The sequence below is a fragment of the Halostagnicola sp. A-GB9-2 genome (assembly GCF_030068615.1).
GTDB lineage: Archaea > Halobacteriota > Halobacteria > Halobacteriales > Natrialbaceae > Halostagnicola.
Map to the genome: position 1 here is coordinate 1 of NZ_JASJOC010000008.1, position 57,671 is coordinate 57,671.

40 protein-coding genes and 6 pseudogenes (1 of these 46 running past the window's edge) are annotated in these 57,671 nt (G+C 57.0%); 25 read left to right on the top strand and 21 right to left on the bottom strand.

Features of this window, described 5'->3' with window-relative positions:
- Positions 1-997: 997 nt before the first annotated feature.
- The 5 genes and pseudogenes from QNM96_RS17030 to QNM96_RS17050 form a co-directional block, all read right to left on the bottom strand.
- Entirely contained in the window at positions 998-2,500 is a 1,503-nt protein-coding gene (locus tag QNM96_RS17030) for an aldehyde dehydrogenase family protein (protein WP_283837864.1), read from the bottom strand.
- Positions 2,497-2,862, bottom strand: coding sequence for a Rieske (2Fe-2S) protein (locus QNM96_RS17035; RefSeq protein WP_283837865.1), 366 nt, complete (start codon positions 2,860-2,862; stop codon positions 2,497-2,499). Before QNM96_RS17035 ends, QNM96_RS17030 begins: the two co-directional genes overlap by 4 nt.
- A gap of 2 nt (positions 2,863-2,864) precedes the next feature.
- Positions 2,865-3,938, bottom strand: coding sequence for an amidohydrolase family protein (locus QNM96_RS17040; RefSeq protein ID WP_283837866.1), 1,074 nt, complete (start codon positions 3,936-3,938; stop codon positions 2,865-2,867).
- Between the two features lie 320 nt (positions 3,939-4,258).
- A pseudogene (locus tag QNM96_RS17045) lies at positions 4,259-4,492 on the bottom strand (IS1595 family transposase); the annotation flags it as partial.
- A gap of 742 nt (positions 4,493-5,234) precedes the next feature.
- Positions 5,235-6,005 carry an IclR family transcriptional regulator gene (locus QNM96_RS17050; RefSeq protein WP_283837868.1) on the bottom strand — a complete coding sequence of 257 codons (771 nt, stop codon included), beginning with the start codon at positions 6,003-6,005 and terminating at the stop codon, positions 5,235-5,237.
- 138 nt (positions 6,006-6,143) lie between these two features.
- Between QNM96_RS17050 and QNM96_RS17055 the strand changes: the two genes are divergently transcribed.
- The 7 genes and pseudogenes from QNM96_RS17055 (at position 6,144) to QNM96_RS17085 (ending at position 12,828) form a co-directional block, all read left to right on the top strand.
- Positions 6,144-7,085, top strand: coding sequence for a glycine betaine ABC transporter substrate-binding protein (locus QNM96_RS17055; protein ID WP_283837869.1), 942 nt, complete (start codon positions 6,144-6,146; stop codon positions 7,083-7,085).
- A gap of 123 nt (positions 7,086-7,208) precedes the next feature.
- A complete protein-coding gene (locus QNM96_RS17060; RefSeq protein WP_283837870.1) occupies positions 7,209-7,775 on the top strand; it encodes an ABC transporter permease in 567 nt (188 codons plus the stop codon).
- Positions 7,772-8,758 (top strand): ABC transporter ATP-binding protein, encoded by a 987-nt coding sequence (locus QNM96_RS17065; protein ID WP_283837872.1) that lies wholly within the window; start codon positions 7,772-7,774, stop codon positions 8,756-8,758. The genes QNM96_RS17060 and QNM96_RS17065 overlap by 4 nt, the downstream gene beginning before the upstream one ends.
- 1 nt (position 8,759) lies before the next feature.
- Positions 8,760-9,434, top strand: a complete 675-nt coding sequence (locus QNM96_RS17070; RefSeq protein WP_283837873.1) for an ABC transporter permease — start codon at positions 8,760-8,762, stop codon at positions 9,432-9,434.
- Positions 9,435-9,615: 181 nt separating this feature from the next.
- A pseudogene (locus QNM96_RS17075) lies at positions 9,616-9,735 on the top strand (IS5/IS1182 family transposase); the annotation flags it as partial.
- Between the two features lie 119 nt (positions 9,736-9,854).
- A complete protein-coding gene (locus QNM96_RS17080; RefSeq protein ID WP_283837874.1) occupies positions 9,855-10,865 on the top strand; it encodes an SRPBCC family protein in 1,011 nt (336 codons plus the stop codon).
- Positions 10,866-11,670: 805 nt separating this feature from the next.
- On the top strand, positions 11,671-12,828 hold the full coding sequence (locus QNM96_RS17085) for a glutathione-independent formaldehyde dehydrogenase (RefSeq protein WP_283837875.1): 1,158 nt from the start codon (positions 11,671-11,673) through the stop codon (positions 12,826-12,828).
- Between the two features lie 227 nt (positions 12,829-13,055).
- Here the strand turns inward: QNM96_RS17085 and QNM96_RS17090 are convergent, their stop codons facing one another.
- The 3 genes from QNM96_RS17090 to QNM96_RS17100 form a co-directional block, all read right to left on the bottom strand.
- Complete coding sequence (locus tag QNM96_RS17090) at positions 13,056-14,174, bottom strand: GTP-binding protein (protein ID WP_283837876.1); 1,119 nt, start codon at positions 14,172-14,174, stop codon at positions 13,056-13,058.
- A 308-nt stretch (positions 14,175-14,482) separates the two neighbouring features.
- On the bottom strand, positions 14,483-15,460 hold the full coding sequence (locus QNM96_RS17095; protein ID WP_283837878.1) for a formyltetrahydrofolate deformylase: 978 nt from the start codon (positions 15,458-15,460) through the stop codon (positions 14,483-14,485).
- Positions 15,461-15,780: 320 nt separating this feature from the next.
- Positions 15,781-17,016: an alanine--tRNA ligase-related protein gene (locus tag QNM96_RS17100; RefSeq protein ID WP_283837965.1), complete on the bottom strand. Its 1,236-nt coding sequence runs from the start codon at positions 17,014-17,016 to the stop codon at positions 15,781-15,783.
- A gap of 295 nt (positions 17,017-17,311) precedes the next feature.
- Here QNM96_RS17100 and folP point away from each other — a divergent pair, with 295 nt between their 5' ends.
- Both folP and QNM96_RS17110 read left to right on the top strand, forming a co-directional pair.
- The gene (gene folP, locus QNM96_RS17105) at positions 17,312-19,726 is read left to right on the top strand and encodes a dihydropteroate synthase (protein ID WP_283837880.1); all 2,415 of its coding nucleotides are present in this window, start codon (positions 17,312-17,314) and stop codon (positions 19,724-19,726) included.
- Positions 19,727-21,468: 1,742 nt separating this feature from the next.
- Entirely contained in the window at positions 21,469-22,266 is a 798-nt protein-coding gene (locus tag QNM96_RS17110) for a hypothetical protein (protein WP_283837881.1), read from the top strand.
- Positions 22,267-22,359: 93 nt separating this feature from the next.
- Here the strand turns inward: QNM96_RS17110 and QNM96_RS17115 are convergent, their stop codons facing one another.
- The 5 genes from QNM96_RS17115 to QNM96_RS17135 form a co-directional block, all read right to left on the bottom strand.
- Positions 22,360-22,719 carry a hypothetical protein gene (locus QNM96_RS17115; protein WP_283837882.1) on the bottom strand — a complete coding sequence of 120 codons (360 nt, stop codon included), beginning with the start codon at positions 22,717-22,719 and terminating at the stop codon, positions 22,360-22,362.
- Positions 22,720-22,780: 61 nt separating this feature from the next.
- The gene (locus QNM96_RS17120) at positions 22,781-23,914 is read right to left on the bottom strand and encodes an aromatic ring-hydroxylating dioxygenase subunit alpha (protein WP_283837883.1); all 1,134 of its coding nucleotides are present in this window, start codon (positions 23,912-23,914) and stop codon (positions 22,781-22,783) included.
- A gap of 321 nt (positions 23,915-24,235) precedes the next feature.
- Positions 24,236-25,465, bottom strand: a complete 1,230-nt coding sequence (locus QNM96_RS17125) for a hypothetical protein (RefSeq protein WP_283837884.1) — start codon at positions 25,463-25,465, stop codon at positions 24,236-24,238.
- 346 nt (positions 25,466-25,811) lie between these two features.
- Positions 25,812-26,108 carry a succinylglutamate desuccinylase/aspartoacylase family protein gene (locus QNM96_RS17130; RefSeq protein WP_283837885.1) on the bottom strand — a complete coding sequence of 99 codons (297 nt, stop codon included), beginning with the start codon at positions 26,106-26,108 and terminating at the stop codon, positions 25,812-25,814.
- 15 nt (positions 26,109-26,123) lie between these two features.
- A complete protein-coding gene (locus tag QNM96_RS17135; RefSeq protein WP_283837886.1) occupies positions 26,124-26,297 on the bottom strand; it encodes a hypothetical protein in 174 nt (57 codons plus the stop codon).
- Between the two features lie 80 nt (positions 26,298-26,377).
- Between QNM96_RS17135 and QNM96_RS17140 the strand changes: the two genes are divergently transcribed.
- The gene (locus QNM96_RS17140; protein ID WP_283837887.1) at positions 26,378-27,115 is read left to right on the top strand and encodes a creatininase family protein; all 738 of its coding nucleotides are present in this window, start codon (positions 26,378-26,380) and stop codon (positions 27,113-27,115) included.
- A gap of 213 nt (positions 27,116-27,328) precedes the next feature.
- On the opposite strand, the gene QNM96_RS17145 is transcribed toward QNM96_RS17140, so the two are convergent.
- Positions 27,329-27,772 (bottom strand): heme-binding protein, encoded by a 444-nt coding sequence (locus QNM96_RS17145; protein ID WP_283837889.1) that lies wholly within the window; start codon positions 27,770-27,772, stop codon positions 27,329-27,331.
- Between the two features lie 440 nt (positions 27,773-28,212).
- On the opposite strand from QNM96_RS17145, the gene QNM96_RS17150 reads away from it, so the two are divergent.
- Positions 28,213-30,786: an FAD-dependent oxidoreductase gene (locus QNM96_RS17150; RefSeq protein ID WP_283837890.1), complete on the top strand. Its 2,574-nt coding sequence runs from the start codon at positions 28,213-28,215 to the stop codon at positions 30,784-30,786.
- A gap of 231 nt (positions 30,787-31,017) precedes the next feature.
- A pseudogene (locus QNM96_RS17155) lies at positions 31,018-31,318 on the top strand (aldehyde ferredoxin oxidoreductase C-terminal domain-containing protein); the annotation flags it as partial.
- A gap of 49 nt (positions 31,319-31,367) precedes the next feature.
- Here QNM96_RS17155 and QNM96_RS17160 read toward each other — a convergent pair.
- A complete protein-coding gene (locus QNM96_RS17160; protein WP_283837891.1) occupies positions 31,368-31,643 on the bottom strand; it encodes a hypothetical protein in 276 nt (91 codons plus the stop codon).
- Positions 31,644-31,832: 189 nt separating this feature from the next.
- On the opposite strand from QNM96_RS17160, the gene QNM96_RS17165 reads away from it, so the two are divergent.
- Positions 31,833-33,356 (top strand): NADH-ubiquinone oxidoreductase-F iron-sulfur binding region domain-containing protein, encoded by a 1,524-nt coding sequence (locus tag QNM96_RS17165; protein ID WP_283837892.1) that lies wholly within the window; start codon positions 31,833-31,835, stop codon positions 33,354-33,356.
- Positions 33,353-36,685 carry a formate dehydrogenase subunit alpha gene (gene fdhF / locus QNM96_RS17170; RefSeq protein ID WP_283837893.1) on the top strand — a complete coding sequence of 1,111 codons (3,333 nt, stop codon included), beginning with the start codon at positions 33,353-33,355 and terminating at the stop codon, positions 36,683-36,685. Before QNM96_RS17165 ends, fdhF begins: the two co-directional genes overlap by 4 nt.
- A gap of 425 nt (positions 36,686-37,110) precedes the next feature.
- Here fdhF and QNM96_RS17175 read toward each other — a convergent pair whose 3' ends face one another.
- Entirely contained in the window at positions 37,111-37,272 is a 162-nt protein-coding gene (locus tag QNM96_RS17175) for a hypothetical protein (RefSeq protein WP_283837894.1), read from the bottom strand.
- A 231-nt stretch (positions 37,273-37,503) separates the two neighbouring features.
- Positions 37,504-37,884, bottom strand: coding sequence for a Rid family detoxifying hydrolase (locus QNM96_RS17180; protein ID WP_283837895.1), 381 nt, complete (start codon positions 37,882-37,884; stop codon positions 37,504-37,506).
- A gap of 138 nt (positions 37,885-38,022) precedes the next feature.
- Here QNM96_RS17180 and glyA point away from each other — a divergent pair, with 138 nt between their 5' ends.
- Complete coding sequence (gene glyA, locus QNM96_RS17185; protein WP_283837896.1) at positions 38,023-39,273, top strand: serine hydroxymethyltransferase; 1,251 nt, start codon at positions 38,023-38,025, stop codon at positions 39,271-39,273.
- A 45-nt stretch (positions 39,274-39,318) separates the two neighbouring features.
- Here glyA and QNM96_RS17190 read toward each other — a convergent pair.
- Positions 39,319-39,690: pseudogene (locus QNM96_RS17190) on the bottom strand (Rid family detoxifying hydrolase); the annotation flags it as partial.
- A gap of 534 nt (positions 39,691-40,224) precedes the next feature.
- On the opposite strand from QNM96_RS17190, the gene QNM96_RS17195 reads away from it, so the two are divergent.
- The 3 genes and pseudogenes from QNM96_RS17195 (at position 40,225) to QNM96_RS17205 (ending at position 43,115) form a co-directional block, all read left to right on the top strand.
- Positions 40,225-41,841 (top strand): BCCT family transporter, encoded by a 1,617-nt coding sequence (locus QNM96_RS17195; protein ID WP_283837966.1) that lies wholly within the window; start codon positions 40,225-40,227, stop codon positions 41,839-41,841.
- A 334-nt stretch (positions 41,842-42,175) separates the two neighbouring features.
- Entirely contained in the window at positions 42,176-42,322 is a 147-nt protein-coding gene (locus QNM96_RS17200) for a hypothetical protein (RefSeq protein ID WP_283837897.1), read from the top strand.
- Positions 42,253-43,115: pseudogene (locus QNM96_RS17205) on the top strand (IS1595 family transposase). The gene QNM96_RS17200 and the pseudogene QNM96_RS17205 overlap by 70 nt, the downstream one beginning before the upstream one ends.
- An 80-nt stretch (positions 43,116-43,195) precedes the next feature.
- Here the strand turns inward: QNM96_RS17205 and ppc are convergent.
- The gene (ppc, locus tag QNM96_RS17210; RefSeq protein WP_283837898.1) at positions 43,196-45,886 is read right to left on the bottom strand and encodes a phosphoenolpyruvate carboxylase; all 2,691 of its coding nucleotides are present in this window, start codon (positions 45,884-45,886) and stop codon (positions 43,196-43,198) included.
- Between the two features lie 564 nt (positions 45,887-46,450).
- Here ppc and pabB point away from each other — a divergent pair.
- The 5 genes from pabB to ilvA all read left to right on the top strand — a co-directional run bounded on the left by pabB (position 46,451) and on the right by ilvA (position 53,983).
- The gene (gene pabB, locus QNM96_RS17215) at positions 46,451-47,959 is read left to right on the top strand and encodes an aminodeoxychorismate synthase, component I (RefSeq protein ID WP_283837899.1); all 1,509 of its coding nucleotides are present in this window, start codon (positions 46,451-46,453) and stop codon (positions 47,957-47,959) included.
- Entirely contained in the window at positions 47,959-48,528 is a 570-nt protein-coding gene (locus QNM96_RS17220; protein WP_283837900.1) for an aminodeoxychorismate/anthranilate synthase component II, read from the top strand. Before pabB ends, QNM96_RS17220 begins: the two co-directional genes overlap by 1 nt.
- A gap of 562 nt (positions 48,529-49,090) precedes the next feature.
- Positions 49,091-49,984, top strand: a complete 894-nt coding sequence (locus tag QNM96_RS17225) for a tetrahydrofolate dehydrogenase/cyclohydrolase catalytic domain-containing protein (protein WP_283837901.1) — start codon at positions 49,091-49,093, stop codon at positions 49,982-49,984.
- A gap of 180 nt (positions 49,985-50,164) precedes the next feature.
- Positions 50,165-52,717: an FAD-dependent oxidoreductase gene (locus QNM96_RS17230; protein ID WP_283837902.1), complete on the top strand. Its 2,553-nt coding sequence runs from the start codon at positions 50,165-50,167 to the stop codon at positions 52,715-52,717.
- A gap of 27 nt (positions 52,718-52,744) precedes the next feature.
- Positions 52,745-53,983, top strand: a complete 1,239-nt coding sequence (gene ilvA, locus QNM96_RS17235; protein WP_283837903.1) for a threonine ammonia-lyase — start codon at positions 52,745-52,747, stop codon at positions 53,981-53,983.
- Positions 53,984-54,320: 337 nt separating this feature from the next.
- Here ilvA and rdfA read toward each other — a convergent pair whose 3' ends face one another.
- Positions 54,321-54,665 (bottom strand): rod-determining factor RdfA, encoded by a 345-nt coding sequence (rdfA, locus tag QNM96_RS22945; protein ID WP_345782541.1) that lies wholly within the window; start codon positions 54,663-54,665, stop codon positions 54,321-54,323.
- 359 nt (positions 54,666-55,024) lie between these two features.
- On the opposite strand from rdfA, the gene QNM96_RS17240 reads away from it, so the two are divergent.
- Both QNM96_RS17240 and QNM96_RS17245 read left to right on the top strand, forming a co-directional pair.
- Complete coding sequence (locus tag QNM96_RS17240) at positions 55,025-55,684, top strand: helix-turn-helix domain-containing protein (RefSeq protein WP_283837904.1); 660 nt, start codon at positions 55,025-55,027, stop codon at positions 55,682-55,684.
- A 317-nt stretch (positions 55,685-56,001) separates the two neighbouring features.
- Positions 56,002-56,364, top strand: coding sequence for an IclR family transcriptional regulator C-terminal domain-containing protein (locus QNM96_RS17245; RefSeq protein ID WP_283837967.1), 363 nt, complete (start codon positions 56,002-56,004; stop codon positions 56,362-56,364).
- A gap of 638 nt (positions 56,365-57,002) precedes the next feature.
- Here QNM96_RS17245 and QNM96_RS17250 read toward each other — a convergent pair.
- Positions 57,003-57,671, bottom strand: a pseudogene (locus QNM96_RS17250) (ISH3 family transposase); it runs 440 nt beyond the window's last position.

Consider the following 57,671-nt stretch of genomic DNA (forward strand, 5'->3'; position numbering starts at 1 on the left):
ATGACGCCTCAAGCGACGTGATCTCCCACGGTGTAAGTCGCCGCCATATAGTGGTTCACTAGAGCCCCGTCAAGTTTAATCGGGAGATGGAAGTCAGATAGCCATAGCCATCAACGAGAAGCACGGCCTCAGAGAGGTTGTTTTCTCACATAATTGGTGGAGAAACTCGCGGCCGAATCGGTGCCACGACGACCGAAGACCTCGACATCGAGAACCAACGTCGATTTAACGTCGATCGCCGCATATAGCCACCGCCACTGCTCGTTGACGCGGATCGCCGTCTCATCGACGGCAACCTGCGACGGCTGCGCCATCGACGGGTCTGGCTGGCGATCGGGCAGCCGATGCGTCCACGCCCAGACGACTCTATGTGAGCGAGCTACCGCAAGACAGCGGTTGTTTCTCTCACCGACAACCCGAGGAGTGCACATGTACCCTGAACACCTGACGGTTGTCGTGGTTTGATCGTTCTCCCAACCTTCAAGAAAACCCAGTCCAAGGTGTCTCTGAACAGGGTTGCGAGTGTCATGGCCAGGTTTCGATTCTACCTGCTTGTCCTTCAATTCCTAATCTCAGCAGCACCGAAGCGACTGCAAAGATAGTTTACTGTATGCTTGACGTTGAAAACCTCGAATATCTATTGACAATCGGATCTCTGAGTAGCTTGGGGAATTTGTATAGCGGTATATGATACACGAACAGCTGCATTGGTGATAGAGCGGTATAGATCGGAAGCAACGGACGATAGAGACAAAACCACATTCACTTGGTTAGATCCGCATTTGACCAAGTGAATATATATGGGTCGACGCTGTACCCCAGAAGTGAATGTCTGGATCCACTGATTGATGGGCTGATCGCGGGAAAACCGCCGAGGAGACGGTTTCACGCTATATCTAACAAAGAACGTGTCAATCTATCAAAAACACCAGTAAAAGAGAGCTAAACTATACGTTTCGACTATCTGATTCCTCAATAATTCTCGTTATATACAACACTATATTGATGGATCTTCAAGGTTCACATAGACAGTTTTTGGTTGTCGGTAATGGTCGAGAGCTTCTACCCCAAGATCATTACCGATTCCGGAATTTTTGAAACCAGTATATGGACCTTCCGGGAGAATAGGGCCATACTCGTTAACATAGACGACGCCTGCTTCGAGATCAGCTGCAGCATTATGAACAAGATCGGTACGTTCGGTACCAATGCCAGCCGCTAAACCGTAGTCAGTGTCGTTAGCAAGAGCGATTCCTTCCTCGTAGGTTTCGAAGGTTTGAATCGTTTGGACAGGGCCAAATACTTCTTCTTGGGCAATGCGCATCTCATTATCAACGTCAGTAAAGACTGTTGGCTCGTAGTACCAACCACTCGCAAGTTCCGGATCATCAGGGGCTCTGCCGCCAGCAGCGAGTGTCGCCCCTTCAGTAGTCGCTATTTCAACATACTCTTTGACAGTTTCGTACTGCTCTTGAGAAGTCAGCGGTCCCATTGTGGTATCTGGGTCGAGCGGGTCACCAAGTCTATAAGACTCTGCCTTTGCGACAAAGCGGTCGGTGAACTCTTCAGCAATATCCTCATGGACGATTGCTCGAGAGAAAGCATCACAGATCTCGCCGGTGCTATAGTAGATTCCATCAGCGGCAGCGTCAACGACTTTCTCAAGATTAGCATCGGGAAAGACAATGAACGGTGACTTTCCGCCTAACTCAAGCGTAACCGGTGCAATGTGACTTGCGGCTGACTGCATTACTTTTTCACCGACCGCTGTGCTGCCCGTGAAAGACACTTTACGGACATCCTCGTGCTTAGTTAGCACGTTACCGGCTTCTGACCCGGTTCCAGGGACAACGTTGAGGACGCCATCAGGCAAGATCCCAGCAGAGAGCTCAGCAATTCGAAGCGTCGTCAGTGGTGCGTCTACGGAGGGTTTGAGTACGGTAGCGTTGCCTGCCGCGAGTGCAGGTCCAAGCTTCCAAGCAGCCGACCAAATTGGGAAGTTCCATGGAGTGATCTGGCCGACGACTCCGTAGGGCTCATACCGTGTATACATGTGCAGATCTGTCTGAGCTGGCACCTTCCGGCCGTCTTGAACTGGAGACCTACAGAGCGAAGCATAGTACTCTAAGGTGTCAATCGCGCCTTCAACCTCGCCACGGGCGTCTGACTTTGGTTTCCCTGTATCAATACACTCTAGTAGAGTTAATTCCTCAACGTGCTCGCTTAAGCTATCGATCCAATCGAACAGCATCCGGGAGCGTTCGGCTGGTTCCATCTCGCTCCATACGTCATCGTAACCCTTCCAGGCAGCTTCGACGGCATTGTTGATATCGTTTTCGCGACAGCGTGCCACTGTCGTAATCAGCTCATCGACGACTGGATCAACCGTTTCGAGGGAGTCCTCGGTTTGATAGGATTTTCCGCCGACCCAGGCATCAAACCGACTAACATCGGTTGCAGCGGCGTGTGCCTGAGAGTGCTGGTGCGTATTAGCTGTCATAGAGTTATTATTATTTCATCGCCTTCAACTTTAACTGAATGTGACGGGAGGCGGACCTTATCTTTTGAAAGACATGATCCATCTGTAACATCATACTCCCAACCGTGCCATGGACAATTCAACACCTCTCCTTCTTTACACCAATCAAGATCAACTGTCAGTGAGTCTCGATCGAACTCGGCGTTAGACGTGCCCGTGAGTTTTCCTTCACAAACTGGACCTGATTGGTGGGCACACCAGTTGGTGTACGCGCGATGCTCGCCGTTTACGTAGAATACGGCAATTTCACGGCCCTCAATTTCGACGAGTTTTCGTTCTCCTTGGGATAGTTCGTCAGTTGTGGCAACAACATGCTCTTCCATGGTTACAGTGAGAGGTTGAATGCCTCGGCAGGCGTTTCATAGAGAACCTTCTCTCGCTCTTCTTCTGTGAAGTAGTTGCGAAGGTACTTATCGAGTTCTTCAACATGGTCAAAGTCCCAGTGCGGATAATCAGTTGCGAACATAAGGTTGTCTGCACCAATCATTCCGATGATTTGCTTCATGTGGGCTGGGTCGTTCGGTTCTCCGAGTGGCTGCGAGCCGAAGTAAAATGAGTCCCGAAGGTACTCTTCAGGACTTTTCTCCAACAAGGGCACTTCGCTTCGGCGCATATGGTATATCTTGTTCATTCGATGCATCATATAAGGCACCCATCCGATTCCTGATTCAAGAAATACAAAGTCTAGCTCGGGGAATTTCTCGGGGACACCTTCCCCAATTAGACTAGACATTGTTGCCATCTGTTGCCAAGGGTGGCCCAATGTCTGGACTTCAAAGTAGTTATTAAATCCTCTATTGTGAATGGGAAAATCAAACATGAACTCGTCACCGTTTCCGTGGTACACTATTGGCAGACCGTTATCCTCAGCAGCCTGGAAGATAATGTCGTATTCTGGGTCGCCGAGTGGCGGATACTCCCCACTGGTTCCTACGTACACACCGACGATCTGATCTTCATCTCCAACTCGATCCAACTCTTCGGCTGCTTTGTCGGGCTTCTGTGTGGCAATTGAGGCGAGTCCAAGGAAGTCGTGGTCATCAAGGAACTGATCGAATAGAAGATTGTTGTATGCCTGCATCAGGTTAACCGCCAAGTCTGGCTGTGAGAACTTTCCTAACGGTTCAAACATATTGATAATGGGGTATTCGATATCAAACTCCTTCTGGAACGTTAGAAGATCACCTGCCGATGTGAAAGTAGAAAAGTGATCGTCTATTTTTCCTCCCATGCGCTGATCCCAGCTGCTCGAGGGAAAGATGGGGTGTGGGGACTCCGTTATACTGGATCGATAGGGCTCATCCATGTACTTTGCTACCGTTTCTTCTTCGACCGTAATGTGGACGTCTGCGTCGATTACAGTCGTTTCTGATGTCGCATGCTTGGCTGTCTCTGACATCACCTAGATATTCGAGGTGACTCTTCTTAAAGTTTTGGCTTCGGTGAAGCTACCTACAATTTATTCAACGCTCTTGTGAAGCACGTTATTGATTTGCAGAGTGCATCATCGAGAGCATGTTTGAGCGCTTCACTACCTGGTTTTCTACTTAGCTTCGCACGTTAGACGAATATGCCTTCGATCTGGTGCATTAGCTCGTCAGTACTACGGTTGGGGCTATTGAGTGCCCAAGATAAGAGGTTTTGAACGCTTTCGCGGAAGGATCGTTTGATCTCGTTGCGCAGCGTGGTTGTCGGTCGAGGATCGTTCCAAGGGCGCTATGTGAAGTACCACTCTTTGAGTGTGAGCTTCGAATGAGCGAAAATTGTGCCGGTCTTGTCGTTGAATGTGCGACCACGATTCTCACATAGATACCGGTGATATACCCGATAGCTGCCGTTTCTGACCGTCAGGTCAGAACGGTAGCGGGAGCATTCGACACCGTCACGCCAGCGGACCTGTTGGAGCAGGCCCGCGGCAGCCGATTCCGAAACGGATCGGTTCATAGGGTACATATCGGGCACCGCTGGCGCGGTGCCCTTGCTCTCTTCGACTTTGAGCCGCTGCTCTTGCCATCAATAATCTACTTCGTAAGAGCGTTATTCAATTTTTACTACTGTTTTGACACCGGATGATCTCTTAAGGCTAAAATTCCATATTATAGAAAAGGTCTATCAAACCGGATCGCCAAATCTAATAAATTACAATGGTATGTGTGTAATAGACTTCCCAAGAGTAGAGGCGTTCATAGTTGATAAGCAGGCACAGGATGTACAATCTCATAGTTGGCGACAATATATAGAAACACATGGAAGGAGTGCTTGAATCCTGTTCTATAATGTGGAATAACAGGGATTATGGTAGCGTCACTCGATGGCGAAAACAGCACTGCTATGACTCTGACCGAAAAATCAATATCACTCGTTGCAGTGTCTAGTTACACATATGGAAGAACGGCCCGATTGGTGGAAGCGCAATGAGAAACTTCGAGAGGAAATGGGACTCCAATCATACGAACCACCACAGTTTGAAGACGGAGCCTATACTCATACTGTTATCACGGAATTGGAAGATGACCTGGGTTGCTCAATACGGCTCGTCGCGGAAGATCCAACGTTTCCAAGCGTTTGGGCGGTTGAGATCAATAGCAAACGGGTTCAGACCCTTCAACGGCGGAAGACAGGAGATGGAAATATAGTCTATTTATTGACTTCTGATGAATTCGTTGGAATAATCAAAGGCCATATCACCAAATAACTACTGAATGGTTGGCTCACTAAGGTTCAGTTCGATTACGTTGATTGATTGCATGAGCAGCGGTCGAAGGTCCTCTTTGAGACGGTCATCATTCATTCGGTGAGCAGGTCCAGCGATACTGAGCGATCCGACAACATTATTCTCAGCCGTTGTAATCGGTGCTCCAATACTTTTTAGTCCTGATCGGAACTCCTCTCGGTCGAACGCGACTGATTTTGACTGAACCTCCGATAGCTCTTCGAATAGTTTCTCACGGTTCGTAATTGTGTTCTCAGATTGAGCTGGAAGTCCATAATAGTCAATGATCTGTTCTACCTCTGATCTCGGCATATGAGCGAGGACAGCTTTTCCAACTGCAGAGCAGTGAAGAAGAGTCCTCTCTCCTGGTCTAGCTGGATAATCTATATCATCATTCCCCGAACTAATATCTAAATAAATCCCTTTTCCATGCTCTTCAACCAACAATGTAATTAATTCACCTGATTCGAATGCAAGGTTCGCTATTTCCCCTTTTGCAGCGTCATAAAGTGGAAACCGATACCGTGCTTTTTCGCCTCGTTGAAGAAATTTGAGACCCAGACGATACTCATCCCCACGGTTAACAACGTACTCTAGCTCACGAAGAGTATCCAAATGATTGTGTACAATACTCGGTGGCCGCTCAATGTGCTGAGCGACTTCCGAAACGTTAGCTCCTTCCAGCGTTGCAAGAGCTTCGATCACATCCTCCATCGTTTTGAGGGATTTGACTGGATTCGACGCCTCGTGCATATGCTTTCCTCTTGCTCAATCCCCATATCGTTTTCTATATTATGAAATAGAGTTTTTAGATAACTCCCTTCAGGATCCCCTATTTAGAGGGCCACATAAGTAACATATATATACTAGCAAGGAAACATTGTGAGTGGAATGGGACCACTTGACACGAAAGCAAGTCGTAGAACTATACTCAAAACATGTGGTGTCGGAGCAGCAGGCATAACCACGATGGCAGGTTGTCTCGGCGACGAGGACGAAATTGCTGTAGCTTCCATGCAATGGAGTGAGGCTCGGCTCATGGGGTACTTGGGGTACGAAATGCTCCAAGAACATACAGACTACAGCGTCGGAGATGAAACTAGTCTAGGAGGCTCGAGACAGTGCTTTGAGGCCGTGCAAAATGAAGAAGTCGACCTCTATCACATCTATACAGGTGGTGCGTGGTCGGAACTCCCACCGCAACGAGATGACCTAATTTCCGATCCAGACGAACTCTATGAACGGGCAAGGGACGACTTAGAAGAAGAACATGGACTGGCCTACCTCGAACCCGCTTCGTTCGATAACACGTATGCAATCGGAGCTAGTTCTGAGTGGGTCAATGAAACAGGAATCGAGACACTTAGTGAACTGGCCGACCACCTCGAAAACGGCAACATCGATATCACGATCGTCCTTGGTCCTGAGTTTCAGGAACGATCTGATGGCTGGCCGGGTTTGATTGAACACTATGATATTGAGGAACCAGCGGAGGATATCGATATCCAGAGTGTTGAAGCCGACCTCACGTATGAGATTCTTGGGGAAGACGAAGCAGACCTCGGAATGGTCTTCAGCACGAATCCGAATATTCAACAGTTCGATCTCACCGTCCTGGAAGACGACGAGGAATTTTTCTTGCCCTATAATCCTGCCCCGTTAGTACACGGAGAAACCATCGAAGAATACGATATTGAGGAACCTCTCAACGAAGTTTCACGGTCGTTGGCGTCCGAAGAGGAGGTTCAGGAATTGAACGCCCGGATCGATCTTGAGGGTGAGGACCCGCAGGACGTTGCCAGAGATCACCTCGAAGGAAACAGCCTCATTTGAGCTATGATAGGGTCATATATCGAGTTTACACTCGACAATTGGCAGGACCTTCTACAACTCCTTATCGAACACATTGAACTTGTCGTCCAAACACTGATAATTGCGCTCCCACTCGGGATCTCGTTGGGAATTTTCATCGCCTATTATCAGCCTGCATCGCTCAGTGTTCTATGGGGCGCCGGTGTCGCGATGACAATACCGAGTCTCGCTCTATTTGGGTTGCTTGTTCCATTTCTCGGAATTGGTAATCCACCCGTCATTGTTGCTTTAGTGTTGTACGCACAGTTGCCGATCATCAGAAATACGTATATTGGGCTAACTGGCGTTGAGAAAGACATGATTGAAGCCGGCGAAGGAGTTGGAATGACCCGCTGGCAACGACTTCGACAAATACAGATCCCAGTTGCGCTTCCAGTGATTACTGCAGGTGTACGGAACGCAACTGTGATTCTAATCGGCGTAGCAACGGTTGGAGCTTACGTCGGTGCTGGTGGTCTCGGTGACTATATTTTCACCGGGATCTATCAGGCGAACACCGAAATGATCGTTGTCGCAACAGTTGTTGTTTCGCTGTTAGCTCTGGTTTTCGACTACGGTCTTAAAATAATTGAACAATTCCTGCAGCTTCAAAACGGCGAAGACGTCGCTCTCACAAGAGGAACAAAAGCAATTACAAAGGTGATAACATGATCAAGTTCGATAACGTCACGAAAATCTACGCGGATTCAACAGTAGCGATTAGAGATATCAGCTTCGAAGTAGCTGAAGGGACGACAACTGTTCTTGTCGGACCGTCTGGTTGTGGTAAGACCACAACAATGAAACTAGTCAATCGTCTTGAAGACCCAACGGAAGGAGCCGTTTACTACGATGGGACTAACACCCAGGAGATCGGTGTTACCGAACTGCGGCGTGACATCGGATACGTCATTCAAGAGATTGGCCTGTTCAATCATATGACCGTTGGAGAAAATGTCGCTACAGTCCCGAAACTCAAGGGATGGGACGACGGGCAGATTGACGATCGGGTTGATAAACTACTTGAGTTGATGGCACTCTCACCAGAGGAATATCGGGATCAATATCCGCGCGAACTATCTGGTGGCCAGCGACAGCGTGTCGGCGTAGCACGAGCACTGGCTGCGGATCCGGATGTTCTGCTTATGGATGAACCGTTCGGTGCTTTAGACCCAATAACTCGTGCAGACTTGCAGGATGAGTTCCTTGAGATTCAAGCAGAGATCAACACGACGATCCTCTTTGTCACACATAGTATTGACGAGGCACTGAAGATGGGTGATAAAATTGTGATTTTTGATGTTGGTGAATTAGTCCAGTACGATACACCGCGAAATATTTTGGAGAATCCGAATAGCGAGTTCGTACGCGACTTTGTCGGCGAGGACATTACGCTCAAGAAATTGAGCCTAATAAACGTCGATGAGATCATGAGGCCAACCAATGTTATCGAGGATACGACTGACCAAGATAGCAAGACCGCAGTGACGAACGGAGGTGAGGTGATGCACCATCTCGCTCCAGGGGACTCACTAAAGTCAGCACTGTCCACATTTGTCGAGTCAGACATCCAATCGCTTCCAGTTGTCGAAGATGAAGAAACCATTGGGGTCATTGACCGAGACGAGATCTACGAGATATACAACGGTGGCTGAGATGTCTGAACTTTACACACTAGTGGAAGGCGGGCAGTATTTGATAGAGAACTTTGATGAGTTCCTTACGCTCCTTCGTGAGCACATCATATTGGTCTTAGTCTCTGAACTGGCAGCAATTACCGTTGCAGTGCCACTCGGAGTTATTGCTGTCCGATACAACCGATTGAAGAGCTCCATCCTCTCAGTAGGAAATGTTGCACAGACAATTCCGACATTAGCAGTTATCGCACTAGCTTTCCCGATTTTTGGATTGGGATTTAATTCTGCAGTTATTGCGCTGTTTGTGTATGCACTACTACCTATTCTAACTAACACGATAGCTGGCCTGGAGCAAGTTGATGAGAATACAATTGAGGCAGCAGAGGGAATGGGTATGACAAAATGGGAGGTATTACGAAAAATCCAGCTGCCAATGGCACTTCCAGTGATTTTCGCTGGCATTAGAACAAGTGTGGTTATCACCGTTGGGACCGCGTACTTGGCGTTTTTCATCGGTGGGGGCGGACTTGGTGTTTGGGTTATTAGCGGTATTAACCTATTCAATACTCCACAGATCCTTGCAGGAGCAATTCCAGGAGCACTTCTTGCGATTACACTTGATAGTGTGTTCGCTTTCATCGAACACCAAATTGGCGGAGAAGGACATCATGATCAATCGATAGCAACAGGATAACCGACATCCCAGCACACTCCCAAATTGAGGATATTCAGTACTTCACAAAGCCGGTTAGTTAGAACGTCTACTTGTTGTGGATATGCACTTGCCTTGTTTTGCCGCCGAGTGACGACAGTCTCAGGCGGTCTCATTGTAATATTTTGCCATATTAACCGGGAAATGGACGCCGTCTGACGATATCGCATCGCTCAGACGGCTAGCGTGGATGTATCGTAACCTTGCTAAACAGCACATTGACGATCCGGACGTACCCGCCGCGTCGGACGGCGCGGACGGGTACGCCGAGTGGGTACCGATCGTCTATAGGAAATTTCATTACGACATCGATATCGTTCACTGACGCCGCGACCGGCCATATAATGGGATTCTATATACCTGGTCAACTCTTTTTACTAATTCGCTCGATTGTGCTACTGTATGACGCAGTGGAATGACGCCAAGACGAAGCCAGTTAGTTCGGACATCACGGAGAAATCGAACGCGCTGCCGGCCCGATACTTCATCGACGACGATGTCTTCGAAATGGAGAAAGAGAAGGTGTTCGGCCAGTATTGGGTGTACGCCGGCCACGCCAACAGCATCAAGGAAGCAGGCCAGTACTTCACCCGGACCATCGGCGGCCGCGATCTGATCGTCGCTCGAGACGACAGCGGTGAGATCTGCGCCGTCGAGAACTTCTCGGCCCGCGATGGCGAGGAGCTCCTCGAAGACGCACCGATGACCGATCCCGAACACGTCGATCCGGACGCCCTCGTCGAACCGGAGTCGATTCATGTGGACAGTATCGGCCCGCTACTGTTCGTGAACCTGCGCAAGAATCCGATGCCACTGGCCGAGCAGGCCGGCGTAATGAAAGACCGCCTCGAGGCACTGCCCCTCGAGGAGTACGAACACGCGACTCGAATCGTTTCAGAAGTAGAGTGTAACTGGAAGGTGTTCTCGAGCAACTATTCGGAGTGCGACCACTGCCAGGCCAACCATCAGGATTGGATCAAGGGTATCTCGCTCAACGAGTCCGAACTCGAGGTAAATGATTACCACTGGGTGCTCCACTACACGCACGCCGAAGACGTCGACGACGAGATGCGGATCCACGACGAACACGAGGCGCAATTCCACTACTTCTGGCCGAACTTCACGGTCAACATGTACGGCACCGCCGACGGTTACGGCACCTACATCGTCGATCCGATCGACACCGACCGTTTCCAGCTCATCGCGGACTACTACTTCCGCGACAGTGAACTCTCCGAGGAGGAACGCGAGTTCGTTCGCACGAGCCGCCAACTGCAGGAAGAGGACTTCGAACTGGTCGAACGACAGTGGGAAGGGCTCAAAACCGGCGCGCTCGCACAGGCCCAACTCGGCCCCAACGAACACACCGTCCACAAGTTCCACCAACTCGCACAGGAGGCCTACAACAGCTAAGCTGAAGGACGCTGTTTTTTCGGATATCAAGGAGAGAACTAGAGCTAAACGTAAGTGAAGAACGCCGATCGGCGTTGTGGTGCAGTAGGTCGGACGAAAGTTGACTCTGCATGATTTCGCTTTCGCCACCGAGTCCGTCGCGAGAAGACGGAGAGATCAGTCCAAAGTAGGTACTGATTCGGCCGTCTTTTCGATGTTTGCCATGGAGTATCTTGCTCTCGCTGGAACTGAAGCCGACACGTGGCGATAGAGAGCGTTCAGATGGTCCGTTCCAGTCCATCGTTCCGACCGGACGTCTGGATAGGAAGAACATTTCGAGAGTAGTAGAGTCAGTTGGGGCTCGATGGCAAATATAATGATTATGCCGGACTAGGCAAAGCAACATCTTCTCACGCTACGACCTCCGCTTGTGTTTCTCGGTGTAAGTGCTGCCCACCGGTGACCAGAAAGTTCGACAGAGATCATGTGAGGCCACAGTAAATTTCCGCGGCTCAAACAGGACCTTCACTATTGTCTGGACTAATCTGTCCGCCGTCGTCGTCATGAAAGCGGTAGACAAAAACACGTCTATGCTGCTGTCGCTGACCCGCCTCCTGCCAATGCATCATATACGACTCGAATAGCTACGCTCTTCCCCCATCATATTAGTAAATCTAGGGGTCTGCGTGAAACTCACGGGAACTGTAAACCGTTCTCTACCACTATCAATTGGAAATTTTATATATTATGTTTTAACCAATTTCATAGACATTGAATATAAATACTGCCCACTCGAAGGTGATAGTGGAGATATCGATCAATGTCAATGAATGCTGTTGTTTACAAAGGCGAACGCGAGGTATCGGTCGAAGAAGTCGAGGAACCTCAAATCGAGCACCCGAACGATGTCGTGATCGACATCACGACGACGTGCATCTGCGGGTCCGACCTCCACATGTACGAGGGGCGGACGGCCGCGGAGCCAGGGATCGTGTTCGGGCACGAAAACATGGGGACCGTAACCGAGGTCGGCGATGCGGTGAGTTCCCTCGAGGTGGGTGACCGCGTCGTCGCGCCGTTCAACGTCGCCTGCGGATTCTGTGAGAACTGCGAGAACGGCTACACGGGCTTCTGTACGAACGTCAATCCCGGGTTCGCCGGCGGCGCGTACGGGTACGTCGCGATGGGACCGTACCAAGGCGGTCAGGCCGAGAAACTCCGAATTCCGTACGCGGACTTTAACGCACTCAAACTGCCCGACGGAGACGTACACGAAGACTCGCTTGCACTGCTCGCGGACATCTTCCCGACCGGCTGGCACGGTACGGAACTCGCCAACCTCCAGTCCGGTGACTCCGTCGCTATCTACGGTGCCGGTCCGGTGGGCCTGATGGCGGCCTACAGCGCGAAGCTGAAGGGTGCCGCGGAGATTTATGTTGTCGACCGCGTTCCCAGCCGCCTCGAACTGGCTGAGGAACACTGTGACGCGACGCCGATCAACTTCGAGGAGGGCGATCCGGTCGAACAGATCAAGGACATCCACGGCGGGGGCGTCGACAAGGGCGTTGACGCCGTCGGATACCAGGCTATCGACCCGGATAAGGAAGGCGACGATGCGTATGACCCCGCTCGTGAGAATCCTGCTGTCGTCATCAATAATCTCATCAAGACGGTCCGCCCGACCGGTGAGCTCGGGATTCCGGGATTGTATGTCCCCGATGACCCCGGCGCACCTGACGACATGGCCGCACAGGGGCGTCTCGGCATCGACTTTGGCCTCCTCTTCGAGAAGGGGCAGGCGCTCGGTACCGGCCAGTGCAACGTCAAGGAGTACAATCGCGAACTCCGCGACATGATCATTGAAGGGCGCGCCGATCCCAGCTGGGTCGTCTCACACCGCGTCGACCTGGAGGAAGCGCCGGAGATGTACGAGAAATTCGACAACCGCGAGGAAGGTGTCACGAAGGTCCTGCTGGAACCGTAACCCACGCACAATCAGACGCCTCCGTTTTTTAGCATTACTACGCCTCCCCGTGTCATAAAGTAACGAACTATTGCGTAGAGTTCTTCGTACCCTAGACGCCAGGGAACGAGTACGAGACATGGACAAAGACGATGGCAAACCTGACAGTCACCGCGGTGGTCAACGTCGACTGCGGGGACTTTATCGGCGTTGGATCGACCAGCAAAGGGATCGGGTCCGGGCGGAGATCAATCAGATCCGTGGGGGAAGGGATCAGTAGAGTACTCTCCGGTCTGTTCGTCAGATGTCGCCAGACAGTCGTCGAGTTCGTTGGTTACGGCCGCTTCGTCGAGGTCGCTACCGATGAACACTAACCGTGTCGCCGGGTCGTCGTCTCCCCATTCGCCGATCGGGCCAGCCTGGACGGACGGGCCGGCCTGACTCACCCCGAGAACCGTCCCCGGGCGACTCACTACCCACGCGAACCCTTTTGCGCGGATGATATCGCCGTCCCAGTCGTCGAGCCATGCGTCGAACCGCTCGGGGTGGAAGGGACGCTCTCGCCGATAGACGAACGACTCGACGCCGTGCGCCTCGGCCGCCGAAACGGCATCGTCACCATGGTCGTGACCCGGATCCTCGTTTGCTGCTTCTTCGGCCAAGGCTTGCTTCCAGCCTTGCTGCCGCCGTGTCGCTTCGAAGTCGAACAATTCGGTGTCGAGAACGGCACTCGGGTCGACATCGCTGTACGTCGTTCGATGAAGCGTCGCACGCGGCTGGAGTTCGCTGATAGCGTCCTCGATAGATTCCACCGCATCCTCAGGCACCATATCACACTTATTCAACAGCAACACGTCGCAGAACTCGATCTGGTCGACTAACACCTCGGTCAGCGGCCGCTCCGGGTCCGGGGCAGCATCCGGGAGGGATTCTTTCGAATCGAACGCTTTCCAGAAGCCGTAGGCGTCGACGACCGAAACTGTCGTATCGAGGCGGAACCGGTCCGGAAGGCTGTCCTCTTCTGTCCCCGTCGTGAGCGTACGGGCGATGGGAACCGGTTCACTGATTCCTGACGCCTCGACGACGAGATAGTCGACCGAGCGCTCCTCGGCTAATCGCGTCGCCTGAGCGACGAGGTCGTCCTGGAGTCGACAGCAGATACAGCCATTCGAGAGGTCGACGACGCCTTCCTCCGTCTCGTCGGCGATCAACTCCGCGTCGACGTTGATCTCGCCCATGTCGTTAACGATGACGGCAATTCGCCTCCCGTTGGGGTTGTGCAGCAGTCGATTGACCAGCGTCGTTTTGCCCGCACCCAGCGGCCCGCTGATAACGGTGATCGGAATCTCGGATGTAGACGTGACCATTCCATCTGTAATCTCGTGTCGACGTATAATGAATCTCCCGTCGACAGCGAGAGTAGTGGTTCGTCATCTCCTTCGATATCGGAGATACAGGGGCCGTTATCGTAGTTCTGTGTTCGTGGCCGGCATAGCGGTCCGAACGATGGCACGTCCCCACAGACTCGCTCGCACCATCCTCAACAGATGATATAACTGATGTGTTACGGAGAACGAGAAAAACGACCCAGTCCGTTTAGCGCAACAGGGGAACGCAATCCCATCTCGTCGCCTCTACGACGGATTTCGGTGTCGGAGTTGAAAGACATCGTGAGTCAGTCATCCGCCGTCGCCGTCTCATCCGGTTCGCTGGCAGCCACCACATCGAAGCCGTCAACCGGCTGATCGGGAATCAGTCGGTCGAGTTCCTCGGGAGCGCCGAGCTGCGCGTCAGTCTCGTCGGGATTTTCGAGTTCGGTGCGTCCGAACTGTACCGCGAGCTCGTCGTCGAGATGAAGCTTTATGGCTTCGAGGAGGGCCTCGGCTTCGAGCGGCTGGCCTCGATTCTTGAGGTCTGCCTCCGTGGCATCCGCAGGGATGTTGAACGCCCGCTGGGTGATGATCGGTCCCTGGTCAAGATCGGTCGTGACGTAGTGGGCGGTGACACCGGCGATACGGGCACCCTCTTCGAGAGCCTGTCTGTACGCGGCGGCACCGGGGAACGCCGGGAGTAGACTCGGATGGACGTTGATGATCCGACTCTCGTAGCGGAAGACGACTTCGGGCGAGAGGATACGGATGTAGCGAGCCAGCGCGATCAGGTCAATGTCGTAGTCGGAGAGCCGGTCGAGAAGTTCTTCTTCGTCTGGGGCTCCCTTCTCGTCTCCGATATCGTGGAAGGGAACGTCGTACTGCGCCGCGAGCGGCTGAAGATCGTCATGGTTCCCGATGACAACCTCGATGTCAGCGTCCAGTTCGTCTCTGTTCCAGGCCTCGAGCAACGCTTCGAGACAGTGGCTCTCCTTTGTGACGAGGACGGCAATGGATTGGTTCTCGCAGTCGGATGGGAACCGTACCTGAACGTCAACGCCGAACCCGTCGCAGAGGTCCTCAAGGTCCTCCTGAAACTTCAGTTGAGTAGTGACCATGTCCGACGTATCGACCTCCATAGTCATCCGGAACGTACCGTCCCGAACGGCCTGATCGAGGTCCACGATGTTGGCGTTGCGCTCGAAGAGGAAGGAGGTTACCTCGGCGATGAGGCCGGTATCGTCTTCGCCGACGACCGTTATCTCAGTCCACTCGCGAGTCATACCAGCTCCCTCCGGCTACTGCGGTCGGTCGTTCCACTCGTCTTCCATCGGTGCGATTCGAGAGGAGCTTTGCAGTTACGTAGCAGTGATCTGTAGTCCACCGAAACGGACGTCTCGCGGTTTTCGAGAGGCATTTCAGACATTACTTCCCGTCCTCCGGTAATTAACTTTGTTCCTCTTGAAAGGGCAGGGATACGATGTGTTTCGGGGTTGCAATATGTGGAATAATTCTGACACCACGAGAAGGAAGGCGTACGGTGTCCGGGACACCGAGCGACGGCGGAAACGCAGTCGCTCCAGACAGGGGTGCGCCGAAGCGACTACGGCTGCTCCCGAAGATATTCGACGACGGTCGCCGGTTCTTCGTCCAACCCACCGCCCTGCGCAAAGGTCGAACCGCCGCCGCCGCCACCGTCGAACTCCGCCGTGACATCGTCGACGACCTCGCTGGCGTCAGGTTCGCCGGTCGTTGCGACGACCAGGAACGAATCACCGTTGACGCCGGTAAGTGCGATCACGTCCCCCGCGTCTCCAGCGAGGTTTCTGACTCGCTCGGAAACGTCGTTCGGACCCATCCCCTCGACTTCGCCGACTATCCAATCGTCACCGTTCTTCGATACGGCTTCCTCCGCTAGGGTCTCTATGTGTTCTTCCAACAGACGCTCGTGTAACTGGTCGATCTCCTCCTTGAGGGAAGCCTTCTCCTGTACGAGACTGGTAGCGCATTCCGAAAGATCCTCGACGCTCGTATCCATCGCGTCCGCCGCACGCTTGGCGTTCTTTCTCTCATCAATCCGCGTCTGGATGGCTGTGGGGCCGACAGCGTATTCAACGCGGACGAGGTCAGAACCCGGATTCGAGACGTCCAACACCGCTATTGGCCCGGCCTCGTTGGTATTTTGTACGTGCGTACCGCCACAGGCTGCGATATCCCACTCATCGATCTCGACCACGCGAACTGTATCGGACTGTTCGCTGTTGTCGGTCAGATTGAAAATCACGTCGTCGCGCTGACGGGCGCGCTCACTGTCCATTTCATCCCACGTGATGTCCCGAGAGTCCCAGACTACTTCGTTTACCATTCGCTCGAACGTGATCGCGTTCACGTCGTCGGGATCGAGGTCAGTTTTGAAGTCCAGGCGAACTTTCTCCAATCCGATATCGAACCCGCCGTATCCGGGATCCACGAACAGTCTTCGTCCCGCACCGTACACCAAGTGACTCGCCGTGTGCGCTCGCATACAGTAGGTCCGGAACTCTTCGTCGATGCGACCCGTGACAGCCTCGTCTGCCTCGAAGCCAGGCTCGGTTTCGAGAGTATGGATGATTACACCGTCCCGTTTCTGCACGTCGATGACGTCGATACCGTCCAGAGTTCCGCTGTCTGCCGGTTGCCCGCCTCCCTCCGGGTAGAAATACGTCTGGTCCAAGCGGACCCCACGACCGTTTACGGAACGAACACTCGCCTCGAACTCCGTCACGTACGGCTCTTTGGCCGCTAGTTTGTTCGTCGAGTCGGTGGCCATAGTATGGTATCGCCATACTTTCTCATAAATAACACGGTGCTCGTAAAGCGTGAGATCCAGTTTGCCGACAGAGAGTTGCACTATTTCAGAAGATGTAGCCGGTGGACCAGTAGGGGCGGTGCGAAAAGCGACTTCGGATGGGTGGTGGGACAACGATGGCACTCCAAACCCAATATATGAGACAAATCATCTTTTGTGGATGCGTGAGCAGAGCCGACCGTGAATCGAGGGATATTTTCTCGGTAGAGACGCCTGATTATGGACGTTGCCGGCCGAAATAGCGGTATGGCAATACATTAATACCGATACCGTACCCGTATTTGACATGGAGTACCACGAGGCAGTCAACTATCTGGAAAGTCTGGACCGCTCCCGCCCAAAACTCGGGACGGAGACGACCGCTCGGATGCTATCCGCTCTCGGAAACCCATCCGAGAGAGTCGACTGCGTCCAGATAGCGGGATCAAACGGGAAAGGGAGCACGGCGGTGATGCTCGAACGGGTACTGCGGGAGGCCGACCTCGACGTTGGTCTGTACACTTCGCCGGACTTGAACGACTTCCGCGAGCGGATCCGGACCAACGGGCAGAAAGTCTCGAAGGACCGCGTCCAATCGTTCGCCGAGGAAATCAAACCGTGTGTCTCTCGACTGCGCGGCGAAGGTGACTGCCCTACATACTTCGAGGTGCTTACCGTACTCGCAATACAGCATTTTGCCAGCCAAGACGTCGACGTAGCGATCCTCGAAGTCGGTATCGGCGGTCGGCACGACGCGACGAGCGTCGTCGATCCGGTGGCCAGTGCCGTCACGAACGTGAGCCTAGAGCACACCGACGTCCTCGGCGAGACGGTCGAAGAGATTGCCCGAGACAAAGCCCAAGTCGCACCGGATGGGGAACGGCTCGTAACGAGTGCAGTTGGCGAAGCGCTTGAGGCGATCAGAGCCGAAACGGAGGTCGTCACTGTGGGCGAAGCAGAGACCGACATCATCGCCCGAGAGGGCAAAATGATCTCACAGGTCGAAACAACCGTATTGATACGTGGCCCGGAGTGGGATGTCTCGACGAATCTTCCGTTGCTCGGCCAGCATCAGGCGACGAATGCCGGAATTGCGGCGACTCTTGCCCGCCAAGTAGCGAACGTCGAGACCGCGGCGATCGAGCGGGGACTCCGCAGCGCCCACTGGCCTGGCCGGTTCGAAGTGATGTCGACCGACCCGCTGGTGATCCTGGACGGTGCTCATAACCCGGCCGCGTGCGAAACGCTCACCGATCTCGTCGACCGGTACGAGTTCGATGGATTTCACCTTGTCTTCGGCGCGATGAAAGAGAAGGACCACTCGAGAATGGCAGCAGAGCTCCCAGAATCGGACGTTCTTCGCCTTTGTCAGCCGGACGTGAGTCGGGCCGCGTCCTTCGACACGCTGACGGGCGCGTTCGAGACGTTTGCAACTCAGATTGAGCGGGACAAGACGGTACAGACGGCGGTCGAACGGGCGCTCAACTCGGCAGACGGCGACGACTGCGTGCTTGTCACCGGTTCGCTGTACGTCGTCGCTGAAGCCCGCGATCGGTGGACGCAGCTCCAGATCCCAAAACAAGCTGAGACACTCGACGCTGCGCGATCTATGCTCTCCGAAGTGTCCGTTCAGGACGGATTTACTAACCACGTCGCTAAAGACACCGTCACCTATACGTTCAAAACTCGGTTGCGCAAGCGGCAGGCAGAGTATCTACAGCAGACGATGCAATCCATCGGTGGGACGTGTGCCGTCTCGGAGATCGATTCTCCCGGTAGACATGTATCCGTCGTTCTATCTGGAACTGCCGCTCAGTACGAACGTCTAGCCGACGCGATCCAGAACAGTGATCTGGGACTTTCGTACGCTTCGGAACGGTTCAGAGAGGTCATCAGCGATGGCGAGGAGGTCGACCAGTATCCATGGGATGCTGACACGGCAGTCATGGGTATCTTGAACGTCACTCCGGACAGTTTCTATGACGGTGGCCGGTACGATCAGGTGGAGGACGCCGTACGACGAGTCTGTGAAATGATTTCCTCGGGCGCGGACATCGTTGACGTCGGCGGCGAGAGTACTCGACCAGGAGCCAATCCGGTCACGGTCGAGGAGGAGATCGAGCGCGTGGTCTCGGTTATCGAACGCATCTCCGGGATAGACGTGCCAATCTCTATCGATACGAGAAGGGCAGCTGTCGCAGACGCCGCCTTGGAGGCGGGTGCAGACATAATCAATGATGTCTCCGGACTGGCGGATCCGGACATGCGATTTGTCGCTGCCGACCACGACGCGCCGGTCGTCGTGGTGCACAGCGTAGATGCCCCAGTCGATCCGGACCGATCGACGGCGTACGATGATGTCGTCGAGGATGTCATCTGTGAACTCGGCCAACGAGTGTTGCTCGCCGAACGGGCAGGACTTGATCGCGATCAGATCATCGTCGATCCCGGACTCGGCTTCGGAAAGTCCGCCGCAGAGTGCTTCGAGTTAGTCGACAGGCTGGGAGAACTCCGTGCTCTCGGTTGCCCGATCATGGTCGGCCATTCCCACAAGTCCATGTTCAAGCGCATTGACTGCAGTATCAACGAGCGATTACTGCCGACGGTAGCAACGACGACCATGGCGGCCGAGCGAGGCGCGGATATCGTCCGCGTCCACGACGTCGCAGAGAACGCCATTGCGATCCGGACGGTTCGAGAAATGACCAATACAGACAGATAGGTGGACGATACGAGTGCCAAGGAAGGAGACCGATCGATACGACGCTCGTACTTAGGTCACCGTATCGAACGACGAGGTGGTAAGAATAAAAGGAAACGTGGCTCCGAGTTCGTCGGCTTCCTCGGGGAGAACCGCCGCGACGACTAGTCTGTATGCTGTTCAAAATACGTCAGGAGGCCGTAGATACGATCTGTTCGAGCATCTCTACGGCATCGATGACGATGATCGGAAGTTCCGAGCTAACGTCGTGTGCCATATACCCCGCGAGCGCGACGACGAGACCGACAACTTCGCGTTCGCTTTTATTCAGAGTGTCTATGCTTCTTCCGTCCCATTCCTGTAGAAAGCCGCTCAGAGGAGATAATACGCAGCTGACGCTTGCGAGCGCACTAGTACCGTTCCAAGCGTCGACTGCTGAGTGAAATCGGAGACACACCATCGATTTCACCCATCAGTTCAGGCTTGGACCGCCAATAGACACTGCTGTGGAACATAACATCTTTGAAATCGTACCTTTCGTTGATGGAGCGCAATATCTCCGGACTACGTCTTAGTAACGGGAACTCCGACTTCGATGCGAAAGAGGCGGAAATAGAACTATCGACAGGTACGCATGATTGAAGATGAGCGACGCAATATCGCATGTACTTTTCGAGTTATACGTGAAAGCCGACGGTGGAATCGTAGTTTCGTTGTCGCAGTCCGCTACGATCTATCAGACTACCACACCATCGATGGCACTCTTTCGGACGCTGCAGTTCGGTACGTGATGTGGGGAATCAGCGGCAGGTAGTAGCCTATCACGCCGACGAAGAGGAGCAGTTCCATGGCCGATGAGAACGGTCGAGTCGGTTGAATGCCGAACTCACGACTGGATTTCGGCTGGCCCATCTGTATTCGGTCTCGATATTGGGACAGCAGTCGCAAACGCACTGAATTACGAACATATGCCTGTAATATACTTATTGAGGCGAACCGGTACATCGTAGTTGGATGGGAGAGACAACCAAATAGAAGGCCGGTCAACGTATCTAAAAACGAAAGCCGGGAGAAGAGCGCAACGTCGCCCGCCGACTGTTCGGCCCGATCCTCGCCGCCTGATTCGGCGCGACGATTGAAAATCGGGGTCTCCGAGCCGCGAGTTCCCCATGCGTAGGAGTTATAGCGGTGCTTCACGGTCGATCATGGCGTTATGTTACCAGCCGCGACCGACGAATCGATTTCGTAATTTAAGATCACGGCGGCGTCGTCACGATCTCGGAATCGTATCATAAGTGGGTAAAATATCCCGGCGAAAGCGATTCGAATTGCTACCGTGCTCGAATGGGGACGTATTACCCCATGCACGCTGTCGCTTCCAAAATCAGTACGGTTTCGTCGAACTCGGATCGGCTGCCGCGCCCATGTTTTCGAGGGAAGCGAGGCGTTACCGAGACCGCTGACTGCTTCGTGGCGTTCGTAAACTTAAAAAATAATTTGTCTAACACGATGGGTTTTACGAGCGCACCCGATCCGCTTGACCCGTCCGCGAGCTCGGTCAGTTCACGACCAGCGCGATGGCGACCCTGGCCAGGAGGATTCCCGCGGTATCATGATTGGGATGACCGCCGCGACGACGAAATAGAGGGCGCTGATCGTCGTAACGATCCCGATCGTCGGGTACGGTCGGCCGGCGTGAGTTGTCCGCCCGGCCGTCTGTCGGAGCAGTCAGCTATTTCGGTTGACGGGCGAGAGAACCGAGTATGGACGACGGAAAACAGGCCACGTTCGGCACCGAAGGCGAACTCCGAACCGACGAGACGAACGCAACCGACGACGGCTCCGGCGCCGGGCCCGAGCACGACGACTTCGGCGACGAACTCGATGAGAACGAGACCAAATCCGGGGCGAACCGCTACGTCGTCTCGAGTCTCCTCCAGAAGGCGGTTCGGCGATCCGACGAGGAAGTCGCGGCGTGGGCCGCATGGGAACTGGTCCGTTCGGGATACGCCTGGAACTTCTGGGACCGAATCACCCTCTACGTCGTCGAGGACTTGCGCGCCGGACACCAGGTCGCTCTCACGGTGGCTCGGTACGAGGAACTGGCCCGCGAACGGTGGTCGGCGGACTCCTGGCGCGGACGGCTCTGTGCGGTCCACGCGGCATTGGCGGCCGCTCGAGCACCGTCGTCTCGGGAGGCCGCACACGCCGATGATTACTTCGGCGAACTCTCCGAAGAACGTGCGGTCGCACTCGAGGAGGGCCGCGAGCCCCGCTACGACTATCCCGTCGACAAACTCGAGCCCGGCGGAAAGTACGACGCTGTCTTCGACCAACACACCTACGAGGGGAAGCGGCTCGGCCGCGACGGAGCGTTCTTCAGGACTCACGGCGCGCGAGTCGGGCCCGAGGGCGAACCGGAACTGAGCCGCCAGTGGCGGATCCGGAGCATGCGACTCGAGGACCGTGACTACACCGAAGACGAACTCATTCGAGCGGTGGAACCGATCGATCCCGACGAGAAGTGGCTCAAGACGGACACGACCGATCGAGAGGAGTAACTGTCGCGACGAGCGGCGACGGAGAGCCGAGACATCTGGCGTTTCGAATCGAACGCAAGCTGGTGATTCCGGGAGACGAACGGAAACAGTCGATCAGAACGCACCGAGGTGATCGTCCTGGGGTTCGTACAGGCCGCCGGTCATCCGCACCTCGTGGATCTCGTCTAACGTTTCGCCGATCGATAGTCCGCGGTCGGACATCACCGCCGCGATGACGCCGACCGGGACGCCGTTCTCGTATCGGTCTTGCAGCTGCCAGACGACGTCCTTGATATCGCCGCTTGTGACGTCCTCGTCTAAACCCATCTGTGCGCGTTCGAACTCCACGTCGTGGCCCGTCACGCGATAGTGACGGCGGTAGAACTCGACGATCTCGTTCGGCGTCTCGGTTCGCAGATCGACGTCACACTCCGGACAGACCGCGACGTACGGCGCTTGGTCTTGCGTGCTCATAGGTGTCGAATTTCGGATTCCGTTTTGGGTACTTGTGAGCGCTGGTCGGTGGGCAGTGCGATCACGAGTCGTAGGCCTCCTGAGCGAGCTGGTGGAAGCGGTGGACGGTGTGTTCGTTGGGGCCGAGTTGGGCCTGTGCGAGCGCGCCGGTTTTGAGCCCTTCCCACTGTCGCTCGACCAGTTCGAAGTCCTCTTCCTGCAGTTGGCGGCTCGTGCGAACGAACTCGCGTTCCTCCTCGGAGAGTTCACTGTCGCGGAAGTAGTAGTCCGCGATGAGCTGGAATCGATCGGTGTCGATGGGGTCGATGATGTAGGTGCCGTAGCCGTCAGCAGTGCCGTACATGTTCACCGTAAAGTTCGGCCAGAAGTAGTGGAACTGCGCCTCGTGTTCGTCGTGGATCCGCATCTCGTCGTCGACGTCTTCGGCGTGCGTGTAGTGGAGTACCCAGTGGTAATCGTTTACCTCGAGTTCGGACTCGTTGAGCGAGATCCCCTTGATCCAGTCCTGATGGTTGGCCTGGCAGTGGTCGCACTCCGAATAGTTGCTCGCGAACACCTTCCAATTACACTCTACTTCCGAGACGATTCGAGTCGCGTGTTCGTACTCCTCGAGAGGCAATGCCTCGAGGCGGTCTTTCATTACGCCGGCCTGCTCGGCCAGTGGCATCGGATTCTCGCGCAGGTTCACGAACAACAGTGGGCCAATGGTGTCGACGTGAACGTCGTTCAGGGAGTTCTCTTCGGCGTCGTACTCTTGTACTTCCTCGTCCTCAAGATCGGGGTTCAGACTGGCTTCATCGAAGCTCTTGGGTGTGCTTTTGAGCTCCCCCTCGAGGTCGTACGTCCAGAGATGGTATGGACATTTGATTCGCTTTGCATCACCGGGGTCGGTCATCGGCGTATCCTCGACCATCTTCGAGCCGCGGTGGGCGCAGACGTTGTCGAATGCCTTGATATCACCGTCGTGACCGCGGACGATGATCAGTTGCCGGCCGCCAATCGTCCGGGTGAAGTACTGGCCTGCTTCCTTGATGCAGTTGGCGTGGCCGGCGTACACCCAGTACTGGCCGAACACCTTCTCTTTCTCTATCTCGAGGACCTCCGGGTCAGTAAAGTACTTCGCCGGTAACGCGTTCGACTTCTCCGTGATATCTGAACTCACTGCTTGCGTTTGTGATTCGTCCCACTGTGTCATACAAGACAGCAAATGACATACCTATAAAAAACAGTTCACCTGTGATATTGAACCTCACTATAAACTAGTGAAAACTTAGGGTGGGGACGAATGGACGGGACATGATCCACAGAGGTGGGCGGAAGCGGATTTTCGATCTCGGTTCGTGATCAGTCGACGTGGTCCGAATGTAGTTACAATTTCTATGACGGAGTTGCAGCGACAGTCATCCAGGGAGGGATCTCAGAACAGATCTGTCTCGTCGAGCGTGGTCCTCCTCAGCGAAAACCCCGTCGCTGATGGACACACTGCGGCGGTGGACGAGCACGGAGAATCGCGATATCAGCCGCTGATAGCACTGCTGTGAATCCGGTTGGCGATCTCTTCACGAGTGACTTCCTGACCAGGGTCGTGCGAGATTCTATGCATGGCGAGATCTATCAGATCCAGTTGTTTTAGCAACTCCTTCGTACGTTCCCGGTCAAGGTCCAGTTGTCGCTGTATGTCGTACAGCGTCATCGACGACTCTATGGCACTTACCACCTTTTCGATCGTGAGGCCGTCCGGGAGACCGAGCCCGTCGGCGGCGAGCTGTGTGTTGGAGACGCTTTCGATCGGGTCATCTTCTTTCGCTGCTAGATCCTGTTCTGATGTCGATCCGGATGACGATTGTGCGTCCCCGGAACACTCTTTAGCGGCTGTCTGCTCGTCTGGCTTGTCGACTGTGTTATCAGCGTCTGTCGCCGCTATACTGCTGTTTGCCGTGGAGTCGTTCGTTTCGTCCTCGTCAGCCGTCTCGTACGACACCGGTTGGTGGATGCCGGCCTCGGTCATGTATCGACGAACGGTCTCTGAGGTAACATCCATCTCGATGTGTTCAGCCATCTCTGCGAATGTGTCGCAGGAATCGTACAAACACTGTAGATATTCGTCGTCTTCATACGGTGGGAGGTTCGCTGACCGTGCGGCGTCGAGTTTCTCCTCTACCTTGCTCTGATCGCTCGCCGACTCATCAGTTGTTGCTTGGGTGTCCTCATGTTCACCGATACCGTCTGAGTCGTCAACTGCTTCTCCGCGGGTGACCGTCGCAGTACTCGCGTCGGCCGGTTCTGGATCGTCGCCGATCGCTTCGTCGCTCTCGGTAGTGACTGCCGCTGGATGGGATCGAGAGTTGAAGTCATGGGGGGATGATGATTCGGAACGCCGGTGCCCCTCCTCTGCCTCGAAAGTGAGTGTGAGCGTCGCCACCACGGTGCCGTCGTCGGTGACGCGGGCGTCTTTCCTGATAGTCGATGCATTTTCGGGAACGTATTCGTCTAACTCCGGTAGCATCGACGGGGAGAACTCTATTTGTACCCCACCGTCGTCTGTGATCGCTGCTGCCTGCGGTGATGGTTCAGTTCCTGATTTCTCTCCCGAACACAGGGAGAGGGGAACGTCGAGTGTGACCGTTAGCCCGGCTTCGGATTCCCGGTCGGACGTCTCCGCTTTGATACGTTGGATTCTCCCGCCATCCGATTCGTATCGCCCAATCACTTGGGAGAGTTCTTTGAATGAGGTACTTAATCCCATGGTATTGTCAACCACTCTCTTCTTTGGGTATATAAGCATAAATGCGGAATAAAGAATCTCTTTATATAGGGGGAGAAACTCAAGTAAAGATGATTCCCCTACTCCGTTTCGGGTGCGTGCTTCCCGGGCTGGACGAATACGGTGGCGGTCGCTGCAGGTCTTGCAGGAGGCTCCTATGAGCTAATCTTCTCTACTCCAGAATTGGCGAAGAACTCGAAAAGGCAGTCCTGACACAGTTCTAATTCTTCCGTGATTTCCTGTGTCTCCTCGCTGGTAAATCGAAGGGAGTGGCTCTCAGTGGTGTCTCGTCTACAGTGGACGCATCTCATGTGAGAATTAGTACATGTTATGCACAAATCATGTATGGTTGATGATTCGAGTCGTCGTCTTGGAAGCGAACGTGCTCAAGCATGTCTACGGCCCTGGTGTGGAGATCGATTACGGCGTCGGAACCTTCGAACAGACACGACAGTCGTCTGGCTGACCGTTCCTGTAGCGTTCCCTCGTTGTCGCCAGGCCAGATGAGATTCATATTCGAGTTGACCGCGTCGAGAGCATGCGGGGTGACGTACGACTGATGGTCGAACGCACGCGGATTCGCAATGGGCACTACGAGAACTGCCCCTGCGATATCGGTAGACATCAGGTGATCGTGGAGTCATTGTAGCGCGGCAGTTCCGTTACGTCCGATTCCGTGCTGTGCGGCCTGAACGTACACCGTCGGACCGGGGCCGCCCTCGTCTCGGTGGACGGTAACAGAGACATCGAATCCGGATGGCAATTGAGCGAGACAGCGCTCGGTAGCCGTGTGCGTAACGCGTTTGCGGTTCATACTGTATCTCCCGGGTGTCACGGCTTGTAAGTGTCGGGAAGGACGGGTTTTTATGCGCTTCCACGAACAGCAGCCAGTACATGCACCTCGAGAGCACAACGTGGACCGACGTCCATAGTATAGAGACGGATCTGGCGATGGTACCGATCGGCAGCACGGAACAGCACGGTCCTCACGCCGCGCTGGGTACCGACACGCTCAACGCCGAAGCGGTCGCTGAGATCGCCGCCGAACGACTTGACGACCCCGTCGTCGTATCTCCGGCAGTCCCAGTCGGCATCGCTGAGGAACACAGACAGTTTTCCGGAACGCTCTGGACGTCCGAATCGACGTTCAGGTCGTACGTCCGTGACATCGTCAGGAGTCTGGCATCACACGGTTTCGATCGCGTCGTGCTGGTGAACGGTCACGGTGGAAACGTAGCTGCGCTCCGGGAAGTCGCCGGAACGATCACACGCCACGACGATGCGTACGCGGTCCCGTTCACCTGGTTCGACGAGGTCGGTGATCACGCTTCCCGCATGGGACACGGCGGTCCGCTGGAGACGGCTTTGCTCCAGCACGCGAACCCGGAATGTGTGTGCGAGGGTCGCATCGACGACGTGGCAGCGGAAGCCAGCGATCGGTGGGGTGATTGGCAGGGACGGGTCAATCTTGCGTTCGACTCGGCTGAGTTCACCGAGAACGGCGTCGTCGGCGATCCGCGCGAGGCAAGCGCCGACCTGGGTGAGGAACTTCTCGATGCCACGAGCGAAGCGCTCGTGGAGCTGCTCGAGACCGTGGCCGAGCACGATGCGGAACGTCCTCCCCATCGGTAACACGGCCGTACACAGGCGAATCGTCCCGAATACCGCTTCTAGCAGTGTTTCAGAGGGACAGCGAAATTCGACAATAGGAACGTCTGGCGTACTCCGAGCAATCTCCAGCGTAACCCGTAGAGAACTGCACGTCATCGGAGACACAAAGGAGCAACTGGGTGCCGTCAGGAATTCAGTCGCTTACCGGCTGAATGTCTCCGAGGCTCTCGCCGATCAGTCGTCTGCCGTGACCGCTTCTTCTTTGATGAGTTCGTTCCACCGTTCGACGCCAGCTTCGGCGACCTCCTGGTCCTGGCTCACGGCGCCGCCGGAGACACCAATCGAGCCGACGACTTCACCGTCTCGCTCGAGCGGATAGCCGCCACCGAAGATGACGATCTGATCGTCGTCGGTCGTCTGGAGGCCGTACAGCGAGTTGCCCGGCTCGGAGGGCTCCGCCAGTTCGTGTGTCGGCATCTCTAGGGCAGCCGACGTGTACGCTTTGTTACGCGAGATGCTCACGGAGGCCAGCCAGCCGCCGTCCATGCGGTGCTGGGCGATGAGGTTCCCCTCGCTGTTTGCGATCGTGATCACCATCGGGTTGTCGATCTCGTCCGCTTTCTCTTCTGTCGCTTCTATCAACTCTGTCGCTGTCTCCAGCGGAATGGACTCTACCATGCAAGCGGAAGGTGGGGAGTTATCATGAAATAAGTTGTCGTTATTTCTTCGACAGACGCTATAATTTCGGGAAACTGGTGGAGAATTATGTCTTACTGGAGTCTCTATATGTGAATATCTCAGGATTCGGTTGATGGTTCGAGTAGCTGGAAAGGGAAGCCGTCACCCCGCGATTCAGCGTTACTACCGCTAAAAGTGATTCCGAAATACCATTTTGTGCTTCTTCGCGGCCTTGCCGATGCCTCTGACGACCGTTGGCGTGTCCATGCACGGAACCGAGCGCCGTCGCTTGGCGATGGTGCCCTAGGATAACAGCGATATTATGGGTATCCACAGCCATCTCGAAACTCTAATCATAATCCTTCTACCAAGTTTTTGGTGAAGATCCGAGTGAGCGATAATTATATTTGTACTCGACTGGCACCACGAAGTGTACAATTATGAACGCAGACGACAGTTTGCCGGACCAAGCGGACACTGTTATCGTCGGTGCCGGTATCGTCGGGTGCAACCTGGCGTATCAGCTCACTGAACTTGGCCGAGACGACGTCGTCGTCGTCGATCAGGGACCGATGCCAACCACTGGTGGATCTTCCAGCCACGCACCGGGGATCATGTTCCAGACCTCCGAGTCGAAGATCCTCTCGAAGTTCGCCAAGTACAGCCGTAACCTGTACTCGGACCTGGAGGACGACAACGGCGTTCAGGCCTACAAAGAAGTCGGCGGCATCGAGGTCGCGCGGAGCGACGAGCGGATGGACTACCTCCAGCGCCGTGTCGAGTGGGCCAAATCTTGGGGGCTCCCGAACCCGGAGATCCTTTCGCCCGAGGAAGTAGAAGAAAAGCTGCCGCTCGTCGACAGCGACGTGATCCAGGGTGGGTATTACTCCCCGACTGACGGCCAGGTGTCTGGCGTCGTCGCCTGCGCTGCCCTCGCCAGAGAAGCCATGGACCGGGGAGCGAAGTTCGTTCCGCACACCCGCACCGAAGACATCGAGACCGAGAACGGCTCGGTCAGCTCGGTTATCACCGAAAACGGGACGATAGAGTGTAACGAAGTCGTCATCGCGACGAACATCTGGGCGCGTCAGCTGGGCGAGAAACTCGACGTTCACTTCCCGGTGACGCCGGTCGAGCACCAATACACGATGACCGAGTCGCTCGAGGAGCTCGCCGACAACCAGATCGACGTCAGCGATCACCCGCTGTACGAGAACTATAAGGGCGTCTCCGGTGATAAAGTCGACCGCCTGCTCGCGGGCCCCGACCGGCCGATCCTCCGCGATCAAGACAACGCGATGTACTTCCGGACGCACGGGGACTCCTACGGAATCGGGTCGTACAACCACGAACCCGTCGTGCCCGACCCGCGGGAGCTCGGCGGCAACGAGGAAGACGCCGAACAGGGCTCGATCCACGAGTTCACCGAGTACCATATGAACAACGCGACGCACCCGGACCGGCCGGACAAGGCGCCCCGCCAGGCCAGCGACGAACTGCTGCCAGCCACGGAGGGGAGGGAACTCGAACACAAGTACAACGGCATGTTCGCGGAGTCCCCCAACGGTCTGCCAGTGATGGGTCCCGTCCAGAAGTACGACGGTCTCTGGTCCGCGGCCGCCATCTGGGTCACTCACGCCGGCGGCGCCGGCAAGGTGCTCGCCGAGTGGATGGAAAACGGTATCCCCCGCCTTCCCGACGGACCGATCGACCTCCGGCACTGCAACGTCAATCGGTTCGACGCCCACGAAGGCAGCTGGGACTTCGCGCGAGACATCGGCGGCGAGGAGTACCGCATCGTCTACAACATCATGCACCCGAAGTGGGTCTGGACAGATCATCAGCGCGATATCCGCCGCACGCCGATGTACCACAGCCACAAGGAACTCGATGCCGAGCTCTGGGCGGAAGCCGGTTGGGAGGAACCGCAGTGGTTCGAGTCCAACACCGACCTGCTCGCTGAGTACGGCGAGCAGATCCCAGACCGTGAGGGCTGGGAGGGCAAGTACTGGTCACCCATCGAGGGCGCGGAGGCGCTCCACGTCCGCAATAAGGTCGGCCTCCACGACATGACGTCGTTCAACAAGATGGAGGTCGTCGGAAGCGACGCCGGAGACTTCGTCCAGTGCCTCTCTACGAACGACATGAACCTCGACGTTGGCGACGTCCGATACACCTTGATGTGTAACGAGGAAGGCGGCGTCCGCGCCGACATCACCGTCACGCGCGTTGACGACGACCGTTACCTCCTCCTGACGACGGGTCGCGAGGTCGGAAACAACCACGTCGCGTGGGTTCGCGAGCAGTCCCCCGAGGACGTGGTCGTCAATGACGTCACCTCCAGCCTGGCGGCGATGGTTTGTACCGGTCCGAACGCGCGGAAGGTACTCTCGAAGGTGACGGACGCAGATCTCTCTGACGAGGCGTTCCCGTTCTTCACGGGTCAGCAGTTCTTCATCAAGAACGTGCCCGTCACCGCGCTCCGGGTGTCCTACGCCGGCGAACTCGGCTGGGAGCTGTACACGCCCTCCGAGTACGGTGAGCAGCTCTGGGAGCACCTCATGGATGCCGGTGAAGAGTACGACCTTCGCCCGTACGGCAACGGCGCGTTGAACGCCTTGCGTATCGAGAAGGGCTTCCGGCTGTGGGGCGAGGATCTCCACACCGAGCACAATCCCTACGAAGCGGGCCTCGGGTGGGCCACCGATCTGGAGACCGACTTCATCGGGAAGGAGGCGGTCGTCGAAGCGGCTGAGGGGAACAACATCGACCACAAGGTCGCGTGTCTGACCCTTGACGACGAAGCGGCGACGATCCTCCCTCACCGTCCGATTTTCGACGGTGATGAACGGATCGGCTACGTACACAGCACCGAGTACGGGTACACGGTCGGCGCCTGCGTCATTTACACGTACCTCTCACCGGAGTACGCGGAGCCCGGGACCGACCTCGAGATCCTGTACGAGGGCGAACGGTACGACGCCACCGTTCGCGAGGAACCCCTACTCGATTAAAAAGAGCACACTCGACGGTGCAATGTGCTCTTGGGTCTGACTTTTTATTTTCTTCCGATGGGATCAATGCCCTGTCGTGCGATTAGAGAGACCATCGTCAGCAAAATCAGATAGTAACTTCACACCCCGATCGGGGAACCCTAGCCCGCCCGGCAGTTGACCATAAGTTCGTCAGTGACAGTGGCGGCCCGATCCGCGACGCGACGTCTCAGCGGAGTCTCCGGCAAGGTCGGTGACCGTCTTGTGCCGACGGTTGAGGCGATGGAACTGCCCGCGTACGATCCCCGGGGCGCCGAAAGCATGGCGCTAGCATACGCCACAAGCGATCGCGGCGCCTGCCACCGGCGAGCGATCCCGATCGAGCGGGAGATCTTTGAGGACTGAAAGTCCCGGGCGGGCCGCCCGCATCGTCGCGACTGAACAGGACCAGCAATCGATTCTCTGGAGCCTGATCGTCGACGACTTCGTCGGCGATGTCTTCGAGGAGCTCGGTGCCGAGTGGCTAGACGCCGTGGGGTTGGACACCGACGGTCGACCGGCCCCCGAGACGGTCCAGTCGTAAAATCACAGCTATCGGGCGCTCACCGAAGCTCCATTTGCTCGGCGCGTTCGACTGCGAGTTCGGCTATCTCCTCAACACGGCTGTCGGAACGATCGGCGAGTACACGCACCAGCATGCCGACCTGAATCGCTGCAGCCTCCCGAAGTTCGGCCGCTTCCTCGGTATCGTTACCGAAATAGTACTCGTGGCGGCCGTTTTCGTGGACAATCCCAGTGTACACCGAACGGAGGTCGTCGCCGGAGACTGCCTCCGTCGCTTCCGTTTTGACTTCCTCGAATCGAGGGTTCGTCATCATACCTGATATTTGCCCAGAGGATCCTAATCTCTTCGATAACCTAAGTGAACAGAGCATATCGAACCCTGAAAGCTCGGTTATGGTACCCTCACGAGTTCAGTCGTGGGTTTTGTGCCCGCATTATATAAAAATGAGTACAGTAGTCTGGTTATGAGAGTTTTTATCCCCTGCGATTCAACGTTATAACCAATGAAACGGTGTACAAGTACCGCTGGTCGCTCACCTCTTGTCCGCGTCGCGACCGACCTCGCGGCGAACGGCAACGAACAGGTCGTGACGGCGATGCGAGACGAAGCCGATTCGATACCGGTGGTCCGTACGGGACCGACCGGTGTGACGGGGAGCGAACCCCTCGTCATGGCGACGCGTGAGGGCCAGACGGCGTTCTTCGCCAAACCGGAGCCGTCGATCGCTCGAGATGTCGTCGACACGCTGGAAAACGGACCCATCCCAGCGGATAACGCTGATGTGGTCGTCGAACACGGGCCCGAGACGACGTCGCTCCCGATCCCGAACACGGGACCACTCTCGATCGGGCAGCGGTCGGTGCTCGGTCGGTGTGGATGGGCCGATCCGCTCAGTCCGAACGAGTGGCCGATCGTCTCGTCTGATCGAGCCGCCGAAGCGGTGACCGATACCGGACTCCTCGGTCGGGGGCGCGGCGACGCCGCCACCGATGACCCTGTCGCCGACGGGTGGGAGACCGTGCGGGACACGGACGGAGACCCCGTCGTGGTTGCCAATGCGAACGAGACGCGCGACGAACAGCGAGCGGACGAGGTGCTGCTCGGTGGAGCGCCGATAGCCGTCCTCGACGGGATAGCCGCCGTCGCCGAGTACGTGGGTGCCGACGACGCCGTTGTCTACCTCAACGAGGCCGATAGCCACCTGCATCGGTACCTCCGCAAAGCGATCGATGCAGTCGCCAGCGAGCTGCCGATCGTTCCCCAGCTGGTGGCCGGCCCCGACGAGTACCGGGCCGGCGCCCCGACGGCCACGCTCGAAGCGATGGAAGGCGCCGACCGCATCGAACCACGTCTCCAGCCGCCGTCACCCGCCAAGCACGGTCTCTACGGACGGCCGACGATCATCCACACGCCGCGGACGTTCGCACAGGTACGGCAGGCTATCCACGATCCGGACGCGTTCGACGCGGACGGCGCCGATCCGGGCACCCGGCTGATCACCGTCGCCGGCGATGTCGCTGATCCAGCGACCATCGAACTCCCGTCAGACAGCAGTCTTTCGGTGGTACGAGATGCCGTCGAACTAACAGGATCGTTCAAGATGGCATGCGTCGGCGGGATCCTCGGTGGTATCACGCGGGATCTCGACACTACCCTGGCCGCACAGTCGTTCGCTGCAGCCGGTCTCGGGACCGACGGCGTGGTCGAACTGCTGAATGACGACCGGTGCGTAGTCGCCGATGTCGGCGAGCGCACCCGATTCGCGTCCACCGAGAACAGCGGCCGCTGCGTGCCCGGCCGCGAAGGAACGAAACAGCTCACCGAACTCCTGCGAGACGTCTACCAGGGATCGCTCGAGACCGAAACGATCCGCGAGCTGGCTCGAGTGATGGAACGGTCGAGCAACTGCCAGATCGGCGCTCACGCGCCCCGTCCCGTGACGACCGCGATCGACGAGTTCGAACCGGAATTCCGCGCACACGCCGACGGTCGCTGCCCCAGCGGCACCTGTACTAAGAAACTATGAGTACTGACGACATACTTCCAGGCGTTCCCGATATCGAGGATTCGCAACCGAATACGCCGGTTACGGCTGAATTCGAGACCGGCACTGCGAACGATCCCGTCGTCGGTACCGACGGCGACGAACCGACGACGGTGACGATCAACGGCAAACCGGTGACTGTTCCACCCGGGTCGACCATCATCGACGCGATGCAGACCGTCGACGACGAGACGGTTAACGTCAATCCCGGAGCGGACGCCATCGACGACGCCGATGTTCCAGCGCTGTGTTACTACGACCGGGACGGGGATTGCAGCGGTGAGATCGGCCCGCGAAGCGAGTGCCGGACGTGCATGGTCGAGACCGACGAACACGGCCTCGTTCCCTCGTGTTCGTTCCCGGCCGACGAGGGGCTCACCGTGCAGACGGACACCCCCGACGCCGAAGAGACGCGCAGCGTCAACCTCGATCTGGTCCTCTCGAACCACAACCTCCGGTGTACGACCTGCAACGGCAACGGCCGCTGCGAACTACAGGATACCGCAATCAGCGAGGGCGTCGACCATCCGCGATATGGCGTCTTCGACGACCGTGACGAGTACGAACCCCTCGACGACAGTTCGTCGTTCATCCAGATCGACCGGAACAAGTGCATCCTCTGCAACCGGTGCGTCGAGGGGTGTAACGACGTGCAGGTCGAGGGCGTGCTCCGCATCGAGGGCCACGGCGAGGACACGCGCATCGGCTTCCAGTCCGACGCCGAGACGATGGCCGACTCCGACTGCGTCTCCTGTGGTCACTGTGCGACCGTCTGTCCGACAGGCGCGCTGACAGAGAAGGACATCGGCGGTGCCGCGACCCTCCCGCTGCCCGGCTTCACCCAGCGTAACTCCGTCGGGACGGTTATCGAGCATGAGGAAGTCGAAACGCTCGACAACACGGCGGCACCGAATCGCTCGCCCGACCCCGGCGGAGAGAGTCGGATCGGAGCCAGCCCCAGCGTGAGTCCGGACGATCGAAGCGGCGTCGCCGGATTCATGGCCCAAAGCAGGCGCCGTGCACTGGACCTCGCCACAGGGTACGGTCACAAAGCCATGCTGGCTGGCGAACACACCGCCGAGAACGTCGCCGCTACGGTGCTCCCCGAGGGACGACTGTTCGACATCGCGTCGGCGGTGAGCGGCTACCGACTCGGCAAGATCGACAAGAAGGAGACGACGTGTGGATTCTGTGCTGTTGGCTGTCGGTTCGAGATGTGGGGCAAAGACGGCGACGCGATCGGTGTCCAACCCGTCGAAGATCCCGCGAAGGCGCCCGCCAACAACTTCTCGACCTGCGTGAAAGGGAAGTTCGGACACGAGTTCGCCAACAGCGACGAGCGGATCACGGAACCGCTCGTGCGTAACGACGACGGCGAGTTCGAGACGGCGTCCTGGGACGAAGCGCTCGACCGCGTCGCAAGCGAACTGCGCGCAATCCAGGCTGAACACGGCGTCGACGCGGTTGGCTGTCTCGCGTCGTCGAAGGGGAGCAACGAAGAGGCGTATCTCGTCCAGAAGTTCGCCCGACAGGTTCTCGGGACGAAAAACATCGACAACTGTGCACGGCTCTGTCACTCGACGACGGTGGCGGCGCTGCAACAGACCCTCGGGTACGGCGCGATGACCAACCGTATCAACGAGGACATCGGCGAGGCCGACGCCTACCTCATCTCCGGGTCGAACACGACGGAGTCGCACCCGGTTCTGGCAACCCGCATTAAGCAAAACGTCCGAGACGGGGCCGACCTGTTCGTCTTCGACCCCCGTGAAGTCGGTATCGCCGAGCACGCAGACCAATACACGCGGACCAAACCCGGGTACGACGTCGCCTGGATCAACGGTCTCATTCGATATATCGTCGAGAACAATCTCCACGACGAAGCGTTCATCGAGCGCAACACGAAGGGGTTCGAGAAAGTCAAGGAGAAGGTCCAGGCATTTACGCCCGAGAAAGTCGAAGAACTGTCGGGCGTTCCGCCCGAAGAGCTGAAGACCGCCGCCGAGGCGCTCGCCGACGCCGAGACCGTCGTCTTCGGCTGGGCAATGGGGATGACCCAGTCCAGCCATGGCACGCAGAACCTCCTCGCGATGGCCGACCTCGCCCTCGCGCTCGGCCAGATCGGCAAGCCCGGTGCCGGACTCTCACCCTTCCGGGGACAGAACAACGTACAGGGCGGCGGTGGCGACATGGGGACCCTCCCCGGGAGCCTTCCAGGGTATCAGGACCCAGCGAACCCCGAGGTCGCCGAGAAGTTCGAAGAAGTATGGGGCGAGCGTCCGCCCGAGGAGCCGGGGCTCAAGGTGCCGGAAATGCTCTCGGAGGCGCACGAAGGTAACCTGCGGGGAATGTACGTCGTCGGAGAAAACCCCGCGCTGTCCGAACCTGACATCCAGCACGCCGAAGCGGCACTCGAGAAACTGGAATTCCTCGTCGTCCAGGACATCTTCGTGACGGAGACGGCGACTCACGCGGACGTGATCCTGCCCGCAGCGACGTCGCCAGAGAAACACGGCACGTTCACTAACACCGAGCGCCGCATCCAGCGGGTGCGCCCAACTGCGACACCGCCCGGGACGGCGCGCCAAGACTGGGCGATCACTCAGGACCTGGCCAACCGGCTCGGGTGTGACTGGGACTACGACCACCCGCGGGAAGTCATGGACGAAATCAGTGACCTAGTCCCGATTTACGGCGGTGTCAGCTACGACCGCATCGAGTCGGGCGACGAGCACGGACTCCAGTGGCCCTGCTGGGACGAAGATCACCCCGGAACGCCATACCTCTACGATTACGAGGACGGAGCGTTCAACTTCGACGATGGTATGGCGCGCTTCGTGCCTGCGGACGGTGGACATCCCGGCGAGCTGCCCGACGAAGAGTATCCACTCACGCTCACCTCCGGGCGGGTGCTCTACCACTGGCACACCGGCCAGATCACCCGACGCGTCGAGGGACTCATGAACCACGTCGGCGAGAGCTTCGTCGAAATCAACCCGTCGACGGCCGACCAACTCGGCGTCGCCGACGGCGAGTACGTCCGGGTCGAGTCCCGTCGTGGAGACATCGTCGTCAAGGCGACCGTGACCGACCGCATCGGCGAGGGGACGCTGTTCATCCCGATGCACTTCGCTGCCGGCGCGGTCAACAAACTCACTCAGGAGAACTTCGACCCGCACACCGGTATTCCCGAGTACAAGGTGTCCAGTGTCCGCGTCGAACCGCTCGGGTTGAACGCCGATCCGGACGTGCTGCAGGCACCCGACGCCGGAATCGATAACGACGGCGGAACCGCAGTCAGCGACGACTGATCGTCGTGGACGTCTCGCCCGTCGACTGCTGCTATTCGAGCAAACTTCTCGTATCGGATCCGTCACGGAGGCACCGAATCACCGCCCAGTTCGGGCACCTCGAGTCAAACGAGTGGAAAAACGAACGCTGGCTATAGTAGCCACTGCAAGTCATTGCACATCTGATCGCCAGACGGTTCGGCGATCAGTGTGTGAATCGTTGCAGTTGTTACTATAGCGAACCTCTCGTCGACCGCGTCGCGAGAATCAGTCTTCCGGTTCGTTCGACGAACTCCCCGTACGGCCTCGTCTCGCGTCTGGTCGGGAGTCAGCTCGGTTCTCTCGAGACTATGACGCTGGCGACAGCGCCAGCGACCGGACCGACCACGTAGATCGCCGCGTACACCCAGAAGCTCGGATACGGGAACTTCAGCCGAGTTGACTTATCAGGGCGTGCCGTAGCCGACTTCCTCTCGAAGTTCGTCCCACGATTCGTGGAATCCGTACGTCGCCTCTGACTCTGTACTGATGGTGTTCTGGTACACAGTATCGTATTGCAATAACTGCGTCCAGCCGTCGTGGTACCGATAGCTACAGTACTGACACATGGACGATCATATACTGCCAGCTGAAAAAGGAGTATCGGTAAAACCGAGCAACGACCGACTGTACCGGAGTCGATAACCCGGTGATTCCCTCGTTGTCAGCAACCCGCTGGGTGGCGTCCGTGTGGACGTGTTGCCGACCAATATGCGAAGTCGATCCGGAGTTCGACCGTATGAATGCGGCGAAATCTCGCTACACGCTACGGACGATCGATCCTTCGTACTCGACCGAGACTACTCGATTACCGCCAGAGCTTCGATCTCGACCGCCGCCCCCTTGGGAACGCGGCCGACCTCAACGGCGCTTCTGGCAGGCGGCTCTTCGTCGAAGAATTCGCTGTACGCCTGGTTGAACTCGTCGAAGTCATCGATATCGTCGAGGAACACGGTCGTCTTGAGGACGTCGTCCATCGATCCCTCCTCGGACTGGAGAATCGCTCTGACGTTTTCGAGACACTGCCGAGTCTGTTCACTGACCGGCGCGTCGGCGAGGAGTTCGTCGTCTGTTGTAAGCGGGAGCTGACCTGCGGTGAAAAGCAGCTCACCGCTCGTAGTTGCCTGACTGTACGCGCCCACGGCTGCCGGAGCATCGTCGGTACTGATTGCGCGCTTCATAGACACCGATATCCGCTCCTGTCTCTTAAAGCCATGTAGTGCGCGGGCTCCTCACCATATAATATCACATGGTTTACTATTTGGGGTTGGAGCCCCGCTGCACGCAAGATACTTACCGTCCATAATCGACGTATAGATATGGCGTTCAAACAGTCACTCGAGCAGATAGATCCGAATACGGCCGAGGCCATCGACCTCGAGCGTGAGCGGCAGGAATCGACGCTAGGGATGATCGCCTCGGAAAACCACGTCTCGAAAGCTGTGCTCGAAGCACAGGGGAGCGTCCTCACGAACAAGTACGCCGAGGGATACCCCGGCGGGAGATACTACGGCGGCTGCCAACACGTCGACACCGTCGAAGAACTCGCGATCGACCGCGCAAAGGAACTGTTCGGAGTCGACCACGCCAACGTGCAACCCCACAGCGGTACGCAGGCCAACATGGGCGTCTACTTCTCCGTGCTCGAACCGGGCGACAAGATATTGTCGCTGTCACTCTCGCACGGCGGACACCTCTCTCACGGTCACAACGTTAACTTCTCGGGACAGCTCTACGACGTCGAACAGTACGAGGTCGACCCCGAGACGGGCTATATCGATTACGACGAACTCGAGAGCCACGCGAGCGAGTTCGACCCGGACATCATCGTTAGTGGGTCCTCGGCGTATCCCCGCGAATTCGAGTACGAACGTATCGGCGATATCGCGGATACGGTCGACGCGTACCACCTCGCGGATATCGCTCACGTGACGGGGCTCGTCGCTGCCGACGTCCACGAGTCGCCAGTCGAACATGCGGAGTTCGTCACCGGGAGCACGCACAAGACGATCCGCGCCGGCCGCGGCGGCATCATCATGTGCGAGGAGGAATACGCCGACGCCATCGACTCGGCGGTCTTCCCGGGCGCGCAGGGAGGTCCGCTAATGCACAACGTCGCCGGCAAGACCGCCGGCTTCGCGGAGGCCCAAACCGCCGAATTCGAAGAGCACGCCGAACAAGTCGTCGCGAACGCGAAGCGACTCGCCGACGTGTTCCACGAACGGGGCCTGTCGCTGGTCAGTGACGGGACCGACAAGCACCTCCTGCTCATCGACCTTCGCGAGTCGTACCCCGATCTCACGGGCAAAGAAGCCGAAGCGCTACTGAGCGACGTTGGTATTATCGTCAACAAAAACACCGTCCCAGGCGAGACCAGATCGCCGATGGTCACGAGCGGGATCCGCATCGGTACGCCGTCGCTGACCACGCGCGGCTTCGAGGAAGCCGAGATGGAGACCGTCGCCGACCTAATCGTCGACGTGCTCGATGATCCGGACGACGAGGACGTCGACGATCGCGTCGACTCGCGGGTCAACGAACTCTGCGAGGAGTTCCCGATCTACGGGTAGTTCTTCCGACTCCTCTCCGCGCGACGTTTTGTCCCTCGCGAGAGCGATCGCCACGGCTTCGATCTCGAGTGTGGCCCCTTTCGGGACGGCGCCGACTTTGATCGCGCTTCTGGCGGGCGGTTCGTCGTCGAAGAATTCGGCGTAGGTCTCATTCATCTCCTCGAAGTCGTCGATATCGCCGAGGTGGATCGTCACCTTCAGCGGGTCCGAAATCTCGACGCCTTCGCTCGCAAGAATCGCTTCAACGTGCTCGAGACACTGTCCGGTCTGGACGGCCACGGATTCCTCCTCGAGGAGGTTGCCGTCGGGTGTCAGCGGGAGCTGCCCCGCTGTAAAGAGGAGGTCGCCGTTCTAGGGTGCCTGGCTCTCCGCGCCGACCGCTGCTGGTGCGTCGGTAGTGCTAACGAGTCGTTTCATCCGTTCGAGTGTCTCTCTGTACAATCATATACGTACTGATAGGTACAAACTAACCTATTCTATTCTGGGTATTGACAGGTTGTGAACGGTTGGTTGGGGGTATCGATGCGGACAAAACAACTCACTCGTCTCGCGCGTGAAATGGAGACCGCAAGCAGGCGGTAACGCTTCCAATCTGGTGTCACACGGCATCTGCAATACCTCAAACTTTATATTGTGTCATGGTAGCCATTAACCCAGTAGTACGATGAGAGCCAGCCAACCGACGAGACGAGAACGAACGGACACAAGGTTGCGACTGATGGTTCGATCGACCAACTCAAATCCATCGGTAGTGAAAACCGCGACGAAACGTGGGTGTGATCCACCCGGCCGGGATCGACGGAAAGAGTGTCACGATGAGCCGGGACGATGCGGATCGACGCTACTCGAGCGACACAGCACCGTCGGTTTCGTCCCGGTGTGGTTGCGAAGACGACCGGTCGCCACCGAACGTAATGTGTGCCAACTGAATTCACGACCTTACACATCATCATGAGTCAGAGCAATCAAACGACGTTAGAAAAGTTCACGAGCGAACTCGATACGATCGTCTTCGGTATCGGCGTAGTGGTAGCAACACTCGCAGTCGTGGGGTTCATCCTCCGTGAAGAAGCGGCGTCGGAACTGATGTGGGACATAAACGACTTCCTGTGGATCGACCTCGGCTGGGCGTACCTGTTGATCATGTTCGTCCTCGTCCTGTTCGTGTTCTTCCTCATACTGGGGCCGTGGGGGAACATCAGACTCGGCGGCGAAGACCAGGAGCCGGAGTTTGGCTTCCTGTCGTACTTCGTCATGCTGTATTCGGCGGCCATCGCCGCAGGGATCGTCTTCTGGGGACCGGCCGAGGCGATCTTCCATTACGACGCGCCGATGCCGTTCGTCGGTGCCGAATCCCAGACGTCCGAAGCGGCCGTCGGTGCCCTCCAGTATACCTTTTTTCACTGGGGCATCTCGGCGTGGTCGGCGTACGTGATCATGGCGATCCCGGTCGCGTACCTCGCCTACAAGTACGACGCGCCGCTTCGCATCTCGACGGTAATCGCTCCCTGGGTCGGCTTCGACAATCTCGACGGGTTCTGGGCGAAATCCATCGACATCATCGCGGTCTTCGCGACGATTGGCGGCGTCGCGACGACGCTGGGACTGGTGGGCTCGCAATTTCTCATCGGTCTCGATTACACGATGGGGATCAACCTAGGTGACTTGGGGACCGTCATCGTCATCACCGGACTGACGATCGCGTTTACCCTTTCGGCTGCGGCAGGTATCAAGCGCGGAATTCGTCGGATATCGTACTTCAACATGGGACTGTTCACGTTGTTGATGATCGCTGTCTTTCTGCTAGGGCCGACGCGATACATCCTGGCGTTCGGTACCGAGGCGGTCGGCAACTACGTGAACCAGTTCATCGCGATGAGTCTCTTCACCGGGGCCGGTGGCGAAGCGGCCGGTGTCGACGCGTTCGTAGGCGACTGGACGGTGTTCTACTGGGCATGGTGGTTCTCCTGGGCGCCGTTCGTCGGCTTGTTCATCGCACGTATCTCCAAAGGACGCACTGTTAGGCAGGTCGCGTTCACCGGCGTCTTCGCCTCGACCGGCGTGACGATTCCGTGGTTCGCCGCGATGGGCGGCACTTCAATCTGGATGCAAGACACCGGCGGAGCCGATGTCCTCGGCGTCGTCGGCGAGTACGGTGGCGACGAGGCAGCGGCGGGGTACCCGATGTTCGAAGCACTACCGCTGGGTGAGGTATTGATGTTCCTGTTCCTCCTCCTCATCACGACGTTCTTCATCACGTCGGCTGACTCCTCGACGCTCGCGCTTGGCATGTTGACGACCGGCGGTGTCGAGAGCCCCTCGACGATCAACCGCGTCATCTGGGGCGGACTTATCGGTCTGTTGGCGTCGATGCTGATGGTCGTTGGTGGCGTCGACGCACTCCAGGCTGCGGCGATTATTACAGGCGGCCCGTTCGCTATCGTCTTGTTGATCGCGATCGTGTCGATGTCGGTCATGTTCGGGAAACAACGGGCAGTGTTCCTGCAAGAAGACGAGTCGATGCCAGCAACCTCAGGGGCCGACAAGCTCGCACAGGACGACGACTGATCGAATCTATTCGTTTTTTGCGCCGTAACGGATCGTCCCAAGGCGTCGACACGAGTCCCGAAAATCAGTACCGATGGGACTCGAAGCCGAATCGACCGGCAAAAATACCCTCGAGGCGACCGACCGTCACTTTCGGACGGTCAGCACTGGTACCCACTGAACGTTACGCACACGCGATCGAAGGACGGCGTTGCGATCGGTGTGTAAAGACGGTGTTGCGATCGGTGTGTAAATCGTTACAATGGCTTCGATAGATTTCATCGATCGTATACGGGGAACGCTGTACACAACCGGTCGACGTCGGCTCGAACCTCGGCCGCGACCGCGTCGTCGTATGGGCATCCAGCACGGAGACGATCAGTTCGTCGACCATTCTGAGCTGGTCGGGACCGAATCCGCGCGTCGTGACGGCTGGCGTCCCGATCGGATGCCGCTCGTGACCATCGGCGAGCGCGTCTCGCCAAACCGGGCGAGACGGTGACGTGTCTCCATTGCCAGAGCGACACAGTTGTGAAGCGAGGAACCACCGGGAAAGATGCTCAGCAGCACTGGTGCAAGAACTGCAAGACGTACTTTAATGACCTTACAAACACGATTTTCGGCCAGCATCGCTTCGCACTCGAAGAGATGTTCTACATCGTCAAGGAGATGCGATCTGAGTTGACCGCTCAATCGCTCGTGACCTCGCTCGTGACTACAAGGCCGTTCTGGACTCCGTCCACGAAGTCCAGAACGTGAGTGGTGACATCGGCGAGTTTGACCTCTATAACGTGTGAAGCCGACGAAATCTACGTGACTGCTGGTGGGAAGGGACGCGAAGACGAGGAAGCAAGTTCGCGCAAGCGCGGACTCTGAAAAAGGGGCGAGGAGACTTCGCCTCAGACAAACCACCAGTCCTAACACTCGTCCGCCGGGATGACGGACGAGTTCGATTTCTAGTCTGCAAGAATCTCCAAGACGCTGACGACGATATCGCCGAGTACGGCGACGGCAGCGTCATCCTCTGTACCGACGACTACACGATCTACGACGATATCGAGACCAAGGAGGGGGTGGACGGCCATCTGGCCGCCAACCACTCTGACTCCTACTTCATCGGTGACGCTCACACAAACACGTGCGAGAACCGCCACAGCTTCCTTCGCCAGCAACTGGCGAAGTTCCGAGGTGTCTCCAAGCATCCCCTCCAGAAGTATCTGAACTTCCTTGCGCTGAAACTCAATTCACCAGATAATTGGTTCGAAAAAACCCTATGTTATAATGTATTGGGATGAGCGTCGAAAGGATGCCTTCTGATCTGTGCCGGAAACTAGCGAACAACTCTCAATTCGTCACGATCCGCCTGCTGCCTACCTCATCCCGTATTTTTCATTCCAGCTGCGATCCCTTTGACCGTCAATCGGAGCGTTCGTTCTTCGATATCCGTTCGGTGATTCTGATCGAGCAGGTGTACCTGCAGTATGTTCAGGGGATCGACGTACGGGTTCCGCCGCTCTAGATTTTCACCGAGCCAGTCACGGGTGTGCAGTTGGTCGCGCTCGCCGATTTCGGTGATCAGATCCGCTGCCCGCTCGTACTCGTCGGTCACCCGCGGGAAGAACCGGTCGCGGAGATCCGGCTCGGCCAGGTCAGCGTATCGGTTGGCGATCTCGAGTTCCGTCCGCGACAGCGAGAGCGCAGCGTTGTCGAGCGTCGTTCGAAAGAACGGCCACTCGTTGTACATCGTCTGTAGGATATCCATCGACCCGCCATCCTCGAGATACGCCTCGATGCCGGTTGCAAGGGCATACCAACCCGGAAGAATACACCGCGACTGGGTCCACGAGAACACCCACGGGATCGCCCTCAGGTCCTCGACTGTGCGCTCACCGCTGCGGGAGGCCGGCCGTGAACCGAGGTTGAGGTCTTCGATGACGGTGATCGGCGTCGCCTGCTCGAAGTACTGGACGAATCCCTCGCTCTCGAGGAGGTCCCGATATTCCTGTCGAGCGGTATCAGCCATGATCTCCATGGCGTCGACCCACTCCTCGCGAACCTCTTCTTCGGGCTGGTCAATCGCTTGCTTGCGCGCCCGCAATTGGGCGTTGAGCATCTGTTCGATGTTACGCTCGGCAATGCGCGGGTTGGCGTACTTCTCGGCGATGGCTTCGCCCTGTTCGGTGAACTTGACCTGACCGGTCACGGTGGAGTTCGGCAGCGCGAGCAGTGCTTCGTTCATCGGGCCGCCGCCCCGCGAGATGGAACCGCCGCGACCATGGAACAACCGCATCGTTACGTCGTGGTCGTCGCAGATCTCACCCAACCGGCGCTGGTTCTTGTACAGCGACCAGTTCGCCGCCAGAAAGCCGTTTTCTTTGTTCGAGTCCGAGTACCCCAGCATGATCTCTTGGGTTCGCCCGCGGGCTTCGAGCACTTGCGCGTAAGCCTCGTTCTCGAAGAGCGTGCCCATGATCCGTCGGGCTCCCGAGAGCGCGTATTCGGTCTCGAGTAGCGGAACGATGTCGATGCCTGCGTACTCGGGTAGGGAGACGACGCCGGCCTGATCTGCCAAGAACAGCACCTCGAGGACGTGACTGGGTTCCTCGGTCATCGAGATGCAGTAGGTGTCGATGGCGTGGACACCGTACTCGGTCTGCCAGTCGGCGAGGCTATCGAAGAGTTCGAGGACGCGCACTGAGTCCTCCGAGAGGTTGGCGGTCGCAGCGAGATCGATCACCGACTCGTCTTGTAAGACGGCGTTAGTCAGGAGTTCGACACGCTCGTCCTCTGAGAGGGCGCGGTAGTCGATCCCTTGGCGCTCGAGGGCTTCGGCGATGGCGTCGGTGTGTTTCTGCTGGTGGTTGCGCAGGTCGAGACTTGCAAGCGAGAAGCCGAACGTGGCGACCTGCCGGCGGATCGGATCGACGTGAGCGTCGGCGACGCTGTCGGCGTCATTGGCGCGCAAGCTCTCGGCAATTATCTCGAGATCGGCGCGGAGTTCGTCGGCGTTATCGTAGCCGCCCGGGCGAACGTCGCCGACAAGGCGGAGCCGCTCGCGCATGAGTTTGAGTTTCTGGCGGTAGGGTTCGTCCGGATACCGCTCCTCGGCCGTGCGAGCGCTGCCCGGCAGGCGCTCGCGGTCGCGCTCGAGGGAGGCCTGAAATTCGGAGCCAGCATCGATCCGGTTACCGTCTTGGCTCAAGACGCCAGAGAGTCGCTTGAACTCGGCCTGATAGCGCTCGAAGATCAGCGAGCGCTGGCGCTCGAGAGTATTGGCGGTTACGTCGGGAGTGACGTAGGGGTTGCCGTCGCGGTCGCTGCCCGCCCACGAGCGGAACTCGAAGAGCTTCGGAATCTCGAGATCGCCGGGGACTTCGGCGTCGATCGCCTCGTTGAGTCCGTCGTAGATCTCGCCGACCACGTCGAACAGCGTGTTCTCAAGGTACCACTGGACGTTGCGGGCCTCGTCTTCGGGTTCGGGCTGGCGGTTGCGCACCTGTGGGGTCTGCCAGAGGCTCGTTATCTCGGCATCGATGTCCTGCCAGACCTGACGCTTCTCTTTGTCTGTCAACAGTTGTTCGTCTAAGCTCTCGAGCGAGGTCGAAATCTCTCGAAGTTTGGATTTGACGGTCTTGCGGCGGGCCTCGGTCGGATGGGCGGTGAACGTCGGCTCGATCAAGACGTTATCGAGGATCTGTCGGACGGTCTCGACGTCGGCCTCGCCGAGTTCCTCGGCTGCGGTCTCGAAGCTGTCCTCAAGCGTACCCGCTTGCGATTCCGTCCGGATCGTTCGGATCCGCTCTTGTTCTTCCGCCAGATTGATCAACTCGAAGTAGGTCGTAAACGCCCGGGCGATGATCTGCTGATTATGGTGCGACAGCCGCTCGATTTCCGTGATCAAGGGCTCGCGGGAGTCGCGTTCACCGGAGCGATACTCGATCGCGGCCTGTCGGCCCGACTCGACCGTTTCGAACGCTTCGCTTGAGGTTTGCTCTTCGAGGACGGTTCCCAGTAGCGCGCCGAGTTCTCGGACGTCTTGACTAATCTCTCTCTTCTGAAGACCCATGTTCCAAGAATGTTAGTTTGAAGTTAAAAGTCCTCTGCAGACGTACCTCGCTTCATCAGTGAGGTCGATAGACGCGCGCTCTCATCGATAATTCCCACTCGCCCTAAGATGCATGGCACCACCCTGGCTTCATTTCAGTCTCAAACTGTTTCAGTTGCATCAAGGCCACAATAGCCAACAAGTATCTTAGTTTGTTTACTTTCCAACTCAGCTATTCACGTTGTTCCGGTGACATATTCGTTGTGCAAACAGCCACGAGAGGTTATCTACTGCCTTACCTTCCCGATGTGCGGAACGATAAGTTGATCTCTACAAGAGCGATCGACCCGTGTTTTCGCACCGATCGATGCGTTATCGATGTGGTCGGTTGCTTGAACGGAGTCGGAATACTGTTCCACAGCGACTCTTCTGCTGATCTGCCGACTCAAATTGTAGGACATCCAACGTGCAAAGCCGAGTAACTAAACACGACCGTCGCGGCAGCACTAACCTTTTAGCCCCACACCCGCTCTATCTACACTGGACTGCGGGACTGGGAGTTCCCCGGCGGAGGAGATACGTAAGATGAGCCAACTGACAGTCGTTACCGAGAGGGAGTCGTTCCTCGCTACTGCCGAGGCTGCACCGCCCGAAGCGAGAGTACCGATCGAGGTCTGCGTCTCCGTTTCGGACCCGTTCGCGGCGTATCGGCGCGCTCGCGATGGCTCCAACGGGTTCTACTTGGAGACGACCGGCGGACAGTCCGGGTGGGGGTACTTCGGCGTCGCTCCGGTCGAGCAGATTCAGGTTCCTCACGACGCCGTATCGGGGGATGAAAAAAGCCCGTCGATAGCCGCAATCGATACTGTTCTCGATCGTGAACAGCTAGTCCGCGGAGGATGTTCGGTCCCGTATCCTTGCGGCGCATTCGGATGGCTGTCCTACGATGTCGCCCGCGAATTGGAGACTCTTCCGGACACCACCGTCAACGATCGGAAGCTACCGCGTCTGCAACTGGGCGTGTTCGATCGCGTGGCTGCCTGGAAGGAACCTCGTGATGACGGATCGGTTACCGTACACGTTACCGCGTGTCTCGTCGTCGGCGACGATCCGACCTCTGCATACGAATCGGGCCTCGAGGATGCGATCGAACTCGCACGGGCGGCGATAGAGGGGACAGAACGACAGTGCGCTCCGCCCACAACGGCAGATCGGGCTACGTTCGAGAGCGAGTGTGGCAGAGAGGAGTTCGCAGATCGTGTCAACGCTATCAAACAGTACATCCGCGATGGGGATACATTCCAGGCGAACGTCTCTCACAGACTGGTCGCGCCCGCCGCCGTTCATCCGGTCGACGTGTTCAGCGCCGTCCGACAGGTGAACCCTGCTCCGTATTCGGGCGTACTGGAGTTTCCCGGGATCGATCTGGTGAGTGCGAGCCCCGAACTTTTGCTTGAAGTTCGCGGCGACGAGCTCGTTACGGAACCGATCGCGGGAACTCGTCCTCGAGGGACGACGACCGAGGAGGATCAGACTCTCGAAGCAGACCTCCAGGACGACGAGAAAGAACGCGCCGAACACGCGATGCTCGTCGACCTGGAGCGAAACGATCTGGGCAAGGTGTGCGAGTACGGATCGGTCGAGGTCGAAGGATACAGGCGAGTAGACCGTTACTCGGAGGTCATGCACCTCGTCTCCGTGGTATGTGGCCAGCAACGAGACGACGCGACGATCGCCGACGCGGTTTCGGCGGTGTTCCCAGGCGGGACGATAACCGGTGCACCCAAACCCCGTACGATGGCGATCATCGACGAAGTCGAAGCAACCCGACGAGGGCCCTATACGGGCAGTATCGGTATGTTTGGGTTCGATGACCGAGCAACGCTCAACATTATCATTCGAACACTTGTGCGCCACCACGACGAGTACTCGCTCCGCGTCGGTGCGGGGATCGTTCACGATTCCGATCCCACTCACGAGTACGCTGAAACGTTAGACAAGGCTCGCGCGCTCGTTGCCGCTGTCGACGAAGCGCTCGGCGACCAAACGTCGTTCACTGTCGAAACAGCGCCCGACGTGATGAGGAAACTCTGATGATCCTGATCATCGACAACTACGACTCTTTCGTCTACAATCTCGTCCAGTACGTCGGCGAGTTTACCCCCGTTGAAGTCCGCAGAAACGACCAAATCGACGTCGAGGGGATTCGGTCGCTCGATCCGGACGGGATCGTCGTCTCGCCAGGGCCGGGGAAACCCGAGGACGCGGGCATTTCCGTCGACGTGTTCGCCGAAACTGACTACCCAACGCTGGGAGTGTGCTTGGGACACCAGGCGCTGTGTGCCGCTCATGACGTGTCAGTTGGCCACGCCCCCGAAGTGATACACGGGAAGCCGTCCGAGGTTCGCCACGTCGGCACTGGACTGTACACTGGCCTCCCCGAGCCGTTCGAGGTGGGGCGATATCACTCGCTTGCCGTCGAACGAGAGTCGTTGCCGTCTCGTCTCGTCGAGACGGCCTGGACGGACGACGACCGCGAGATTCTGATGGGCGTCCGGCACGCGGGCCGACCGCACGTCGGCGTCCAGTTTCATCCCGAGAGTATCCTCACCGACGCCGGCAGGCGAATCATCGAGAACTTCTGCTCGATGGCCGCCCGATAACTGGTCTTTTCTACGGTATCTCGTTCGACGCGCCGGTCACGGTCAAGAACGAATCGCCGACTACCTTATAGGGTTTTCACAGTGATATCACTGTTATCCTATCGCTCTTAGACTATCGCCAGCGCGCACCTGATTAGAGGCTGTTTCGTCGCTACGACTGAGGATGAGGGGGTCCAGTTACCGAGACCCGTGTTGGTCCGTGGCTGAGGACAGAGCTACGAAATTCGGGACAGTCCGGGTCGGGAACGACCGTTGAAAGGGCCCATATACCTCATCCTGTGTAGGGCACCCGGGTCAGGCGCCGTGTTAAATGTTACTGTATCACTTAAAATATCTTCACGTGAATAGTTCCGGGAGTTTATACAATCTTGCCAGCAGCGGTGCGCACTCCACCCCGATTTTCCCGCAGACGGGGTGTAGAATCCGGTCGTTCCCGCTACCCGTAAATTAATTACTTCTACCGGATGACCCTGCAACCGCTGCACTGCGGCTAAAGGCTCAGCACCTACCGGCAGCCGTGGGAAGGTTACGGTCACTGCAGGTGACACTCGAAGGTAAACCAATGACAGAAATCATCGATGGAAACGAGATTGCGGATCGAATCAAGACAGAATTGGAAGTGTGCGTCGAAACACTCGGCAATCACGGCGTCACACCCGGTCTCGCGACGGTACTGATGAGCGACGACAGCGCGAGCGGGACGTACGTGAACATGAAACAGCGGGCGTGCGAGGAGATCGGGATCAAAGGGCGCCACCACGAACTCGATCCCGGAACGTCCTCGGACACGCTAGAGGACCGGATAGAGGCGTTGAACGAAAACCCGGACGTACACGGGATTCTCGTCCAGATGCCGATCCCCGACCACGTTGACGAGCAAACCATCCTCGAGCGGATCGATCCGATGAAGGACGTCGACGGGTTCCATCCGGAGAACGTCGGCAAACTCGTCACGGGCGATCCCCGGCTCAAGCCGTGTACTCCGCACGGGATCCAACGACTACTCGCCGAAACGGGCGTGGAGACGGCAGGAAAAGACATCACGGTCGTCGGCAGGTCCAACATCGTCGGGAAACCGATGATGAACCTTCTCGTCCAGAAGGACAATCTAGGTAACGCAACGGTGACTACCTGTCACTCCCGAACGAATAATCTCGCAGAAAAAACGAGAAACGCGGACATCGTTATCGCTGCTGCCGGCGTCCCAGAACTGATCGACGGATCGATGCTATCGGAAGACACCGTTGTCATCGACGTGGGCGTCAATCGCGTCGACGCGGACACCGGCAAGGGATACGAACTCGTGGGCGACATCGAGTTCGAGAGCGCTGTGGAGCAAGCCGATGCCATCACACCGGTGCCTGGCGGCGTTGGCCCGCTGACGATTGCGATGTTGCTCTACAACACCGTCAAGGCGGCCAGCCTGCAGGAGAACGTCGACGTTGATCTTCCCTGATTATCAGTGGCTCGCGCTTCCCAAAAGTAACACATACATCTCATTTTGTGTAGTTTTTGTAAAATTACTAACCTCTAGTGGAGTCTCCTGCCGCTATGCCGCAACTCAGTGCCTTCAGCCGGTTTTGACTTAAATGACCGTTGCACTTATAAGAGAAACCACCGGATTGGGATGTGTCATATGAGCACAGATAGCGTTCCGTCACGAGCAGATACTGTCGTCATCGGTGCGGGTGCCGTCGGTTGTAGCGTCGCATACCACTTGACTGAACTTGGGGCGGAGGACGTCGTTGCTCTCGATCAAGGACCGCTTCCGGTGACCGGTGGCTCCTCCACGCACGCTCCGGGGATCATGTTCCAGACGTCACCGTCGAAAATCCAGACGAAGACGGCTCACTACACGAGCCGACTCCTGAAAGACGCCGGCGTGTACAAGGAAGTCGGCGGGATCGAAGTTGCGCGATCGGAAGACCGTATGGACTTCCTCGAACGTCGTGTCGAGTGGGCGAAGTCCTACGGGCTCCCCGATCCGCAACTCCTCGAGCCCGGGGAAGTCGCGGAGCATCTGCCGCTCGTCGACGAGGACGAGATCGTCGGTGGGTACTATTCGCCGACGGACGGCCAAGTGGCCAGCACTGACGCTCTCCAGTGGTATATCAACGAGTCGGCGGCCGACTTCTACGGGAACACCGAGGTGACGGACATCGAGACGGCCGGCGGCGAAGTGACGGCTATCGAGACGGACCGAGGGCGCATCGAATGCGAGCGATGTGTTCTCGCGACAAATAACTGGGCGTACCAGACCGGACAGATGGTCGATCTCGACCTCCCGATTGCGCCTGTCGAACACCAGTACGTCGTCACCGAATCGTTGGCGGAACTCGAAGGGAACACCTCGTCGCTCGGTGACGCTACCGCCGGTCTCGAGGTTCCTGGAGACCGAAAAATCACCGAGTTCATGTCCCAGCCACCAGATCGGCCTGTCGGCCGCGATCAGGATAATTCGTTGTACTTCCGCACTCACGGAGACGGGTACGGACTCGGTTCCTACAATCACGAACCCTTGGTTGTCGACCCCGACGAGATGGGGAAAAACACCGACGAGAGTCAGGCATCGGTTCACAGTTTCACCGAGAAACACTGGACGAAGGCGACCCATCCAAATCGGGACAAGTCACCGCAACAGGCATTCGACGAGCTCCTACCTGCCACGCAGGACAAAGAATTCCAGGTTACCGAGAACGGTATCTTCGTCTACACGCCCGACGGGATGCCCGTTATCGGCGAGACGCCCGATATCGACGGCCTCTGGACCGGATTGGCGATCTGGTGGACGCACTCGGGCGGGTACGGTCGGATTCTCGCGGAGTGGATGGAAAACGGCGTCCCCCGTCTTCCGTCCGGGCCGGTCGACACCAGCGGCATCCACGTCGCACGGTTCGCACCCCACGCGGGTAACAAGGAATTCTTCATGGACCGTGGTGGAAAGCGGTACGAGCAGGTGTACAGCATTGTCGAACCTCGCTGGCAACCGGACGAGCATCGAGGTCTGCGCGAGAGTCCCTTCCATCCGCAGCAGGCGGAACTCGGCGCCGAGTTCTTCCAGAGCGGCGGCTGGGAATCCCCACAGTGGTACGAGTACAACGAGGACCTCGTCGAGGAGTACGAGGACCAGATCCCGGAGCAAGACGGGTGGCAGGGGATCAACCGGTCGCCGATCGAGGGCGCAGAGCACCTCCATACCCGAGAGAACGTTTCGATGTACGATATGACATCGTTCAGCTCGATCATGGTGGAGGGCGACGACGCCGGCGAGTTCCTCCAACAGGTCTGTAGCAACGACATGGAGATCGGCGTCGGGCGAGTTCGCTACACCACGTTGCTGAACGAGGGCGGCAACGTGATCGCGGACCTAACCGTGGCTCGCCTCGATGACGACGAATACATGGTGACCACGGGCGGCGGCAACTCGCCGGGGATCCACGGCTCCTGGCTTCAGGAGCACGCCACGGATACCGTCTCCGTCACCATCGAGGAGTCGGCGAAGTGCACCGTTGGACTATGGGGGCCGAAGTCTCGACTACTGCTCCAGCGAGTCACGGATGCTAACGTCTCTAACGACGACTTCCCGTACTTCAGCTGTAAGCGCATGTACGTCGGCGATGTGCCGGTCATCGCACTCCGGGTGTCGTACGCCGGCGAACTCGGCTGGGAACTGTGGGCCCCATCGGCATACGGTCGGAAGCTCTGGGAGATTCTGTGGGGGGCCGGACAGGATCTCGATGTCAGGCCGATCGGCGACGGCGCGCTCGAATCGATGCGACTCGAGAAAGGGTTCCGCCTGTGGGGGACTGACATCGACACGGACGTCAACCCGCTCGAGGCTGGCCTTCCCTTCGCCGTTGACCTCGACACCGACTTCATCGGCAAGGAGGCGCTCGTCGAGGCCAAAGAGGTGGGCATCGACACTGAGGTCGCCTGTCTGACGCTGAACGATTCGACCGACGCGATGCTCGGCGGTCGGCCGGTGGTCGCGGACGGCGAGGTTCTCGGATACGTACAAGCCGGCGACTTCGGCTACTCGGTCCAGGAGTCGATCGCCTACACGTACCTGCCCAGCGAGTACGCCGAGGCTGATACCGCGGTCCAGATCCAGTGTGAGGGCGAAACGTACGACGCGACGGTCCGCGACGAACCGCTGTTCGACCCCGGGCGCAATAAGATCATCCGGTGACCGAACGACTTCGATAGAATCTACAATATGAGTGAATCACGCGAACGACAGGTACGATACGAGGACATTAAGGAGGCGCACGACCGGTTGGACGACGACACGGTCGTCAAGCGCACGCCGGTCGAACAGAGCACGTCGCTCGGCGAGATGGTCGGCGGCGAGGTGTACCTGAAGATGGAGCACCTCCAGTGGACCGGGTCGTTCAAGACGAGAGGCGCCTACAACAAGGTCTCTCAGTCTGTCGAGGAAGGCGTCGACGAGTTCGTCGCTGCCAGCGCCGGGAACCACGCACAGGGCGTGGCGCTGGCGGCGACAGAGTGTGGCGCGGAGTCGACCATCGTCATGCCAAAGACCGCCCCGCAGGCCAAGATAGACGCGACCCGCGGCTACGGTGGGACCGTTGAACTCGTCGGCCAAGACTTCCAGGACGCTATGTCGTACGCCCAGTCGGAGGCTGAAGACGGCGACGCGGAGTTCGTCCACGCGTACGACGATCCGCACATCGTCGCCGGGCAAGGGACACTCGGGATCGAGATGTACGAGGACTGCCCGGACTTGGACACCGTCGTCGTCCCGATCGGCGGCGGTGGACTCATCAGCGGGATCGCGACTTCCTTCGATCACCTTTCACCCGACACGCGGATCGTCGGCGTCCAGGCAGAGGGAGCTTCGACGGTCCACGAGAGCCTAGACAAGGGGATTCCGGTCACGCTCGACGAAGTCGACACGATCGCTGACGGGATCGCAACCGGCGGCATCTCTGACTTGACGCTCGATCTCATCGACGCGCACGTCGACGAGATCGTGACCGTCTCCGACACGGAGATCGCACAAGCGATCTTGCTACTGCTCGAGCGCGCCAAGCAGGTCGTTGAAGGCGCTGCGGCGGCGTCCATCGCGGCAGTTCTGAGCCCCGAACTCGACGTTCGGGGCGAGACTGTCATGCCGCTGCTCGGCGGCGGGAACCTCGACATGACAATGCTTCAAACGGTCCTTATCCACGCTCTCACCGACCGAAAGCAGATCCTTCGGCTGCGCGTACGGATTAACGACGCACCGGGCAAGATGGAAGAGATCTCCGGAATTATCGCGAACCACGGCGCAAACATTCACGATGTCCGCCATGACCGGGCGGTGGAGAATCTCAGCGTTGGTGATTCCTATCTTGTCTTCCGGATCGAAACGAGCGGCGCCGAACACGCCGAGTCGATCATCCGGGCGATCGAATCCGGAGGTTACACCGTCGAAGACATCAACCAAAAGTAAAAAGTAAGATTACATATTCTGGAAGCATCGCCACGAAACGGAACGATATTCTTATGATTCATTGTCAGATTTGGTACCATTCACTACCGGAGTTATACGCCACTACGAAATCTTGGGAAATGGGAGTGACCCAAATGCTATCGCGAAACAAGGGTATCGCACGAGCGAGAAGACCACGAGTTAAGAATGCACGAGAGAACAGCGTCGCGAGATCGGACGGATTCGTATCGGCACGGACGGCCCGTCAGTCTTCTCGCACGAACAATTGCCACGATATGGAATCGCGTGAACTAATACTCTTCACCACATTTCGTACACGCGGTTCGTGATCTCAGCGTCACTGCTGGTTTGCTGATCGACAGGCGACCAGCGAAACGGAGTCAATCGATCGTTTGCCCGGTAATCGCCTCGGTTCGAGACCGCAGTTTGAAGAAGGTGCTCTTCGCATCAGTTGTATCAAATTCTGTGTTTCGATGCGTCTCGATCCCAAACAGTCTTTCAGGTGTATTCGAATTGTCTGACAACTCACAAAATGGCTCAGAATCGTATCCGGATCAAGTCCGTTTCGTTCAAAACGGGATCGCGCGTCCACTTTCGTCCCTGCGCTGGTTTCCGCGTCGGTGAGAAGATGATACAGATTTTCGACCTCACCGTCCAGCATTCCAACACCGGAATCCCGCATCACTGCGTCGAGTATCTGTTGATTGTAGTATGTTTTGAGTTCTCTGAGACTAGCGCCTGCATTTCACCGCTCGAGCAACCGGTCGTCGAGATTTCACTTCCAAAAAATTCGGTCAATCTTGCAACCCATCCCGGTTTCGTCAACTCCCATGGACGTAGTGCTGAGGTCGCCACCAATTTTCTTCCTGCATGTATAATGCTATCGATCGGTACGGACCAGTCCTGGCCATACTCTTATAATGGTTCCCGAATAGTGAGAGACATGCCCATCCTTTCGGGTAACCCCGATTCGCTACGAGAACGATTCGATTCCGATCAGAGACAGCTGTCGAAAGACCGTTGCCGATCAGTTCCGAAGAGATGCTAATAACAGTAAAATCTTACGCAGAACACGACGAACTTGCCCTGGTCCCGACGCTACAGAGCGCGGAGGATATCGAGATCGAAGTGATTACACAGGCGAACACCGATCCGGATTCCAACGTGTTCCCGTTTCTCATCAAGTATCCCGATCTCGACGAACTCGAGACGTTTCTCGTGGAGGATCCGACGGTCAAGAGCTACGAACTCATCGACGAGGGAGAGAACCAGCACATCTACTACATCGAACACTCCGGCGGCACCGAACTGCTGAGCCCTATTGTGACGTACGTGAACGGATTTATGCTTCGTGCGGAGACCAAATGTCGCGGATGGTTTATCCAACTCCAGCTTCCGGACCGAGAGGCACTCACCACGATTTGGGAGTACGCGAAAGAGCAGGATATACATTTCGACATCGTTGAAGTCTACGGACGGTCTGGAAGTGAAACTGACGTCGCGTACGGATTAACGGATGAACAAGTCGAAGCGCTAAAAGTAGCGTACAAGAGCGGTTACTTTAGCGAACCACGGGAGATGGCACTGAACGACGTCGCCGACGAAATCGACATTTCGTCAACCGCGATGAGCGGGCGGCTCCGACGGGGAATGCGGAACCTGATCTCCGCGGCGCTGATGGATGATGAGGATATCGATTGATTCCTCTCGTCGGAACGGCTCGTTCGAACCTTGCTCACGGTCCTCTTCGAAGAGATACACTCCATGTTCGCTCATAGAATAAATTCCACTATAGTTTGTTGATGAATATCATATATTCTCAACTATCTGTCCTGGTATATTCATATACAGTAACGCTCTTGTGTAGCACACCTGTGAAAATCCTGCGACCTAGATTATTGGCTAAATCATCATAACTGTTCGGGTCAGAGCTGGCTCATCCAATCGTATGGGCGAAAACGATCGAAGGCATTGGAACACGGAAGGCGAACACAGGGGCCTACCCCGGTCTCAGGACGCTGATCCACAGCCACGCCGCCGGCAAAGTGTTGTTTGCCGAACTCCCCGACGACCAGGTCGAACAGATACTCGACACCCACGGGCTCGCCGAAGTGACCGACGAGACGATCACCGACGAGGCGGAACTCCAAGCGGAGCGCGACCGAATCGCCGAGGACGGCTATGCCGTCGACTGGAACGAACAAGTCATTGGCATCGGGTTCATCACGGCTCCGGTCGTCGCCAACGGAGAGTTCCTAGGCAGCGTCTCGGTCGCGAGTCCGCAAGGGCGATTCCAGCACGAGGCATACCGCGAGAAACGTATCCAAGACATCATCGCTGCAGCCGAGGAAATTGCCATCAACTACCAATATGATCGTTGAGGTTATTGGTGATGTGAACACCGAAACCAGAGACCGCAGATATTGTCCGTTTTTTCCGGGCATGGAGATGAGTAATATATTATCTTTAATGGGTTTTGATTTGGTTTTTAACCAGAAGTATTATATCAAATATCTGTAGATGAATGTTAGTGAGGGAAAGAATACGTTCGACGTACACGGTCAAATACATCGGTGAAACCCTGCCTAATTACTGGACTTTGAAGGCAACAACATGAGCCAGCTATGTATGCAATCGTGAACGAACCATTTCTCGACCATAAGAATGAGAACAAACACTGCCTGCGCCGGACAAATTGCTGTGTAAGTCAAAGGTCCTGTTCTTGTCGAACAATCTCACTGGCTATTCTCGACGTTCACTGTACGATCAAAAATGTCATGACAAATGTCATGATACACGATCGGTTGGTAACTCGTCTGGCACAACGTAGGCAAGTTACCTAGCTTCAGTACCTCACAAAGCGTCATCTCCTAATTCAAGCTGAAGCCGTAATTCTGTCCTAATCGGTAGCGATTGACGTGGTTCTGACTGAATATCGAGTAGAGCCGTCGCTGTCGGAGGCGATCAGCCGCCGACGCGACAGCGTTGCCACTCGCAGGGACGCTGGCTCGGTCGGGCGTTAGCGGTGGAACCGGTCGTCAGGTGGCCGATTTTCGGGGACGGCCCGACGCACCGCGAGGGCCGTCCACGCTGCCCGGCATAGCATCTTGATGAACTCCTTGAACGACCAGGACCAGAGACGATGCCCGCTACGGCGGGGCGTCGCCACATATTCCCAGTGCAGGTACCGCCAGACGTTCTATAACAGCAAACTCACCACAACGTACAACAGCCGAACCACCGGATTTTGCGTTGTCGTCGTTGGAATGCTTTGCTCAGAGAGCCGGTAGCTGGCCTCGATACCCAAGAGTTTTGCGTAGTGGTATCGAGCATCGCGTGGTGAGTCGATGAACGGCGCGTCAGCGGCGTAGCCGTGACGCGCCACCCCGTATTCGTCGTATCGTCCGTTCTGGTAGGTACAGTCGATGTAGACGGGAAACTCGACGGTCACAGCTGGACCGTCGAGTTTCCCTGTCAGATCGTGTTGGATGGCGCAACTCCAGCCTTCCGAGAGTTCCTGCTTGATCGCCTTTCCCCAGCGGACGATCGGCATCACGTAGGCGTGGTTGTACGCCTAAAGCAGCGTGAGGCACTTTCTGTCGTAGTTTCACGGTCAAGATAAACGCCCTTGTGCCTAAGATTAAAGATATCAAGAGTGGCGAAAAACTCGGCGAGGACGCTACTGCCG

Coding starts and splice junctions, on each gene's coding strand:
- QNM96_RS17030 (WP_283837864.1), bottom strand. CDS start 2,500: ATGACAGCTAATACGCACCAGCACTCTCAGGCACACGCCGCTGCAACC.
- QNM96_RS17035 (WP_283837865.1), bottom strand. CDS start 2,862: ATGGAAGAGCATGTTGTTGCCACAACTGACGAACTATCCCAAGGAGAA.
- QNM96_RS17040 (WP_283837866.1), bottom strand. CDS start 3,938: ATGTCAGAGACAGCCAAGCATGCGACATCAGAAACGACTGTAATCGAC.
- QNM96_RS17050 (WP_283837868.1), bottom strand. CDS start 6,005: ATGCACGAGGCGTCGAATCCAGTCAAATCCCTCAAAACGATGGAGGAT.
- QNM96_RS17055 (WP_283837869.1), top strand. CDS start 6,144: ATGGGACCACTTGACACGAAAGCAAGTCGTAGAACTATACTCAAAACA.
- QNM96_RS17065 (WP_283837872.1), top strand. CDS start 7,772: ATGATCAAGTTCGATAACGTCACGAAAATCTACGCGGATTCAACAGTA.
- QNM96_RS17070 (WP_283837873.1), top strand. CDS start 8,760: ATGTCTGAACTTTACACACTAGTGGAAGGCGGGCAGTATTTGATAGAG.
- QNM96_RS17080 (WP_283837874.1), top strand. CDS start 9,855: ATGACGCAGTGGAATGACGCCAAGACGAAGCCAGTTAGTTCGGACATC.
- QNM96_RS17085 (WP_283837875.1), top strand. CDS start 11,671: ATGAATGCTGTTGTTTACAAAGGCGAACGCGAGGTATCGGTCGAAGAA.
- QNM96_RS17090 (WP_283837876.1), bottom strand. CDS start 14,174: ATGGTCACGTCTACATCCGAGATTCCGATCACCGTTATCAGCGGGCCG.
- QNM96_RS17095 (WP_283837878.1), bottom strand. CDS start 15,460: ATGACTCGCGAGTGGACTGAGATAACGGTCGTCGGCGAAGACGATACC.
- folP (WP_283837880.1), top strand. CDS start 17,312: ATGGAGTACCACGAGGCAGTCAACTATCTGGAAAGTCTGGACCGCTCC.
- QNM96_RS17110 (WP_283837881.1), top strand. CDS start 21,469: ATGGACGACGGAAAACAGGCCACGTTCGGCACCGAAGGCGAACTCCGA.
- QNM96_RS17115 (WP_283837882.1), bottom strand. CDS start 22,719: ATGAGCACGCAAGACCAAGCGCCGTACGTCGCGGTCTGTCCGGAGTGT.
- QNM96_RS17120 (WP_283837883.1), bottom strand. CDS start 23,914: ATGACACAGTGGGACGAATCACAAACGCAAGCAGTGAGTTCAGATATC.
- QNM96_RS17125 (WP_283837884.1), bottom strand. CDS start 25,465: ATGGGATTAAGTACCTCATTCAAAGAACTCTCCCAAGTGATTGGGCGA.
- QNM96_RS17130 (WP_283837885.1), bottom strand. CDS start 26,108: ATGTCTACCGATATCGCAGGGGCAGTTCTCGTAGTGCCCATTGCGAAT.
- QNM96_RS17135 (WP_283837886.1), bottom strand. CDS start 26,297: ATGAACCGCAAACGCGTTACGCACACGGCTACCGAGCGCTGTCTCGCT.
- QNM96_RS17140 (WP_283837887.1), top strand. CDS start 26,378: ATGCACCTCGAGAGCACAACGTGGACCGACGTCCATAGTATAGAGACG.
- QNM96_RS17145 (WP_283837889.1), bottom strand. CDS start 27,772: ATGGTAGAGTCCATTCCGCTGGAGACAGCGACAGAGTTGATAGAAGCG.
- QNM96_RS17150 (WP_283837890.1), top strand. CDS start 28,213: ATGAACGCAGACGACAGTTTGCCGGACCAAGCGGACACTGTTATCGTC.
- QNM96_RS17160 (WP_283837891.1), bottom strand. CDS start 31,643: ATGATGACGAACCCTCGATTCGAGGAAGTCAAAACGGAAGCGACGGAG.
- QNM96_RS17165 (WP_283837892.1), top strand. CDS start 31,833: ATGAAACGGTGTACAAGTACCGCTGGTCGCTCACCTCTTGTCCGCGTC.
- fdhF (WP_283837893.1), top strand. CDS start 33,353: ATGAGTACTGACGACATACTTCCAGGCGTTCCCGATATCGAGGATTCG.
- QNM96_RS17175 (WP_283837894.1), bottom strand. CDS start 37,272: ATGTGTCAGTACTGTAGCTATCGGTACCACGACGGCTGGACGCAGTTA.
- QNM96_RS17180 (WP_283837895.1), bottom strand. CDS start 37,884: ATGAAGCGCGCAATCAGTACCGACGATGCTCCGGCAGCCGTGGGCGCG.
- glyA (WP_283837896.1), top strand. CDS start 38,023: ATGGCGTTCAAACAGTCACTCGAGCAGATAGATCCGAATACGGCCGAG.
- QNM96_RS17195 (WP_283837966.1), top strand. CDS start 40,225: ATGAGTCAGAGCAATCAAACGACGTTAGAAAAGTTCACGAGCGAACTC.
- QNM96_RS17200 (WP_283837897.1), top strand. CDS start 42,176: ATGGGCATCCAGCACGGAGACGATCAGTTCGTCGACCATTCTGAGCTG.
- ppc (WP_283837898.1), bottom strand. CDS start 45,886: ATGGGTCTTCAGAAGAGAGAGATTAGTCAAGACGTCCGAGAACTCGGC.
- pabB (WP_283837899.1), top strand. CDS start 46,451: ATGAGCCAACTGACAGTCGTTACCGAGAGGGAGTCGTTCCTCGCTACT.
- QNM96_RS17220 (WP_283837900.1), top strand. CDS start 47,959: ATGATCCTGATCATCGACAACTACGACTCTTTCGTCTACAATCTCGTC.
- QNM96_RS17225 (WP_283837901.1), top strand. CDS start 49,091: ATGACAGAAATCATCGATGGAAACGAGATTGCGGATCGAATCAAGACA.
- QNM96_RS17230 (WP_283837902.1), top strand. CDS start 50,165: ATGAGCACAGATAGCGTTCCGTCACGAGCAGATACTGTCGTCATCGGT.
- ilvA (WP_283837903.1), top strand. CDS start 52,745: ATGAGTGAATCACGCGAACGACAGGTACGATACGAGGACATTAAGGAG.
- rdfA (WP_345782541.1), bottom strand. CDS start 54,665: ATGCGGGATTCCGGTGTTGGAATGCTGGACGGTGAGGTCGAAAATCTG.
- QNM96_RS17240 (WP_283837904.1), top strand. CDS start 55,025: ATGCTAATAACAGTAAAATCTTACGCAGAACACGACGAACTTGCCCTG.